A 57215-nucleotide genomic window follows, 5' to 3' on the forward strand; every position below is an offset into this window, starting at 1 on the left:
TGAGTCAGCTGCCGGTAATGCGTAGTCATCTGCGCTTGAATCCTTCGGTGTGAGAGCCTGGATTCTACCGGTGGCTGGCTCTCTGCCTCTCGTTTCAAGCGTTGCGCTTATTCTATGAATTCAGGCACCATGGGTTTACTCGCTGGCTGAATATCGAATGAGGGCAATCAACGCACAGGCCGTTAGTTCCATGAAATAAGAAGTTAATATATCTGCAGGTTTCTGGAACTTAACCTGCGCAGCCGTGCTCGAAAGGCCAGAAGATATCTTCAATAAGGAGAAACACCCCATGCGTAAGACTTTAGCTATTGCCTTGATGTTGACCGCTTCCCTCGGTCTCGCTGCCTGCGATAAAAAATCCGAGGACAAAGCTCAAGATGCCAACCAACATGCTGAGCAAGCCCAGCAAAAAATGAACGAAGCTCAGGATAAAGTGAACGAGGCCGCGAAAGAAAACGTCGAAGCCGCCAAAGATCAGGCTGAATCGAACAAGGCCGCCGCAGAAGAAGCCGCTCCGGCCGCCCCTGCCGAAGCCCCTAAAACCAACTAATCGGGTTTTAGCGCTGCAAAAAGAAACCCGCCAAGTGCGGGTTTTCTTTTGCCTGGGATTTAACTAGAGCAACACAGTGCGAAAGGTCGGGCTGAGCATCAACAACAATGAACACACTAAACCGACAAACCACACCAGGCTGCGCTGCCATGCCAAGTCAGCCCAGTAGCACAGCAAATAAACAACCCGCGCAATGACAAAGATGATCGCCAGGCTATCGATCAGCCAACCGGCGGTCTGGGTGGTGTGCGCCATCAACACGCCGACGGAAAACAGGATGAACGCCTCGAAACTGTTTTGATGGGCCGCCACGGCGCGGGCGCCGAACCCGGTCAACTGCGCCTGTTGCTGGCGTGGCAGGTGGTTGTTGTAGCCGCCCTGCTCTTTCATCGCCTTGGCCACCGGCATGCGGGCCACGAAGATCAACAACGCACTGATAAACACGCACCAGAACGGGATACTCATTAATTCACCTCTTTATTGGCATCAGGCAAGGGCGCCTCTGTAGGGGTATAGACCATGACTTCAAGAACGTCGGAATGAAACTCGCGGCGATAGAGCACCAGCACCACCCCCGTACTCATCAACATGAACAACCAAGGGCTGACGAACCAGGCCAGCATGGTCATGCCGAAGTAATAGGAACGCAGGCCAAAGTTGAACTGGTTGGCAGCCATGGAGATCACACGGGCAGCCCGCGACGCGAACGCCTTGCGCTCCTGCTCGGAGACATGGCGTTCGCCGATCATGGGTGCGGAACCTACCAGAATCGCCGCGAAGTTGTACTGACGCATGCACCAGCTAAAGGTGAAAAAGGCGTAGACGAAGACCATCGCCAGGCACAGCAGCTTGATCTCGGACATGCCCTGGGACGCCTGCTGCACCATCGGAATGTCCGCCAATAACGATACGGCGCGCTCGGAAGCCCCCAGTACAGTCAGAATGCCCGCCAGGATAATTAGCGTGCTGGAGGCGAAGAATGAGGCGTTGCGCTCCAGATTGCCGATCACGCTGGCATCGGCGATGCGGTTGTCACGCAACAGCATGCGGCGCATCCAGTCTTCGCGGTACAGATGCAGGACACTGGCCAGGCACGCGGTGTCGCGGCCCTTCCAGGTGGCGTAACGGGTATACCCGCCCCAACAGATGACAAACCAGAGGGCGGCGAGAAGGTGGGTCAGATTGGCCTGGATAAACGACATGCAATTCCCTGTGAGACGTTGGCGAATATAAATCTGGCCGGCCCCAGGCAGCTTCCGGTGCCGACAGACAGACCTTCGACGTTAGCCCACGAAAAAAGACACGACCACGCGCCCATAAAAAATGCCCCGCATCGATTGATGCGGGGCATTTCAGTACGGCTCGGCGCGCTTGTGGCGGGCCGGCAGATCTACGCGATGGCTTCGCTGCGCTTGCCCAGCAGTCGGTCGCAGACTACGGCCAGCATCAGGGTGAAGACACACGGCACCAGCCAGGCCAGGCCTTGCTCGGCCAGCGGCAGGTTGCTCAACTTGGCCGGCAACCAACCCGCCAGGCCCGCCCCCTTGAGGGCATCGATCAGGCCGAACAGGAACGACACCAGCATCACCGGGCCGACAATGCGGCCCTGCTCCTGCCAGAAGTCTTTGCAGAAGCTCAAGGCCACCAGCACGATGCACGGCGGGTAAATGGCGGTCAGCACCGGGATCGAGAACGCGATCAACTTGGTCAGGCCCAGGTTGGAAACCAGCAGCGAGAACGCAGCGAGGATCACCACCAGTGTTTTGTACGACAGCGGTAGCACGCGGCTGAAGTATTCGGCGCAGGCGCAGGTCAGGCCCACGGCGGTCACCAGACAGGCCAGGGAAATCAGCACAGCAAGGAAACCGCTGCCCAGGGAACCGAAAGTGTGCTGCACATAGGCATGCAGTACCGCCGCGCCATTAGTGGCACCGGCCGCCACTTCATGGCTGCCCGAACCCAGGCGGAACAGGCTGATGTACACCAACGCCAGGCCCACGCCAGCAATCAGGCCAGCAATGATGGCGTAGCGGGTAATCAGCGCCGGCGAATCGACGCCACGGGAACGAATGGCGTTGACGATGACGATGCCGAATACCAGTGCGCCCAGGGTATCCATGGTCAGGTAGCCACTGATGAACCCTTGAGAGAACGGTGCGGCGACGTATTCAGGGGTGGCGGTGCCAACATTCCCGGCCGGCAGGGCAAACGCGGCGATCCCCAGGGCTGCGAGGGCAATGATCTTCAAAGGTGCCAGGAAACGCCCGACAGTATCGAGCAGACGGCCCGGGTACAGGGAGATGAAGAACACCAGCAAGAAGTACACGGAGCTATAGAGGAACAGCGCCAATGGGCTCTCACCGGTCAGCGGCGCCAGGCCCACTTCAAAGGACACCGTGGCCGTGCGCGGAGTAGCGAACAGCGGGCCGACCGCCAGGTAGCATGCCGCCGCCAGGATGCCGCCGGCCAGTTTACCGATGGGGCTACTCAGCGCGTCCATCGCGCCGCCGACCTTGGCCAAGGCCACGACGGTAATCACCGGTAGGCCCACGGCGGTAATCAGAAAGCCCAACGCCGCCATCCAGACATGAGGCCCGGACTGCAAACCAACGATAGGCGGGAAGATGATGTTGCCGGCGCCCACGAAGAGGGCAAAGGTCATAAAACCAAGTGCCAGGATGTCCTGGCCTTTCAACACTTTCATTTAGGGAAATACCACACTACTGAATCGGAATTTAGAGAGGGACTTCCCTATGGATGAGGGAAATGCTGTCGGTCCGTTTGGGACTGACCCGTTTAGCGCGGCACTTCCTTGTGGGGAGCAGACGCATAAAGAGGCGGCTAGCGTACAGAAATTGCGTGATAAACGCACTGTTAGGGGGCGCACTGTCCGATAAACGACATCTCAATGTCGTGTTCTTGTAAAAGCAGCAGCACGTGACTCGCTACAACCGGCAACCATGCCCGTGTGCTTTTCTCTTGCAGCTCAAAACTTGCCGCTTACGCCTGCGCTTGAAGCACAAAGGCCACCCCGAGGGGTGGCCTTTGTAGTAGAGCGCTACAAGCTGCAACTCAGAGAACGAACGCTCTTCTCTTACAGCTTAAAACTGGCAGCTTGCGGCGGCTCTTACTTGATCGCCCAGCCAGTCAGCTCGGACAGTGCCTTGCCGATGTCTGCCAGCGAACGCACGGTTTTCACGCCGGCGTCTTCCAGGGCAGCAAACTTCTCGTCTGCAGTGCCTTTGCCGCCGGAGATGATTGCGCCCGCATGGCCCATGCGCTTGCCCGCAGGGGCAGTCACACCAGCGATGTAGGAAACAACCGGCTTGGTCACGTTTGCCTTGATGTAGGCAGCCGCTTCTTCTTCAGCCGAACCGCCGATCTCACCGATCATCACGATCGCTTCGGTCTTCGGGTCTTCCTGGAACAGTTTCAGGATGTCGATGAAGTTCGAGCCTGGGATCGGGTCACCGCCGATGCCGACGCAAGTCGACTGACCGAAACCGGCGTCAGTAGTCTGCTTCACAGCTTCGTAGGTCAGGGTGCCGGAACGGGAAACGATACCGACCTTGCCTGGCAAGTGAATGTGACCTGGCATGATGCCAATCTTGCATTCGCCCGGGGTGATGACACCTGGGCAGTTAGGGCCGATCAGGACCACGCCCAGTTCGTCGCACTTGACCTTGGCATCCAGCATGTCCAGGGTAGGAATGCCTTCGGTGATGCACACGATCAGCTTGATGCCGCCGAACGCCGCTTCAAGGATGGAGTCCTTGCAGAAAGGAGCTGGAACGTAGATCACGCTGGCGGTTGCGCCAGTGGCTGCTACAGCGTCTTTCACGGTGTTGAACACTGGCAGGCCCAGGTGTTCGGTGCCGCCTTTGCCTGGAGTCACGCCGCCAACCATCTTGGTGCCGTATTCGAGGGCTTGCTGGGTGTGGAAGCTACCCTGGGAACCGGTGATGCCCTGGCAGATAACCTTGGTGTCTTTGTTAATCAGGACGCTCATTATTTGCCCTCCGCAGCTTTGACGACTTGTTGAGCAGCGTCGGTCAGGCTGGTAGCAGCGATGATGTTCAAACCGCTTTCTGCCAGTACTTTAGCGCCCAGTTCAGCGTTGTTGCCTTCAAGGCGAACAACAACCGGGATTTTCACGCCGACTTCTTTCACTGCACCGATGATGCCTTCGGCAATCATGTCGCAACGAACGATGCCGCCGAAGATGTTGACCAGTACTGCAGCGACGTTAGCGTCGGACAGGATGATCTTGAACGCTTCGGTAACGCGTTCCTTGGTAGCGCCGCCGCCCACGTCGAGGAAGTTGGCTGGCTTGCCGCCATGCAGGTTGACGATGTCCATGGTGCCCATGGCCAGGCCAGCACCGTTGACCATGCAACCGATGTTGCCTTCCAGCGCTACGTAGTTCAGCTCGAACTTGGCAGCGTGCGCTTCGCGCGGATCGTCCTGCGACGGATCGTGGAAAGTCTTCAGCTTAGGCTGGCGGTACATTGCGTTGGCGTCGATGTTGATCTTGGCATCGAGGCAGTGCAGGTCGCCATCAGCCTTGATAACCAGCGGGTTCACTTCCAGCAGGGCCAGATCGTGATCCTGGAACAGCTTGGCCAGACCAACGAAGATCTTGGCGAACTGAGCAACTTGCTTGCCTTCCAGGCCCAGCTGGAAAGCCAGCTCGCGACCCTGGAACGGCTGAGCGCCGACCAGTGGATCGATGGTGGCCTTGAGGATTTTCTCAGGGGTGTCGTGAGCGATTTTCTCGATGTCCACGCCACCTTCGGTGGAAGCCATGAACACGATGCGACGGCTCGAACGGTCAACGACAGCGCCCAGGTACAGCTCTTTGGCGATATCAGTGCACGATTCAACCAGGATCTTGGTGACTGGCTGGCCGTTGGCGTCAGTCTGGTAAGTCACCAGACGCTTGCCCAACCACTGTTGAGCGAATGCTTTGGCGTCTTCTTTGCTGCGAACCAGCTTTACGCCGCCCGCTTTACCGCGACCACCAGCGTGGACCTGGGCTTTGACAACCCACTCGGTGCCGCCGATTTTGTCGCAAGCTTCTGCTGCCGCTTCCGGAGTGTCTACTGCAAAACCCTGGGATACTGGCAGGCCGTATTCAGCGAACAGCTGCTTACCCTGATACTCGTGAAGATTCATGCTTATTACCGTCTTCGTTAGGTACTGCGCATTCGGCGCTGCACTTTCATAAGTGCCGCACCACCTGTGACTGCTGCTTGCGCAGTTTCATCGCCTGCCCCACCCGAAGGCCGGGCAGTCGGTGAAACTACACAAGGCTGCGTCCAGCGGACATTCCGCGGTGAGTCTTGCGCGCAAGGCTCACGACGGGCAACCGCCGTGGTTTCTTATTATCTTGCTTAGCGTTTCTTGCGGTTGGCGATGTGGATGGCTTGGCCATTCACCGCCAACGCGGCTTCGTGCAACGCTTCGGACAGGGTCGGATGGGAGAAGACCATCATGCCGATATCCTCGGCACTGGTGCCGAATTCCATACCGATAGCGCCCTGCTGAACCAGTTCTGCAGCGCCCGGGCCGATCACGTGAACACCCAGTACGCGGTCGGTCTTGGCGTCGGCGATGACTTTGACAAAACCACCGGTGTCGTTGGCTGCCATGGCACGGCCACTGGCGGCGAACGGAAAGGTGCCGACGTTAACTTCAACGCCTTCAGCTTTCAAGGCTTGCTCGGTTTTACCGACCCATGCGATTTCCGGATGGGTGTAGATAACCGAAGGGATCAGGTCGTAGTTCATCTGGGCTTTGTGGCCCTTGATGCGCTCGGCCACCATGATGCCTTCTTCGGAAGCCTTGTGCGCCAGCATCATGCCGCGCACCACATCGCCGATCGCGTAGACGCCAGGAACGCTGGTCGCGCACTGGTCGTCAACGAAGATGAAGCCACGTTCGTCGATGGTCACACCGCTGTCAGCCGCCAGCAGATCGGTGGTCACCGGACGGCGACCAACGGCTACGATCAGCTTGTCGAAGGTGATGGTCTGTTCGCCGTTGGCGTCGGTGTAGGTCACCACGACTTCTTCGCCGTTGACCTTGGAGCCGGTGACGCGAGCGCCCAGCTTGATGTCCAGACCTTGTTTGGTCAGGGTTTTCAGGGCTTCTTTGGACACAGCGGTGTCGGCAGCCATCAAGAAGGTATCCAGGGCTTCCAGGACAGTCACTTGCGCGCCCAGACGGGACCAGACGGAACCCAGTTCCAGGCCAATCACGCCAGCGCCGATCACGCCCAGGCGTTTTGGCACGGCCTGGAATTCCAGGGCACCGGTGGAATCAACGATGACGTTGTTGTCCACTGGAGCTGGTGGAATGTCGATCGGACGCGAGCCAGAGGCCAGGATCACGTGCTCGGCTTCGATCACTTCAACCGAACCGTCAGGCTTGGTCAGCTCGACTTTCTTGCCGGCCAGCAACTTGCCGTGGCCTTGCAGGGAAGTCACGCCATTGGCTTTGAACAGGGTCGCAACGCCGGAGGTCAGGCCTTTGACGATATTTGCCTTGCGGCCAACCATGGCAGCAACGTCCATGGTCACGCCTGCGTGATTGATACCGTGGATGGCAAAACCATCCTGGGCTTCGTGGAATTTCCAGGAGCTGTCCAGCAGCGCCTTGGAAGGAATGCAACCTACGTTCAGGCAAGTGCCGCCCAACGCCAGCTTGCCTTCCTTGTCGGTGTATTTCTCGATGCAGGCAGTCGTGAGGCCCAGTTGCGCAGCCTTGATGGCCGCGACGTAGCCGCCAGGGCCCGCACCAATCACTACAACGTCAAATTTCTGAGACATGAAAATAGATCCTCTATTTAGCGACAAGCTTTAGCGTCAAGCTGCAAGCCAAGCTGATTTTTCTTACAGCCTGCAGCTCGCAACTTGACGCTGCTTCTATCAGATATCCAGGAGCAAGCGAGCCGGGTCTTCCAGCAGGTTCTTGATGGTTACCAGGAAAGTCACGGCTTCTTTACCATCGATCAAACGGTGATCGTAGGACAGGGCCAGGTACATCATCGGACGGATCACGACCTGACCATTGATCGCCATAGGGCGTTGCAGGATGTTGTGCATACCCAGGATCGCTGCTTGCGGCGGGTTGACGATCGGGGTCGACATCATCGAGCCGAATGTACCACCGTTGGTGATGGTGAAAGTACCACCGGTCATTTCGTCCATCGACAGCTTACCGTCGCGAGCCTTCTTACCGAAAGTGGCGATGCCACCTTCGATTTCAGCCAGGCTCATCAGTTCGGCGTTACGCAGAACCGGTACAACCAGACCGCGATCGCTGGAAACCGCAACACCGACGTCGGCATAGCCGTGGTAGACGATATCGCCGCCATCGATCGAAGCGTTGACTGCCGGGAAGCGTTTCAGCGCTTCGGTGGCAGCTTTCACGAAGAACGACATGAAGCCCAGGCGTACGCCGTTGTGGGACTTCTCGAACAGGTCCTTGTACTTCGAACGCAGGGCCATGACTTCGGTCATGTCGACTTCGTTGAAGGTAGTCAGCATCGCCATGTTCGACTGGGCTTCAACCAGGCGCTTGGCCACGGTGGCGCGAACGCGGGTCATCGGAACACGCTTCTCGACGCGATCACCGGCAGCGAACACCGGGGCAGCGGCGGCAGGCGCAGCAGCCTTGGCAGGTGCGGCGGCCGGGGCGGCTTTCTTGGCCGCAACGGCTGCAACGACGTCTTCCTTGGTCACACGACCACCTTTGCCGGTGCCGGCAACGGAAGCAATGTTGATACCGCTTTCTTCAGCCAGCTTGCGCGCAGCAGGTGCGGCAACAGGATCGTCTTCACCACCGGCAGCAGGCGCAGCGGCCTGTGCAGGAGCGGCAGCAGCGGCTGCGGGAGCCGCGGCAACACCGCCCGCCTCGATCGAACCCAGTACCTGGTTAGAGAGGACGGTAGCGCCCTCTTCGGCAACGATGGCACCCAGGACGCCGTCGGCTTCGGCCAACACTTCCAGTACAACCTTGTCGGTCTCGATGTCGACGATCAGGTCGTCACGCTTTACAGCGTCGCCTGGTTTTTTGTGCCAGGTGGCAACGGTGCCATCGGCAACCGATTCCGGGAATGACGGGGCTTTGATTTCGATAGCCATTATCTGTGGGTCCTTAAAATTCGGTTTCAGTCAGCGCGAAGGCGTTAAACAGTAAAGGCATCTTGCAGGAGTTTTTCCTGCTGCTCAGCGTGCATCGATGCATAACCACAAGCAGGTGCAGCAGAAGCGTCACGGCCCGCGTACTCGAGTACGAGCGACTTGTTGTGACCACTGATGATGCGGCGCATGTGGTGCTGGCTGCAGTACCAGGCACCCTGGTTCATCGGCTCTTCCTGACACCAAACGATGTGTTTGAGGTTGGAATAAGGAGCCAGGACTTCGATCAGGTCGTCCTCAGGGAATGGGTACAACTGCTCAAGACGCACGATGGCGATGTCGTCACGACCTTCGGCGCGGCGTTTTTCGAGGAGGTCGTAGTAGACCTTGCCGCTGCAGAGCACAACGCGCTCGACCTTTTTCGGGTCCTGGGCGTCGATTTCCGGGATAACGGTCTGGAACGAACCTTCCGCGAGATCTTCCAGGGTCGAGATGGCCAGTTTATGGCGCAGCAGCGACTTAGGAGTCAGGACTACCAGCGGCTTGCGCAGCGGGCGAATCACCTGGCGACGCAGCAAGTGGTAGATCTGGGCCGGAGTGGTCGGCATGCACACCTGGATGTTGTGCTCGGCGCACAACTGCAGGTAACGCTCCAGACGGGCCGAGGAGTGTTCCGGCCCCTGACCTTCATAACCGTGCGGCAACAACATGGTCAGACCGCAGAGACGGCCCCACTTGTGCTCGCCGCTGGTGATGAATTGGTCGATCACCACTTGGGCGCCGTTGGCGAAGTCACCGAACTGGGCTTCCCAGATCACCAACGCATTAGGCGTGGTGGTCGAGTAACCGTATTCAAATGCCAGTACGGCTTCTTCGGACAGGAACGAATCGTACAGGTCGAAACGTGGCTGGCCTTTGTACAGGTTCTGCAGCGGGATGTAGGTGCCCGCGTCTTTCTGGTTGTGCAACACGGCGTGACGGTGCGAGAACGTACCGCGGCCAATGTCCTGGCCAGTCATGCGGATCGGGTGACCTTCAAACGCCAGGGTCGCGTATGCCATGGTTTCGGCATAACCCCAGTTGATCGGCAGGCCGCCGGCTTGCATTTTCTGACGGTCTTCGTAGATCTTCGCGACCTGGCGCTGGACTACGAAGCCTTCCGGGATTTCCAGCAGCTTGGCGGACAGCTCTTGCAGGGTCTTGAGGTCGAAACGGGTGTCGTGACGCGCAGTCCAGGCGTGGCCCAGGTACGGGCGCCAGTCCACGAACAACTCTTTGTTCGGCTCTTTGACCAGGCTTTTTACCACATGCAGGCCGTTATCCAGCGCGTTGCGGTATTCGTCGATCTTCGCTTGCACGCGCTCGATGTCCAGGACGCCGCTCTGGGTCAGGTGATCGGCGTACAGCTCACGGGTGGTGCGCTGTTTGCTGATCTGCTGGTACATCAGAGGCTGGGTGCCGCTAGGTTCGTCCGCTTCGTTGTGGCCGCGACGACGGTAGCAAACCAGGTCGATCACCACGTCGCGCTTGTACTGCATGCGGTAGTCGATGGCGAGCTGGGTCACGAACAGCACAGCTTCCGGATCATCACCGTTAACGTGCAGGATCGGCGCCTGAATCATCTTCGCAACGTCGGTGGCGTACTCGGTGGAGCGCGAGTCCAGCGGGTTGCTGATGGTGAAGCCGACCTGGTTGTTGATGACCAGGTGGATCGTGCCGCCCGTCTTGAAGCCGCGTGTCTGCGACATCTGGAAGGTTTCCATGACCACGCCCTGACCTGCGAATGCAGCGTCACCGTGGATGGAAATCGGCAGGACCTTTTCCCCAGTCGGATCGTTGCGACGATCCTGGCGGGCACGCACGGAACCTTCAACCACCGGCGAAACGATTTCCAAGTGGGAAGGGTTGAACGCCATTGCCAGGTGGACTTCGCCGCCGGCAGTCATGACGTTGGACGAGAAGCCCTGGTGATACTTGACGTCACCGGAACCCAACTCAACCTTTTTCTTGCCTTCGAATTCGTCGAACAGCTCACGCGGGTTCTTGCCGAAGGTGTTGACCAGTACGTTCAGACGGCCACGGTGGGCCATGCCGATGACGATTTCCTTGGTGCCGTAGGAACCGGAACGCTGGATCAACTCGTCGAGCAACGGAATCAGGCTCTCGCCGCCTTCCAGACCGAAACGCTTGGTGCCCGGGTACTTGGTGCCCAGGTACTTTTCCAGGCCTTCAGCGGCCGTAACGCGCTCGAGCAGGTGGCTCTTGATGTCCGCGGAGAAGGTCGGACGGCCGCGCACGCTTTCCAGACGCTGCTGGAACCACTGGCGCTGCTCGGAATCGACGATGTGCGTAAATTCAGCGCCGATGGTGCGGCAATATGTCTGCTGCAACGCTTCGTGAATTTCGCGTAGGCTCGCTTCCTCTTTGCCGATGAACAGGTCTCCGGCACGGAAGGTCGTATCAAGATCGGCATTGGTCAAGCCGTAGTGATTGATCGACAGGTCTGCAGGTGCAGGACGCTGCCACAGCCCCAGCGGATCAAGCTGGGCTGCCTGGTGGCCACGCATACGGTAGGCCTGGATCAGTCGCAGCACTTCAACTTGCTTCTTCTCGTGCTCACTGCTCACGCTGCCGGCGGAAACCGGTTGGGCGCGGCGCTGGTTCTTTGCCAGCAAGACGAAATGATCGCGAATTGTCGAGTGCGAAACATCGGTGGCAGTGTTGCCATCAGCAGGCAACTTCTGAAAATAGGTGCGCCACTCTTCTGGCACAGCGTTAGGGTCGTGCAGGTAGAGCTCGTAGAGCTCTTCCACATAGGCAGCGTTACTACCGGATAGGTAGGCGCTGTTCCACATGCGCTGCATCACGCTTTCTTGCATGCTTGGTCACCCTCGGTTAGGGGAACACCACCGGCGAAGACACCGAGCAAACTTGCAGAAGTCCGAGTGCAGCGACCAAAACAAGCCACTTAGGATCACGCTGATAGTCCGGGTACCAGCCCGGATGCCCCTGCTTGTCTCATTTCTTCAAAATAAGAACCGCGGCCTTTTAGGCTGCTGTTCAGGTTAAAACTACGGCGCCGGTTGAAGCCTGCGCCGTAGCATCTACGGGTACAACGGTGTTACGGGTACTGCAGCTGTATCACACGCCGCTCTGCAGCAGCATGTTACGGATGTGACCGATGGCCTTAGTCGGGTTCAGGCCTTTGGGACATACGTTGACGCAGTTCATGATCCCGCGGCAGCGGAATACGCTGAACGGGTCGTCCAGTGAAGCCAGACGTTCGGACGTCTGGGTGTCACGGCTGTCTGCCAGGAAGCGGTAGGCTTGCAGCAAAGCGGCCGGGCCCAGGAACTTGTCCGGGTTCCACCAGAAGGATGGGCACGAGGTCGAGCAGCAGGCGCACAGGATGCACTCGTACAGACCATCGAGCTTTTCACGCTCTTCCGGAGACTGCAGACGTTCGATGGCCGGAGCCGGCGTGTCGTTCTGCAGGTAAGGCTTAACCTTCTCGTATTGCTTGTAGAAGATGCTCATATCGACGACCAGGTCACGAATAATCGGCAAACCTGGCAGAGGACGAACGATCAGCTTGTTACCCTTGACCACGGCGGACAGCGGCGTGATGCACGCCAGGCCGTTCTTGCCGTTGATGTTCATGCCGTCAGAACCGCAGACACCTTCACGGCAAGAGCGACGATAGGAGAAACCCTCGTCCTGCTCTTTGATGAGGGCCAGCACGTCCAGCACCATCAGGTCTTTACCACCGGTATCGACCGAAAATTCCTGCATGAACGGCGAAGCGTCCTGATCGGGGTTGTAGCGATAAACACTGACTTTCAACATGGCGGCCACCCTTAATAAGTCCGAATCTTAGGTTCAAAAGTCGGAACAGTCTTCGGCGAGAAGTTCACAGCACGCTTGGTCACGCGCTTGTCACCCGGGAAGTACAGGGTGTGGCACAGCCAGTTTTCGTCGTCACGGTCTTCAAAGTCTTCACGGGCGTGAGCGCCGCGGGACTCTTTACGCACTTCTGCGGCGATGGCGGTAGCTTCGGCCACTTCCAGCAGGTTCTGCAGCTCCAGAGCTTCGATACGCGCGGTGTTGAAGGCCTGGGACTTGTCGTTGATCTTCACGTTGGCAATACGCACACGCAGATCTGCCAGTTGGGCAATACCCTTCTGCATGTATTCGCCGGTACGGAACACACCGAAGTAGTTCTGCATGCAGTTTTGCAGCTCGCGACGCAGGGTTGCTACGTCTTCGCCATCGGTGCGCTCGTTCAGAGCGGACAGGCGCGCCAGGGCCGCCGTGATGTCGGCGTCGGTGGCGTCGTCGTACTCGATGCCTTCGGTCAGGGCTTTTTCCAGGTGCAGGCCAGCAGCACGGCCGAACACCACCAGGTCGAGCAGCGAGTTGCCGCCCAGACGATTGGCACCGTGAACCGATACGCACGCCACTTCGCCTACCGCGAACAGGCCTGGGATGATCTGGTCCACGCCTTCGTCGTTCTGGGTGATCGCCTGGCCATGAATGTTGGTGGCAACGCCGCCCATCATATAGTGGCAAGTCGGAACAACCGGAACCGGCGCAACCACCGGGTCAACGTGGGCGAATGTCTTCGACAGTTCGCAGATACCTGGCAGACGGCTGTGCAGCACTTCCTCGCCCAAGTGGTCGAGTTTGAGCATCACGTGGTCGCCATTCGGACCGCAACCGTTGCCGGCGATGATTTCTTTAACCATCGAGCGAGCAACCACGTCACGACCGGCAAGGTCCTTCGCGTTCGGAGCATAACGCTCCATGAAACGCTCGCCGTGCTTGTTAATCAGGTAGCCACCTTCACCGCGGCAACCTTCGGTCACCAGTACACCGGCGCCGGCGATGCCGGTCGGGTGGAACTGCCACATTTCGATGTCCTGCACCGGCACGCCAGCACGCAAGGCCATGCCCACGCCGTCGCCGGTGTTAATCAGGGCGTTGGTGGTGGACGCATAGATGCGGCCCGCGCCGCCCGTGGCCAGTACGGTAGCCTTGGCACGGATGTAGGTGGTTTCGCCAGTTTCGATGCAGATTGCGATCACACCGACGAACGCGCCGTCCTGGTTCTTCACCAGGTCGACGGCGTAGTACTCGTTCAGGAACGTGGTACCCGCTTTCAGGTTGCCCTGATAAAGGGTATGCAACAGCGCGTGACCGGTACGGTCGGAAGCGGCGCACGTACGAGCAGCCTGGCCGCCCTTGCCGTAGTCCTTGGACTGACCGCCGAACGGACGCTGGTAGATACGCCCCTGCTCGGTACGAGAGAACGGCAGACCCATGTGGTCCAGCTCGAAAACCGCGGCAGGGCCTTCCTGGCACATGTATTCGATAGCGTCCTGGTCACCGATGTAGTCGGAACCTTTGACGGTGTCGTACATGTGCCAGCGCCAGTCGTCATTCGGATCGGCGGAAGCGATGGCGCAGGTGATGCCGCCCTGGGCCGACACAGTGTGCGAACGGGTCGGGAACACCTTGGTGATAACGGCAGTCTTGTGACCACCTTGTGCCAGCTGCAGCGCTGCGCGCATGCCGGCGCCGCCGCCGCCAATGATGATGGCGTCGAAGGAAATGGTTGGAATGTTAGCCATGAATCAGATACCCCAAAGAATCTGCACACCCCAGACGAAGTACGCGAACATCGCAACGCCGCAGACTGCCTGGAAGAGGAAACGTACTGCGGTCGCGGACTTGCCCAGCGCCATCGGCGTCAGGTAGTCGGTCGCGATGGTCCACATGCCGACCCAGGCGTGAGCGCCCAGGGCCACCAGGGCCAGCAGACTGAAGATACGCATCCCGTTGTTTGCGAACAGGCCGTGCCATTGGGCGTAGCCAATGCCAGGGTTCGCAATGAGGTATCCGATCAGGAAAATGAAATAAGCCGCGAGAACGACCGCAGACACACGCTGCGCCATCCAGTCATAGAGGCCCGAACGCGAAAGGTTCGTAACGCTGGTTACCATATCCAAACTCCTGCCAGAACGATCAGCACCACGGAAATGGCGATGATGATTTTCGAGCCCAGGCGGCCGCCTTCCAGCGTCTCACCGATGCCCATGTCCATAATCAAGTGGCGCACACCGGCAACCAGGTGATAAAGCAGAGCGGACAGAAGGCCCCATGCTACGAACTTGGCCAGCGGATTGGTCAAGCAAGCCTTCACCTCGGCATAGCCTTCCTCGGAACCCAGGGATTTGCCCAATGCGTAAAGCATGATGCCAAGGCCCAGGAAGAGGATGATGCCGGATACACGGTGAAGAAATGACGTAACGCCGGTGATGGGGAGTTTGATGGTCCTTAGGTCTAGGTTTACAGGTCGTTGGCTATTCACGGCTTTTTTTTCACACTGAAGAGCCCCTAACAATCAGGGCAAAGTTGTTGGGGAGTGCACTGGTCAGGTAACCACCACCCAGGGATGCGACCCCCATCAAAACAGGCCCAAAAGCCCCTGGCGGTCGGAGGCCGAGTATAGACAGTTAGGCTACTAATGACAACGCGCTGTCCTCACCCTAATAGCGCATTGCGCAAGCCGTATAAAAGGCGTAAATGGCGGGTAATTTCGAGGAAAAAGTACGGTTAAAGCCTTCTGGGGCAAGACTTTAGGCAAATTGACATTCGAATTTATATCAATATAGTGGTGCGGGCCCTGCGTGGGGGGTCTGTCTGATGATTTGAAGCATAAATAGGAGGCCACATGGCTGACAAAAAAGCGCAGTTGATCATCGAGGGCGCAGCCCCCGTCGAGCTGCCCATTTTAACCGGCACCGTTGGTCCTGATGTAATCGACGTTCGGGGCTTGACGGCCACGGGCCGCTTCACCTTTGACCCAGGGTTCATGTCGACTGCCTCGTGCGAGTCGAAGATCACCTACATCGACGGCGACAACGGCATCCTGTTGCACCGTGGCTACCCGATCGAACAACTCGCCGAGAAGTCGGACTACCTGGAAACCTGCTACCTGCTGCTCAACGGCGAATTGCCGACCGCAGAACAGAAAGCCCAGTTCGTCAGCACCGTGAAGAACCACACCATGGTCCACGAGCAGTTGAAGACCTTCTTCAACGGCTTTCGCCGCGACGCCCACCCGATGGCCGTCATGTGCGGCGTAGTCGGCGCCCTGTCGGCCTTCTACCACGACTCCCTGGACATCAATAACCCGCAGCATCGCGAAATCTCCGCGATCCGCCTGGTTGCCAAGATGCCCACCCTGGCCGCGATGGTCTACAAGTACTCCATGGGCCAGCCCATGATGTACCCGCGCAACGACCTGACCTACGCCGAAAACTTCCTGCACATGATGTTCAACACCCCGTGCGAGATCAAACCGATCAGCCCGGTACTCGCCAAGGCCATGGACCGGATCTTCATCCTCCACGCCGACCACGAGCAGAACGCGTCGACCTCCACCGTGCGCCTGGCAGGCTCCTCGGGCGCCAACCCGTTCGCCTGCATCGCCGCCGGTATCGCCGCGCTCTGGGGCCCTGCCCACGGCGGTGCGAACGAAGCAGTATTGACCATGCTCGATGAAATCGGCGATGTCTCGAACATCGACAAGTTCATCGCCAAGGCCAAGGACAAGAACGATCCGTTCAAGTTGATGGGCTTCGGGCACCGCGTCTACAAGAACCGTGACCCGCGTGCCACCGTAATGAAGCAGACCTGCGACGAAGTCCTGCGCGAACTGGGGATCAACAACGATCCGCAACTCCAACTGGCCATGCGCCTGGAAGAGATCGCCCTGACCGACCCGTACTTCATCGAACGCTCGCTCTACCCTAACGTTGACTTCTACTCGGGGATCATCCTCAAGGCGATCGGCATTCCAACCAGCATGTTCACCGTGATCTTCGCCCTGGCGCGTACCGTCGGCTGGATCTCGCACTGGAAGGAAATGCTCTCCAGCCCGTACAAGATCGGCCGCCCGCGCCAGTTGTACACCGGCTATGAGTCGCGTGACATCACCAAGCTCGAAGATCGGCACTAACACCCAAGCAAATTGAAACGGCCTCTTGATGAGGCCGTTTTTTTTGCCTGGGGGTTAGGAGCAGCAAGCGGCAAGTCTCAAGCTCTAAGCCCCAAATAAAGGCGTCGGCCGTTGCGCAAGGGACACCTCGCTACACAACGCAGCCTTGAGCTGCAAGCTGAAAGCCTCAACCAAATACGCCAGCCTCTACGCAAGTGCACCTCACCCCACAACACCGCTTGCCGCTACAAGCTTTCAGCCACCCAAAAAAATACCCCTGCCTCTGAGCAGGGGTACTTCTTTACAACACCGCTTCTAGCTTGCCGCTTGAAGCTTCAAGCTCGCAGCTGCCTCAATGGCTGACCGCCCCGCTCGCCCCCAGGCCCGTCTGCGAACGCACGAACTGCGGGAAGAACAGCGCCCGCTCGTTATCCGCAGCCTTGGACTTGTCGGTGATGGAGAAGAACCAGATCCCGACGAAGGCAATAATCATCGAGAACAGCGCTGGGTACTCGTAAGGGAAGATCGCTTTTTCGTGGTGCAGGATCTGCACCCAGATGGTCGGGCCAAGCACCATCAGGCCTACCGCACTCACCAGGCCCAGCCAGCCGCCGATCATGGCGCCGCGGGTGGTCAGTTTCTTCCAGTACATCGAGAGCAGCAGTACCGGGAAGTTGCAGCTTGCCGCGATGGAGAACGCCAGGCCTACCATGAACGCGATGTTCTGGCTTTCAAAGAGGATGCCCAGGCCAATCGCCAGCACTGCGAGAGCAATGGTGGTGATTTTCGAGACACGGATTTCATCTTTGTCGTTGGCTTTACCCTTTTTGATGACGCTGGCGTACAGGTCATGGGACACCGCCGAGGCACCTGCCAGGGTCAAGCCGGCCACGACCGCCAGGATGGTGGCGAACGCAACGGCCGAGATGAAGCCCAGGAAGATACTGCCGCCCACAGCATTGGCCAGGTGCACCGCCGCCATGTTGTTGCCGCCGAGCAAGGCGCCCGCTGCATCCTTGAAGTCCGGGTTGGTGCTAACCAGCAGGATCGCGCCGAAACCGATGATAAAGGTCAGGATGTAGAAGTAGCCAATGAAGCCAGTGGCATACAGCACGCTCTTACGCGCTTCTTTCGCATCGCTCACGGTGAAGAAGCGCATCAGGATGTGCGGCAGGCCAGCAGTACCGAACATCAACGCCAGGCCCAGGGAGAAGGCCGAGATCGGGTCCTTCACCAAGCCGCCGGGGCTCATGATGGCCTCACCTTTAGGGTGAACCTTGATCGCCTCGGCAAACAGTGCGTTGAAGTCGAAGTTGACGTGCTTCATTACCATGATGGCCATGAAGCTGGCACCGGACAGCAGCAGCACTGCCTTGATGATCTGTACCCATGTGGTGGCCAGCATGCCGCCGAACAGCACATACAGGCACATCAGGATGCCGACCATAATGACCGCGACATGGTAGTCCAAGCCGAACAGCAGCTGGATCAGCTTGCCGGCACCGACCATTTGCGCGATCAGGTAGAACGCCACCACCACCAGCGAGCCACAGGCCGACAGGGTGCGGATCTGGGTTTGCCCCAAGCGATAGGACGCCACGTCGGCAAAGGTGTACTTGCCCAAGTTGCGCAGGCGCTCGGCGATCAGGAACAGAATGATCGGCCAGCCCACCAAAAAGCCGATCGAGTAGATCAGGCCATCGTAGCCGGAGGTGTACACCAGGGCGGAAATACCCAGGAAGGACGCCGCCGACATGTAGTCACCGGCAATCGCCAGGCCGTTCTGAAAACCGGTGATCTTGCCGCCGGCCGCATAGTAGTCGGCTGCCGAGTTGTTGCGCTTGGAAGCCCAGTAGGTGATGCACAGGGTAGCGCCGACGAACGCGACGAACATCAGGATGGCTGAAACGTTGAGCGGTTGTTTATGCACTTCGCCGGTCAGGGCATCGGCTGCCCAAAGCGCAGGAGCGAAGGCCGCAAGCCCGAGTGCCGCAAATAGACGCCGGATCATTGTGCAGCCTCCTTGAGAATGGCGTTGTTCAGGTCATCGAACTCGCCATTGGCGCGGCGAACGTAGATGCCTGTCAGGACAAAGGCCGAGAGAATCAGCCCGACACCGATGGGGATGCCCCAGGTAATCGATGATTCAGGACTGATCTTGGCTCCCAATACCTGGGGTCCGTACGCAATCAACAGGATGAAGCCCGAGTAAAGCCCAAGCATGATCGCCGAGAGAATCCAGGCGAACCGCTCTCTTTTGCTCACCAGCTCCTTGAAACGCGGGCTGTTTTGAATCGAGAGGTAAATGCTGTCGTTCATTGTTTTTATCCTCGCAGCACAGATTATTGTTAGAACGTACCCACTCTATGCGGCTGTAGAACTGGTTCCAGACGACCTTAGTCTTAGAACCATCCGCCGAAGCAAGCAGGCTCCCCAGGCCAGAAGCTGTCGCCCACTGGCAATGGGCGCAAGAACGCCAACAGAGCATAGAAGAAACAGCCCTTGCCCACGGCAGAAGAGCCTTGGCAAGCAAGGGGCTGGGAGGAAGGTTTGGATCAGCCCTGAAGGGGCTATGGCAGGAAGGTTTCTGCTGGCTGGCAACACGGTGCCAGGAATGCACCTGCAACCGCAGCCCGGTGGCATCCAGGCACACCGGGGCGGTCAGGCGGAGACGGGCGGGTTACTTCAACCACTCGGCGACGCGTTCAGGGTGCTTGGCGACCCACGCCTTGGCCGCCACGTCCGGCTTGGTGCCTTCCTGGATGGCCAGCATGACTTCGCCGATTTCATCCTTGGACGCCCACTGGAACTTCTTCAGAAACGCCGCCACTTCCGGGGCTTTTTTCTCCAGGCCTTTACTGCCAATGCTGTTGACGGTTTCGGCGGCGCCGTAAACGCCTTTAGGGTCTTCGAGAAAGCGCAGCTTCCACTTGGCGAACATCCAGTGGGGCACCCAACCGGTCACGGCGATGGACTCTTTCTTGTCCTCGGCGCGGGTCAGTTCGGCGATCATCGCCGCGCCGGAGCTGGCTTGCAGCTTGTACCCCAGGCCGTAATCCTTGATTGCCTGATCGGTCTTGAGCATCACGCCTGAGCCAGCGTCGATGCCGACGATCTTGTTCTTGAAGCTGGTGTCGTCCTTAAGGTCGGCAATCGACTTGGCCTTGACGTACTCGGGCACGATCAGGCCGATTTTCGCGTCTTTGAAGTTGGGGCCGTAGTCGACCACCTTGTCCTTGTTTTTGGTCCAGTATTCGCCGTGGGTCACCGGCAGCCAGGCCGAGAGCATGGCGTCGAGCTTACCGGTGGCCACGCCCTGCCACATGATCCCGGTCGCGACCGCTTGCAGCTTGACGTCATAGCCGAGTTTTTCCTTGATGACCTGCGCCGCCACATGGGTAGTGGCCACGCTGTCGGACCAGCCATCGACGTAGCCGATGCTCAGGGTATTGCCGTCCGCGCTGGCCAGGGTGGAGCTCATCGCAAGCGCCAGTGCGGCACCTGCGCTTAAGAGTCGTCGCATCTTCATCGTTGCTTCCCCGAAAGTTGCGCCCGACGGATGCCGGGCGGCGTGCTGCCCCTTGGATCATCAACCCAGTGCCGGGGCAGACCTGCTCTGGCAGCGACCCTGAGGCAGCGAGAAACGACATCACTACGCCAGTAACGACACCCGGAAACCACCTCCGACATGGCCAGGCGCCACGATTACAGATAATTACCACCCGCCACCCTTGCAACCTGTATCGTCCAGCTACTATTAGCCCCGATTGTGCCTGTTTAGCTGCCCTCATGGCACTTTGGCACAACTGCGGCGGTCATAGCCTGCGAACACCATTCGGTACTTTCCTCTAAGGGATCTCGTCATGCTCCGATGCTTGCGCTGCGCCGCCCTGTTTGGCGGCCTATTCTTGAGTGCGTCCGCACTGGCGGTGGACATTGATGCCGCTAGCTATGGCTACCCGCTGACCAACCCTTTTGAAGCCACCATTGCCACCACCCCGCCGGACCTGCGCCCGCAATTGCCGTTGGACGAAGACATCGACCAAGCCGACTACAGCCTGACCCTGCGCCCGGAACGTGAATTCATCCTGCCGGACAACTTCTGGGCAGTGAAGAAACTCACCTACCGCATGGCCAAGCAGGACCACGCTGCGCCGCTGATCTTCCTGATCGCCGGCACCGGCGCGCCGTACCACAGCAGCCTCAACGAGTACCTGAAAAAGCTCTACTACCAGGCCGGTTACCACGTGGTGCAGCTGTCCTCACCCACCAGTTTCGACTTCATCAGCGCCGCCTCGCGCTTCGCCACCCCCGGGGTGAGCAAGGAAGACGCCGAAGACCTCTACCGCGTGATGCAAGCGGTGCGCGCCCAGCACCCGAAACTGCCGGTTACCGACTACTACCTCACCGGCTACAGCCTCGGCGCGCTGAATGCGGCGTTCGTCGCCCACTTGGACGAAACCCGGCGCAGCTTCAACTTCAAGAAGGTTTTGCTGCTCAACCCGCCAGTCAATCTCTACACCTCCATCAGCAACCTGGACAAACTGGTGCAGACCGAGGTCAAGGGCATCAATAACAACACCACTTTCTATGAACTGGTGCTCAACAAGCTGACCCGCTATTTCCAGCAAAAAGGCTACATCGACCTCAACGATGCCCTGCTCTACGACTTCCAGCAGTCCAAGCAGCACCTGACCAACGAACAGATGGCCATGCTGATCGGCACCTCGTTCCGCTTTTCGGCGGCCGACATCGCCTTCACCTCCGACCTCATCAACCGCCGCGGCCTGATTACCCCGCCCAAATACCCCATCAGCGAAGGCACCAGCCTCACGCCGTTCCTCAAGCGCGCCCTGCAATGCGACTTCGACTGCTACCTGACCGAACAAGTGATCCCCATGTGGCGCGCCCGCACCGACGGCGGCAGCCTGCTGCAACTGATCGACCAGGTCAGCCTCTACGCCCTCAAGGATTACCTGCAAACCAGCCCGAAAATCGCCGTGATGCACAACGCCGATGACGTGATCCTGGGCCCGGGCGACCTGGGTTTTCTGCGCACCACATTCGGTGACCGCTTGACGGTCTACCCCCACGGCGGCCATTGCGGCAACCTGAACTATCGCGTCAACAGCGACGCCATGCTGGAGTTTTTCCGTGGCTAAACACTTCCTGCTTATTGCCGCTTTACTGAGCGCAGGCGTCGCCCAAGCCGACAACAGCAAGGCCAATGCGCCGACCGTGGTCGCCCCGGACGGTTTCACCGAGCCCTTGACCAAACTCAAGTTCAACCCGGGCCTGGACCAGCGCGAATTCGAGCGCTCCACCCTCAATGCCCTGAACGTGTATGACCCGCTGGAGTCGTGGAACCGGCGCGTCTACCACTTCAACTACCGTTTCGACCAGTGGGTGTTCCTGCCGGTGATCGACGGCTACCGCTACATCACCCCCAGCTTTTTGCGCAGCGGCGTGAGCAATTTCTTCAACAACCTGGGGGACGTGCCGAACCTGCTCAACAGCCTGTTGCAGTTCAAGGGCCAGCGCTCCATGGAAACCACCGCGCGGCTGCTGCTCAACACCACCCTCGGCGTCGCCGGCCTGTGGGACCCGGCCACCAAAATGGGCCTGCCGCGCCAAAGCGAAGACTTCGGCCAGACCCTAGGCTTCTACGGCGTACCGGGCGGCGCCTACGTGATCCTGCCGATCCTCGGCCCTTCCAACCTGCGCGACACCGGCGGGCTGGTGTTCGACTACAGCGCCGAATCCACGGTCAACTTCCTCAACGTCGCCGAAGTCAGCAGCAACCACCCAGAAGTCTGGGTTTTGCGCGGCGTAGACAAGCGCTACCAGACCAGCTTCCGCTACGGCCAACTGAACACACCGTTCGAGTACGAAAAAGTGCGCTACGTCTACACCGAAGCGCGCAAGCTGCAAATTGCGGAATAGATAGGAGCTGCAAGCCTCAAGCTTGCAGCTTGTAGCTAGCGACCGCTAAACGCCTTCCAAATCTTCGTCGCCGCCATCACGCCGGCCAGCACCACGGCGCCGGCCACGATCCCGGCCACGCCGTTGAGCAAGATCGGCACGATAAACCCCGCTCCGCCCGCCGCCGCGCCCACGCCTTCGATCCAGTGATGGATCGCCGGCACACCGTGGGTGAGGATGCCGCCGCCCACTAGGAACATCGCCGCCGTACCGATCACCGACAGGCCCTTCATCATGTAAGGCGCCGCCCGCAGGATCGCCGCGCCGACACTTTGAGCGACCTGCCCGCTTTTCTGCGTCAGCCACAGGCCCAGGTCGTCGAGTTTGACGATGCCCGCCACCAGGCCATACACCCCCACCGTCATCACCAGGGCGATGCCCGACAACACAATGACCTGCTGGGTCAGCGGCGCGTCGGCCACGGTGCCCAAGGTGATGGCGATGATTTCCGCCGAGAGAATGAAGTCGGTGCGGATCGCACCCTTGATCTTGCCGCGCTCGAACGCCACCAGGTCGGTGGCCGGGTCCGCCACTGCCTGCACGAGTTTGGCGTGCTCGGCCTGGTCCTCGGCGGGGCTGTGCAGGAACTTGTGGGCCAGTTTCTCAAAGCCCTCGAAACACAAGTACGCGCCGCCGACCATCAGCAGCGGCGTCACCAGCCAGGGCACGAACGCACTGATGGCCAGGGCCGAAGGCACCAGAATCAGCTTGTTCACGAACGACCCCTTGGCCACCGCCCACACCACCGGAATCTCCCGCTCGGCACGCACGCCGCTCACCTGCTGGGCGTTGAGCGCCAGGTCGTCGCCCAGCACCCCGGCGGTCTTCTTCGCCGCCATTTTGGTCATCAGCGCCACGTCATCGAGCACCGCGGCGATGTCATCGATCAATAACAACAAGCTGCTGCCAGCCATGGAAGGTCGTCCTGTCACAAGAAATGTGATGGAGCATAGCGCGGCAATAGGCCCTATGGGGCATTCTTGAGCCTCGCGCAAACGCGGTGCTACCATGCGCCACCGCCCGTACCGGCAAGGAATCACCTGGTTTATGAGCACCATCCGCGAGCGTAATAAAGAACTGATCCTGCGGGCCGCCAGCGAAGAGTTCGCCGACAAGGGCTTCGCCGCGACCAAGACCAGTGACATCGCCGCCAAGGCCGGGCTGCCCAAACCCAACGTCTACTACTACTTCAAATCCAAGGACAACCTCTACCGCGAGGTGCTCGAAAGCATCATCGAGCCGATCCTGCAAGCCTCCACCCCCTTCAACGCCGACGGCGTGCCGGGCGAAGTGCTGAGCGCCTACATCCGCTCGAAAATCCGCATCTCCCGTGACCTGCCCTTTGCCTCCAAGGTGTTCGCCAGCGAAATCATGCACGGCGCCCCCCACCTGAGCGCCGACCAGGTGCAGCAGCTCAACGCCCAGGCCAAGCACAACATCGACTGCATCCAGACCTGGATCGACCGCGGCCAGATCGCCCCCCTCGACCCCCACCACCTGATGTTCAGCATCTGGGCCGCGACCCAGACCTACGCCGACTTCGACTGGCAGATCTCGGTGGTCACCGGCAAAGCCAAACTCGACGAAACCGACTACGAAGCCGCCGCCCAGACCATTATCCGGTTGGTGCTCAAAGGGTGTGCGCCGGATTAAGGCACCGCGGCGCGGCTATCGCGAGCAGGCTCGCTCCCACAGGCGATTTGTTGGGGCCGATACCCAGCCCCCCTGTGGGAGCGAGCCTGCTCGCGATAAAGGCACCTCTCATTGCGCTCAAACCCAGATCGCATCCCACAGCGGATAGTCGCCCAGGCGCCCCACCAACCCCGCACGCAACGGATTGGCCACCACATAGCGGGCCAGCTTGACCAAATCCTCGTCCCGGCGCAGCGCACGATCATGAAACCCCGGCTGCCAGAGGCGCACTTGGCGGCCAACTGCTCGATTCACGGCTTTGCTCGCCAGCGATTTGGTCTTTTGCATCAACTCACCTAAATTTCCCTGCCGCAACTCGATCAGCCAGTGAAAGTGGTCAGGCATCACCACCCAAGCCAAAGAGTGAACGCAGCCGCGCTCCTGGGCGTGACGAAACTGCGCGACGACCAATCTGCCCAAGGCAACGTCGCTGAAAACAGGCTCTCTGTCTCGCGTGTTGGTGGTCAGCAGATAAATCCGCCCGGCCTCGCTAAAGCGTCCGAGCCTTAAGCGTTTTGATGCAGGGTGTGCAGGCATTCCATTGCCCCTGTGCAGAATGGGTTCTGCAAGGTTAGGGCTGCAGAAGGCTTGGGGCGGTGAATCTGCTTGGCAGGATGTTTCATGGAGGACCTCATCGCGAGCAGGCTGGCACACAGAAGGTCGTGCCCCCAACAGGAGCGAGCCTGCTCGCGATGGCGGTGTATCAGCCCAGCACAGTCAAGCCCCCACCCCCGCATCCGCCCGCAAACCCTGGGCTTCTATCGCGCTGATGGCGCATTGCTCGTCAATGTCCGAGGTGTCGCCACTGATGCCGATGGCGCCGATGACGGTGCCTTGTGGGTCGCGGATCAGTACACCGCCAGGGGCAGGGACGACGCTGCCCTGGCCCAGGCTGTTGAGGGCGGCGATGAAGGCTGGGCGTTGCTGGGCGTCCAGGGCCAGCAAGCGTGAGCCCTTGCCCAGGGCAATCGCCCCCCAGGCCTTGCCGATGGCGATTTGCGGGCGCAACAGGCTGGCGCCGTCTTCGCGTTGCAGGCTCAACAGGTGCCCGCCCGCGTCCAGGACCGCGACGGTCAGGGGCGCAGCGGCGATCTGCCGCCCGGCATGGATGGCCTGGCCGGTCAGGCTGACTGCGACTTTCAAGGTTAAAGCGCTCATGGGTGCCGTCCTTATCTTGTTAGGGAAAAGCCTGGGGGCTTGATGAAAAACAGACACTACAAATAGAACACAATAGAATCTATTTTTGTATACAATAATTCTCGCAAATTACCCGAAGCGACGAAAAATCACAGTGTTCAAAGCCCTCAACAATTGAAACAGGCGCTTGAGAAAAGGGATTGACCTTCTCAGCCGGCCATGAATACACTCGCCGCAAAAACCACTTGTATACAATTACAAAACGCAAAAGGCACAAAACCATGAGCAAAATGAGAGCAATCGAAGCCGCCGTTCTGGTGATGCGCCGTGAAGGTGTGGACACTGCCTTCGGTATCCCGGGCGCCGCCATCAACCCGCTGTACTCGGCCCTGCAAAAGGTCGGTGGCATCGATCACGTCCTTGCTCGCCACGTGGAAGGCGCCTCGCACATGGCCGAGGGTTACACCCGCACCAAGGCCGGCAATATCGGCGTGTGCATCGGCACGTCGGGCCCGGCCGGCACCGACATGGTCACCGGGCTCTACAGCGCCTGGGCCGACTCGATCCCGATCCTGTGCATCACCGGCCAGGCCCCGCGGGCGCGGATGCACAAGGAAGACTTCCAGGCCGTGGACATCACCAGCATCGTCAAACCCGTCACCAAGTGGGCGACCACCGTGCTGGAGCCGGGCCAGGTGCCCTACGCCTTCCAGAAAGCCTTTTATGAAATGCGCTCCGGGCGCCCCGGCCCCGTGCTGATCGACCTGCCGTTCGACGTGCAAATGGCCGAAATCGAATTCGACATCGACGCCTACCAGCCCCTGCCCCTGGCCAAGCCTTCGGCCACCCGCCTCCAGGTGGAAAAAGCCCTGGCCCTGCTGGACCAGGCCGAACGCCCACTGCTCGTAGCCGGCGGCGGCATCATCAACGCCGACGCCAGCGAGCTGCTGGTGGAATTCGCCGAGCTGACCGGCATCCCGGTCATTCCCACCCTGATGGGCTGGGGCACCATCCCCGACGATCACCCGCAAATGGTGGGCATGGTCGGCCTGCAAACCTCGCACCGCTACGGCAACGCGACGATGCTCAAATCCGACGCGGTGCTGGGCATCGGCAACCGCTGGGCCAACCGCCACACCGGCTCGGTGGAGGTCTACACCCAAGGGCGCACATTCATCCACGTTGACATCGAGCCCACGCAGATCGGCCGCGTATTCACCCCGGACCTGGGCATCGTCTCCGACGCCGCCTCGGCCCTGACCGTGTTCATCGAAGTGGCCCGTGAATGGCAAGCCGCCGGCAAGCTGAAAAACCGCAGCGCCTGGTTGCAGGACTGCCAGCAGCGCAAGGCCAGCCTGCACCGCAAGACCCACTTCGATAATGTGCCGGTCAAGCCCCAGCGCGTGTACGAAGAGATGAACCAGGTGTTCGGCAAAGACACTTGCTACGTCAGCACCATTGGTTTGTCGCAGATTGCCGGTGCGCAATTCCTACACGTCTATAAGCCACGGCACTGGATCAACTGCGGCCAGGCCGGCCCGTTGGGCTGGACCATCCCCGCCGCCCTGGGCGTGGTCAAGGCTGACCCAAGCCGCAAAGTGGTGGCCTTGTCCGGCGACTACGACTTCCAGTTCATGATCGAAGAACTGGCCGTGGGCGCGCAGTTCAAGCTGCCGTACATACACGTAGTGGTGAACAATTCCTACCTTGGGCTGATCCGCCAGGCCCAGCGCGGGTTTGAAATGGACTACTGCGTGCAGTTGTCTTTCGACAACCTCAACGCCCCGGAACTCAACGGCTATGGCGTTGACCACGTGGCCGTCGCCGAAGGCCTGGGCTGCAAGGCGCTGCGGGTGTTCGAGCCGGCACAGATCCAACCGGCCCTGCGCCGCGCCCAGGAAATGATCGAAGAATTCAAGGTGCCGGTGATCGTTGAGATTATTCTGGAGCGCGTGACCAACATTTCCATGGGCACCGAGATCAACGCCGTCAACGAATTCGAAGACCTGGCGCTGGTGGGCAACGATGCGCCCACGGCGATTTCGCTGCTCGATTAACCCTTGCTCGCCCCCCGGTGGGAGCGAGCCTGCTCGCGATAAGGCCGGCACATTCAGCGTTGTTGTTGACTGACCGACGGCTATCGCCAGCAGGCTGGCTCCCACACGGAACATGCACAACTTTCAGGAGACCACCATGCCGCGTTTTGCCGCCAACCTGTCCATGCTGTTTACCGAGCAGGACTTCCTCGCCCGCTTCGAAGCCGCCGCCAAGGCCGGTTTCAGTGGTGTCGAGTACCTGTTCCCCTACGACTTCAGCTCGGCCCAGATCAAGGCTCAGCTCGATGCCCACGGCCTGACCCAAGTGCTGTTCAACCTGCCGGCCGGCGACTGGGCCAAGGGTGAACGAGGCATCGCCTGCCACCCGGACCGGGTCGAGGAGTTCCGCGCCGGTGTCGATTTGGCCATCGCCTACGCCCAGGTGCTGGGCAACCGCCAGGTCAACTGCCTGGCCGGCATCCGCCCCCAGGGCCTGGACTGCGCCACGGTGCAGCAGACCTTCGTCGACAACCTCAAGTACGCCGCCGACAAGCTGCACGCGGCGGGCATCAAACTGGTGATGGAAGCGATCAACACCCGCGACATTCCGGGTTTCTACCTCAACACCACGGCCCAGGCCCTGGCGATCCGCGAGCAGGTGGGCAGTGCCAACCTGTACTTGCAATACGACATCTACCACATGCAAATCATGGAAGGTGACCTGGCCCGCACCATGGCCACGCACCTGGACGACATCAATCACATCCAACTGGCCGACAACCCCGGGCGCAACGAGCCGGGCACCGGCGAAATCAACTACCGCTTCCTGTTTGAACACCTGGACCGCATCGGTTACCAGGGCTGGGTCGGCTGCGAGTACAAGCCGCTGACCACCACTGAAGCGGGGCTGGGTTGGCTCAAGAGCCACAACGCGATCTGACTGCGCCCCTGCCCCCTGCGGGAAGCGCGCAAGACCTATAAAAACAAGAGGATTTCTCCATGGCTAAAATCGGATTCATCGGCACCGGCATCATGGGTCGCCCAATGGCGCAGAACCTGCAAAAGGCCGGCCACACGCTGCTCCTGTCCGAGCACCACGACAAAGCCCCGGCCGACCTGGTCGCCGCCGGCGCCATCGCCCTGGCCAACCCGAAAGAAGTGGCCCAGGAAGCTGAATTCATCATCGTCATGGTGCCCGATACGCCCCAGGTCGAAGACGTGCTGTTCAGTGCCAGCGGCGTCGCCGAAGGCGTGGGCCCCGGCAAGGTTGTCATCGACATGAGTTCCATCTCGCCCACCGCGACCAAGGCCTTCGCCGCGCGGATCAACGAAAAAGGCGCGCAGTACCTGGACGCCCCGGTGTCCGGCGGCGAAGTCGGGGCCAAGGCCGCGACCCTGAGCATCATGGTCGGCGGCGACAACCAGGCCTTCGCCCGCGCCCTGCCGCTGTTGCAGAGCATGGGCAAGAACATCACCCTGGTCGGCGGCAACGGCGACGGGCAAACCGCGAAAGTGGCGAACCAGATCATTGTCGCCCTCAACATCCAAGCCGTGGCCGAGGCGCTGTTGTTCGCCGCCAAAAATGGCGCCGACCCGGCCAAGGTGCGTGAAGCGCTGATGGGGGGTTTCGCCTCCTCGAAGATCCTCGAAGTGCACGGCGAGCGCATGATTAAGGGCACCTTCGACCCGGGTTTCCGCATCAGCCTGCACCAGAAAGACCTCAACCTGGCCCTGGCCGGCGCCCGCGAACTGGGGATCAACCTGCCCAACACCGCCAACGCCCAGCAAGTGTTCAGCACCTGCAACGCCCTCGGCGGCGCCAACTGGGACCACTCGGCGCTTATCAAGGGCCTGGAGCACATGGCGAACTTCTCGATTCGGGAGAAGTAAGCAGCACACACCCCATGGGAGCGAGCCTGCTCGCGATGAGGCCGCTACAGTCAACCTTCGGCGGGCCTGACGAATCGCTATCGCGAGCAGGCTCGCGCCCACAGGGGCTGTCCATGCGTTCCAAGCCGAACCACAAAAAACCGGGAGCCCGCCATGTCGGTCGATCCACAACAATTGCTCCGTGAGCTGTTCGCCACAGCCATCGACGCCGCCCATCCCCGCCAGGTGCTGCAAGCTCATCTGCCCGCCGACCGTAGCGGGCGGGTGATTGTCATCGGCGCCGGCAAGGCCGCTGCCGCCATGGCCCAGGAGGTCGAGCGCTGCTGGCAGGGCGAAATCTCGGGCCTGGTGGTCACCCGCTACGGCCACGGTGCGCCGTGCAGCAAAATCGAAGTGGTCGAGGCCGCCCACCCGGTGCCCGACACCGCGGGCCTGGCGGTGGCTCGCCGGGTGCTGGAGTTGGTGAGCCACCTGAATGAAGACGACCGGGTGATTTTCCTCCTCTCCGGCGGCGGCTCGGCGTTGCTGGCCTTGCCCGCCGCCGGCATTACCCTGGCCGATAAACAGTCGATCAACAAAGCCCTGCTCAAGTCCGGCGCCACCATTGGCGAGATGAACTGCGTGCGCAAGCACCTCTCGGCCATCAAGGGCGGGCGCTTGGGCAAAGCCTGCTGGCCGGCGACGGTGTACACCTACGCGATTTCCGACGTGCCGGGCGACCTGGCCACCGTGATCGCCTCCGGCCCCACCGTGGCCGACCCGAGCACCTCGGCGCAGGCCCTGGCGATCCTCGCCCGCTATGGCATCGAGGTGCCCGCCAGCGTGCGCGCCTGGCTGCAAAACCCCGCGTCGGAGACGGTCAAACCCGGCGACCCGAGCCTGGCCCGCAGCCATTTCCAATTGATCGCCCGCCCGCAGCAATCCCTGGAAGCGGCGGCGGTCAAGGCGCGCCAGGCCGGGTTCAGCCCACTGATCCTCGGTGACCTGGAAGGCGAGTCGCGGGAGGTGGCCAAAGTCCACGCCGGCATCGCCCGCCAGATCGTGCTCCACGGCCAGCCGTTGGCGGCGCCCTGCGTGATCCTCTCGGGCGGCGAAACCACCGTCACCGTGCGCGGCAATGGCCGGGGCGGGCGCAACGCCGAGTTCCTCCTGAGCCTGACCGACAGCCTCAAGGGCCTGCCTGGGGTGTACGCCCTGGCCGGCGACACCGACGGCATCGACGGCTCCGAGGACAACGCCGGCGCCCTGATGACCCCCGCCAGCTACGCCCGCGCCGAAGCCCTGGGCCTGAGCGCCAGCGCGGAACTGGACAACAACAATGGCTACGGCTACTTCCAGGCGCTGGACGCCTTGATCGTCACCGAGCCGACGCGCACCAACGTCAATGACTTTCGCGCCATCCTGATCCTTGAGAGCCCCGCCCATGACGCCTGACAAGAAGGTCAAAATCCTCGCCACCCTGGGCCCTGCCACAGACGGCATCGACGATATCCGCGAACTGGTGGAGGCCGGGGTGAACATTTTTCGCCTCAACTTCAGCCACGGCGACCACGCCGACCACGCCCAGCGCTACCAGTGGATCCGCGAGGTGGAGCGCCAGCTCAACTACCCTTTGGGCATCCTGATGGACCTGCAAGGGCCGAAACTGCGGGTTGGCCGGTTCGCCGACGGCAAGGTGCAACTGCTGCGCGGCCAGGCCCTGCGCCTGGACCTGGACCCCACGCCGGGCGACCAGCGCCGGGTCAACCTGCCCCACCCCGAGATCATCGCGGCCCTGGAGCCGGGCATGGACCTGCTGCTCGACGACGGCAAACTGCGCCTGCGGGTGACCGCCAAACACGCCGACGCCATCGACACCACGGTGCTCAATGGCGGCGAACTGTCGGACCGCAAAGGCGTCAACGTACCCGAAGCGGTGCTGGACTTAAGCCCCCTGACCGCCAAGGACCGCCGCGACCTGAGTTTCGGCTTGGAGCTGGGGGTGGACTGGGTGGCGCTGTCGTTCGTGCAACGCCCGCAGGATATCCACGAAGCCCGCGCGTTGATCGGCGACAAGGCGTTCCTGATGGCCAAGATCGAGAAGCCGTCGGCCGTGGCCCAACTGTGGGAAATCGCCGAATTGAGCGACGCCATCATGGTCGCCCGCGGTGACCTGGGGGTGGAAGTGCCGGCCGAGAGCGTGCCGCAGATCCAGAAGGACATCATCCGCACCTGCCGCCAATTGGGTAAACCGGTGGTGGTGGCCACGCAGATGCTCGAATCCATGCGTTTCTCCCCGGCGCCCACCCGCGCCGAGGTCACCGATGTCGCCAACGCGGTGGCCGAAGGGGCGGACGCGGTGATGCTGTCGGCGGAAACCGCCTCGGGCGAGTACCCCCTCGAAGCGGTGCAGATGATGAGCAAGATCATCCGCCAGGTCGAAGGCGGCCCGGACTACCAGACCCAACTGGACGTAAGCCGGCCCAAGGCTGAAGCGACCACCTCGGACGCCATCAGCTGCGCGATCCGGCGCATCAGCAACATCCTGCCGGTGGCAGTGCTGGTCAACTACAGCGAATCCGGGGCATCCAGCCTGCGGGCGGCGCGGGAGCGGCCCGGGTTGCCGATCCTCAACCTCACGCCCCACCTCTCCACGGCCCGACGCCTGAGCGTGGCCTGGGGCGTGCATTCGGTGGTCAACGACCGTTTGCGCCAGGTCGATGAGGTGTGCTCCACGGCCCTGGAAATCGCCCAGGCCCAAGGCATGGCCCGGCGCGGCGACACCCTGCTGATAACCGCCGGCGTGCCGTTCGGGCGCCCCGGGTCGACCAACTCATTGCGTATCGAGACGTTGATCTAGCGTCGGTAGCGGCCCTATCGCGAGCAGGCTCGCTCCCACAAAAGGTGCGTATGGACCTGGGGCGAGCGAGCCTGCGCGCGATTAAGGCCACCTCGGTCCCCCTCTCTGTGCCCAACCCCCATGACCCCGAACTCCACCCACTGCCCCGACTGGGCCACCGCCCTGCTCCACGGTTTCAGCCAGATTTTCCTGCAACGCCATGCGCTGTGCGGCGTGCTCTGCCTGCTGGCAGTTCTGTGCAGCGCCCCGGCCCTGCTCGGCGGCGCGTTACTGGGCGGCGTCGCCGGGTTGCTCACCGCCCAGCGCCGCGGCTACCCCAAGGCCGAGCGCGAAGCCGGGCTCTACAGCTACAACGGCGTGCTGCTCGGCCTGCTGCTGCCCCAGGTATTGCCCTGGTCGGTGCTACTGGTGCCGCTGATAATTGCCGGCGGCGGCCTCAGTGCGATGCTGGTGCGCCAGTGGCTCAAACGCGCGCCCAACCCCACTTGCCTGCCCGCCTACACGGCACCGTTCATCGCCCTGGGCTGGCTGCTGCTAAGCACGGCCGAGCTGCCCGCCGCCGCGCCCCTGGCGGCCCTGCCCGTGAACGGGATGAGCCTGTTGCTGGCACTGTTCAAGGGCCTGGGCCAGGTCATGCTGCTGGAGGCGCCCTTGGCCGGCGTGCTGATCGGCGCGGGGCTGTTGCTCGCCAATCGCCACGCGGCAGCCTGGGCCTTGCTCGGCGCGGCACTGGGCCTGGGCGCCGGGTTGCTGCTCGACGCCCCCAACCAGGCCTTGCAGGGCCTGTACAGCTACAACCCGGCCCTGGCCGCCCTGGCGCTGAGCCAGCAACGGCGCCAGCCCTGGTTGCCCCTGCTGGGCATTGCCCTGGCGATCGTCCTCGCTCCGGGCTTTGCCGCCATCGGCCTGGCCGCCCTGACGGCGCCTTTCGTCCTCGCCTGCTGGCTGGTGCGCGCCGCCACCCGAGTGCTGCAACAGGCCGCCCGCGATTGCGCGCCTTGCGCAACCCCGGGCAATCCACCTAGGCTGCGTTGACCTTCGTTTCAGGCGTAACCCATGGACAGCAACAAGCACTGGCGTGAACGGCTCTACATCATGATTTTCCAGACCGACACCCAGGCCGGGCGGCGCTTCGACCAGAGCTTGCTGCTTATCATCCTGGCCAGCTTGGTGGTGGTGATCCTGGACAGCATCGACAGCATCCACCAGCACTACGCCGGGCTGTTGCAGGCCATCGAGTGGGGCTTCACCCTGGTTTTTGCCATCGAGTACGGCCTGCGCCTGTACTGCTCGCCCAAGCCGCTGCGCTATGCGTTCAGTTTCTATGGCCTGGTGGACCTGCTGGCCATCGTCCCCGGCATCCTCGCGCTGTACTACAGCGACGCCCAATACCTGCTGATAATCCGCATCATCCGCATGCTGCGTATCTTTCGCGTGCTCAAGCTCAGCCCTTACCTCAAGCAGGCCAACTACCTGCTCTCGGCCCTGCGCGGCAGCAAGCAGAAAATCATCGTATTCCTGCTCAGTGTGTGCACCCTGGTGACCGTGTTCGGCACCCTGATGTACGTGATCGAAGGCCCCGAGCACGGTTTCACCAGCATCCCCACCGGCATCTACTGGGCCATCGTCACCCTCACCACCGTGGGCTTTGGCGATATCGTGCCCAAGACCACCCTGGGCCAGATTATTTCGTCCCTGGTGATGATTACCGGTTACTCGATCATCGCCGTGCCCACCGGCATCTTCACCGCCGAACTGGCCAACGCCATGCGCGGTGAACAACTGCAACACGACTGCCCGGTGTGCAAAAAGAACAGCCACGAACACGGCGCCGCATTTTGCTCGCGCTGCGGCAATGCACTGTTTAAGAAAATCGAATAAGCAAAGTTCTTTTTAATCTTTAAAGAGATATACCGCCCCGGCTATAGTCGATGGCAAAAGGCCCTTACCCCACCTCGAACACCCTGAATACAACAAGGAATGCGCAGTGAAAAAACTCTTTGGCGCCTCACTTCTGGCCGCTGGCCTGGCCCTGGGCAGCGTCGCCCAGGCCGCCCCTACCCTGCTCAACGTGTCCTATGACGTCATGCGCGACTTCTACAAGGACTACAACGCCGCCTTCCAGAAACACTGGAAAGCCGAGCACAACGAGAACATCACCCTGCAAATGTCCTTCGGCGGCTCCAGCAAACAAGCGCGCTCGGTGATCGACGGCCTGCCCGCCGACGTCATCACCATGAACATGGCCACCGACATCAACGCCCTGGCCGACAACGGCAAACTGGTCCCGGACAACTGGGTCACGCGCCTGCCAGACAACAGCGCGCCGTTCACCTCGGCCACCGTGTTCATCGTGCGCAAAGGCAACCCCAAAGCCCTCAAAGACTGGCCCGACCTGCTCAAGGACGGCGTGCAGGTGATCGTGCCCAACCCGAAAACCTCGGGTAACGGCCGCTACACCTACCTGTCCGCGTGGGGCTACGTGCTGAAAAACGGCGGCGACGAAAACAAGGCCAAGGACTTCGTCGGCAAACTGTTCAAGCAAGCGCCCGTGCTGGACACCGGCGGTCGCGCGGCCACCACCACCTTCATGACCAACCAGATCGGCGACGTCCTGGTGACCTTCGAGAACGAAGCCGAGATGATCGCCCGCGAATTCGGCCGCGACCAATTCGAGGTCGTCTACCCGAGCGTCTCCGCCGAAGCCGAGCCACCGGTGTCGGTCGTCGATAAAGTCGTCGACAAAAAAGGCACCCGCGCCGCCGCCGAGGAATACCTCAAGTACCTGTGGTCCCCCGAAGGCCAGGAAATCGCCGCCAACAACTACCTGCGCCCACGGGACCCGAAAGTGCTGGCCAAGTACACCGACCGCTTCCCGAAAGTGGACTTCCTCTCCGTGGAAAAAACCTTCGGCGACTGGCGCACCGTGCAAAAGACCCACTTCAATGACGGTGGCGTGTTCGACCAGATCTATAGCGGCCAGTAACGCCACAGGCACGTAGCAAACGGGCTCGCCCGCGCTGGAGTGCGAAGCGCTCCCAAAATCGTCATCCACTCAAACATACGGACGACGGCTTTGGGGGCGGCTACGCCTCCCAGCGCGGGCGAGCCCGCTTGCTACAGGGGTTTTGAACTTACTGCGGATGCAACCGCCCCAACCCCGAGGGCACGCCGTGGACGTCGGTTTCTTCCCATGGGCCGTTGGGGCTGATGGCGCGGCTCCAGCCGTTGTTCCAGCGGTAGTAGGTGCGCTGGCGGTAGTAGGTGCCGGGTTGGTTGTCGAGGGCATAGACGCCGAGTTTGGCGTCCCAGTGGCTGTTACCGCCCGGTGGCGGGGCGAAGCTGGCGGAGGTGCGCGGCACGGGTTTGGCAGGCGGGATGGGGGTCACGGGTTTGCCGGGGACTTTGGCCGGGGGCACCGGTTGGGTCGTGGGGCCGGCGGGTGGGATCGGCGGCAAGGGGCCCGGCGTGGGCCGCTGGACCGCACATGCGCTTAACCCTAAAACCAGACTGAGCAGGGTGAGGCGAGCGATGGCGGTCATGGGCGGCTTCTCTGTTATTGGTCCGGGCTGTCGATGGTCAGTTGTTGCGGCGCGGTGGTGCTGCTGGCCAGGGGCTTGCTGCGACCGATCCATTCGCCGGCAGTCGGTTGGCCGGCGCGGGAGACGCGCGCAACCAGTTGGACTTCAGGGAAGTTCGACAGTTTCAATTGCGGCATCATGGCGTCCGCGTCGCCCAGTTCAACGGTAACCGGCAGGTCGGCCACGGTCACCCGTTTGGCCGCCAGGGGCGCCGGAGGGCCGGAAGCGGCACGGGCGAAGATGAACACGCTGTCGCCCGGTTGCACCTTGGCCTTGAGTGCCGGCGCCAGGTCGACGCGGACCTTGAGCAACGCCCCGCCTACCGCTGCCGCAGGCGCCTTGGCAACCGTGCCGCCGTTGGCCTGCAACTTCTCGGTGGCACGCTCGATACCGCCCTGCAATGCCGCGCGCGAAGCGTCTTCGGCCGGCAGTTGGGCTTGCAGGCGCGTCCAGTAGTCGATGGCGTCCTGATAGCGTTCTGCTTCAAACGCGGCGATACCCAACAGGCCCAGGCTGGTGACTTCCTTAGGGTCGGCCTTCAGGGCTTCGTCGGTCAGGGCTTGCACCTTGTCCGACCATTTCTTGTTGTCGGCAAAATACTGCGCCTGCGCCCACTGCCCGAGCAGTTCCGGTTGGCGCCCGGCCACGGCCACGGTGCGCTCGAAGATCTTCGCCGCGTCGGCGGGACGGTCCTGGGCCATGTAGGTACGGCCGAGGAAGTACAGGCCTTCGGCCGAATCCGGTTGCGCCGCCACGGCACGCTCCAGGCGCTGGGTCATGTCTTCCATGGACTGCGGCGCCTGGGCGAACTCGCGGGTCAATTCGACCTTGTCGGCGGCACCGAAATGCAGATAGAGGCCCAGGCCCAGCACGGGCACGAGGATGGCGGCGATCAGCGGTGCGGTCTTGCCCAGGCGCGACACCCGCGCCGTGTCGGCGCCCTCGGTGTCGGCCAGCAACTCACGGGCCGCTTCGGCGCGGCCGCTGGCCATTTGCGCGACGTCGAGCACGCCTTCCTCTTGTTGGCTGTGCAGTTCAGCCACGCGCTCTTGGTAAAGCGCCACGTTCAGCGCGGTACGATCCTCTTCACGTTGGGCACGACGGCCGCGTAGAACCGGGATCAGCAGAAAACTCAGGGCTACCAGTAGGAGCAGACCCGCAGCCAGCCAGAAATCAATCATTCGTGGTTTTATCCAAGAGGTGGTCGAGGCGCTTGCGCTCATCAGGGGAAAGGGTTTCGGGGGCACCGGGGCCCGCGCCGCGGCGGCGGCGCACGATCACGCCGATAATCACCAGCCCGCCCAGCAGCAACGCGGCGGGGCCGAACCAGAGCAGCGCGGTCTTGCCGGTCAACGGCGGGCGATAGCGCACGAAATCACCGTAGCGATCGACCATGAAGTCGATGATCTGCTGGTTGTCCTTGCCCTCGCCGAGCATGCGGAAAATTTCTTTGCGCAGGTCGGCGGCAATCGGCGCGTTGGAGTCGGCGATGTCCTGGTTCTGACACTTGGGGCAACGCAACTCCTTGGTCAGCTGGTGGAAGCGCTCACGCTCGCCGTCGTTGGCGAACTCGTAGGTGTCGATGGCGGCATGGGCGACGCTGGCGATGCCCAGGGCCAGCACGGCGGCGGTTAACCACGACTTCATGGCTTGGCCTCATCGACCAGGGCCTGGTACTTGGCGGCCAGTTGCTCACGCCAGATCACTTCGTCGATCACCCCCACGAACTTGTCGCGGATGATGCCCTTGGCGTCGATGAAGAAGGTTTCCGGTGCGCCGTAGACGCCCAGGTTCAGGCCCAAGTTGCCGTCTTCGTCGCGGATGTCCAGTTGGTAGGGGTTGTGGAATTCCTTGAGCCACTTCAAGGCGTCGGCGTTGACGTCCTTGTAGTTGACGCCGTAGATCACCACGCCCTGTTCGGCCAGTTTGTTCAGCACCGGGTGCTCGACCCGGCAGGAAATGCACCAGGTCGCCCAGACGTTGACCAGCGCCGGCTTGCCCTTGAGGTCGGCCTCGGTCAATTGGCGGTCACCCTGCACGTTGGGCAGGTTGAACGCCGGGAACGGCTTGCCGATCATGGCCGAGGGCAGCTCGGCCGGGTTCAAGTACAGGCCGCGGTAGAGGAACACTGCCACCACCAGGAACACTGCCAGGGGCAGCACCATCATCCAACGTCTCATGCCGCCGCTCCCGTCATGCCCAGGGCTTCGCGCACCTGGCTTTTGACCTTGACCCGATAACGCCGGTCCAGCGCCGCCAATACACCGCCCAGGCCGGTGAGCAGGCCACCGAACCAGATCCAGCGCACGAATGGTTTGACGTGGACCCGCACGGCCCAAGCGCCCTCGCCCAGGGGTTCACCGAGGGCGACGTAGATGTCGCGAGTGAAGCCTGCGTCGATGCCGGCCTCGGTCATGACCGAGTTCTGCACGGTGTACAGGCGTTTTTCCGGGTGCAGCACGGCAATTTCCTTACCGTTGCGCACCACGCGTACGGTGCCTTTGTCGGAGGTGAAATTCGGCCCTTCGTAGTGCTTGGCGCCGTCGAAAATGAAGTGATAACCGGCCAGGTCCATGGACTCGCCCGGCTCCAGGCGCAGGTCGCGCTCGGCGCTGTTCTGGCTCGACAACACCACGCCCAGGGCGCACACGGCGATGCCGATGTGGGCGATCTGCATGCCCCAGTAGCTGCGGGTCAGGCTCGGCAGGCCTTTGATAAGGCCTTTGTGGCGGGTCTTGTCGACAATATCGCGCACCCCGGCCAGCAGCACCCAGGCGGCGAGCATGAAGGTGGCCAGCACGGCCCAGTTGAAGTCGCCATAAGCCACGCCCGCCACCACCGCCAGCGCGGCGCTGCCCAGCAGCACCGGGGCGAGCATGCGCAGCAACCACTTGAGCGGAGTGTCTTTCCAACGCACCAGCACACCCACGGCCATGACCACCATCAGCAGGGCCATCAGCGGGATGAACAGCGCGTTGAAGTACGGCGGACCGACGGACATCTTGGCCCCGGTCAAAGCATCGAGCACCAGCGGGTACAGGGTGCCCAGCAGGATCATCGAAGCCGCCACCACGAGCACCAGGTTATTGCCCAGCAACAGCGTCTCGCGGGACCACAGGTTGAAGCCCACGTGGCTCTTGACCACCGGCGCGCGCAGGGCGAACAGGGTCAGCGAACCGCCGACCACAAACAGCAGGAACATCAGGATGAACACGCCCCGTTCCGGGTCGGAGGCAAAGGCATGCACCGAGGTCAGCACGCCGGAGCGCACCAGGAAGGTACCCAGCAGGCTCAGGGAGAACGCGGCGATGGCCAGCAACACGGTCCAGCTCTTGAACACACCACGTTTTTCGGTGACGGCCAGGGAATGGATCAGCGCCGTGCCCACCAGCCATGGCATGAAGGAGGCGTTTTCCACCGGGTCCCAGAACCACCAGCCGCCCCAGCCGAGTTCGTAGTAGGCCCACCACGAACCCAGGGTGATGCCGACGCCGAGGAAAGCCCAGGCCACGATCGTCCACGGCCGCGACCAACGGGCCCACGCCGCGTCCAGGCGCCCACCGAGCAACGCGGCGATGGCGAAGGCGAAGGCCACGGAAAAGCCCACGTAGCCCATGTACAGCATCGGCGGGTGAACGATCAGGCCGATGTCCTGCAACAGTGGGTTGAGATCGCGGCCGTTGGCGGGGATCTGCGGCAGGATGCGCGCAAAGGGGTTGGAGGTGAGGATCAGGAAGCTGAGGAACCCGGTGCTAATCATCCCCATCACTGCCAGCACGCGAGCCAGCATCACCTGCGGCAACTGCCGGGAGAACACCGAGACGGCGAAAGTCCAGCCGCCGAGGATCAACGCCCAGAGCAGCAGCGAGCCTTCGTGGGCGCCCCACACGGCGCTGAACTTGTAGTACCAGGGCAATGCGGTGTTGGAGTTACTGGCGACATACGCGACGGAAAAGTCGTCGGCCATGAAGGCATAGGTCAGGCAGCCAAACGAGAACGCCAGGAACGCGAACTGGCCCCACGCCGCCGGTTGGGCCAGGCCCATCCACATGCGGTCGCCGCGCCAGGCGCCGAGCAGCGGCACGATGGCCTGGACGATGGAAAAACACAGGGCCAGGATCATCGCCAAATGGCCCAGCTCAGGGATGTAGAGTGACGGGGTCATGGGTTAACCCTCCTTCTTCGCGGGAGCCGGTGCCGACTGGCCGCTGTCGTTGAGGGCCTTGGTGACTTCCGGGGGCATGTACTTCTCGTCGTGCTTGGCCAGCACTTCGTCGGCCACCACCACGCCTTGGGCGTTGAGCTTGCCCAGGGCGACGATGCCCTGGCCTTCGCGGAACAGGTCGGGGAGGATGCCGCGGTAGGTGATGGTCACGGATTTATTGAAGTCGGTGACGACAAAGCGCACGTCCAGCGAGTCGCCGGAGCGTTGCAGCGAACCTTCCTGCACCATGCCGCCGGCGCGGATGCGGGTGTCCTGCGGCGCTTCGCCATTGGCGATCTGGGTCGGGGTGTAGAACAGGTTGATGTTCTGTTGCAGGGCGCTCAAGGCCAGGCCGACGGCAGCGCCAACGCCCACCAGGATTGCGAGGATTATCAACAGACGCTTTTTACGCAGCGGATTCACTTACCGTTCTCCCGGCGCAGACGACGCGCCTCTTGTTGCAGATAACGCTTGCGGGCCAGGATCGGCGCCGCGACGTTGAGAGCCAGCACGGCAAAACAGATGCCGTAGGCCGACCAGACATACAGGCCGTGATGGCCCATGGCGAGAAAATCAGCGAAGGATGCAAAGTTCATCGCGCGCCCCCCAGGGTATCGAGCACATGGGCCTTGACCCAACTGGCGCGGGCTTCGCGCTTGAGCACTTCCAGGCGCATGCGCAGCAACAGCACGGCCCCGAAGAAGCAATAGAAACCCAGCACGGTCAACAGCAGCGGCGCCCACATTTCCACGGGCATGGCCGGTTTTTCGGTGAGGCTGAAGGTGGCGCCCTGGTGCAGGGTGTTCCACCACTCCACCGAGTACTTGATGATCGGGATGTTGATGACCCCGACAATTGCCAGCACCGCGCAGGCCTTGGCCGCGCTGTCACGATTGCTGATGGCGTTGCCCAGGGCAATCAGACCGAAGTACAGAAACAGCAGAATCAGCATGGACGTTAGTCGCGCATCCCAGACCCACCACGAGCCCCAGGTCGGCTTACCCCAGATGGCACCGGTGACCAGCGCCACGGCGGTCATCCACGCGCCGATGGGCGCGGCGCTTTGCAGGGCCACGTCCGCCAGCTTCATCTTCCACACCAGGCCGACAATGCCGCACACGGCGAGCATCACGTAGCAGGACTGGGCCAGCAAGGCAGCGGGCACATGGATGTAGATGATGCGAAAGCTGTTGCCCTGCTGGTAGTCCTGGGGCGCGAACGCCAGGCCCCAGACCGCACCAGCGCCAATCAGCAGCACCGCGGCCACGCTCAGCCAAGGCAGCATTTTGCCGCTGATGCCATAAAACCACTTGGGCGAGCCGAGCTTATGAAACCAAGTCCAGTTCATTACTGTTTCCATCACGGGTGCTCTTCGTCAGAGCGAGGAGCCAGGGTCTTTACTGGTCAAAAACTGACCAGACCTCATTATTCGCCGACACTGATCTTCAGGCCAGCGGCTATTGCAAAGGGTGTCAGGGTTACCGCCAGGGCGGTCAGGCTGCCAAGCCACAGCAGGTAACCCGTGGCCGGCATGCCTTGCAACGCCGCCTGCAAGGCGCCGCTGCCCAGGATCAACACCGGGATGTACAACGGCAGGATCAACAGCGCCAGCAGCAAGCCGCCGCGCTTCAAACCCACCGTCAGCGCCGCCCCTACCGCGCCGAGCAGGCTGAGCACCGGGGTGCCCAGCAGCAACGACAACAACAGGACCGGCAGGCACGCGGTCGGTAAACCGAGCATCAAGGCCAGCAAGGGCGCGAGCAAAACCAGTGCCAACCCGGAAAACGCCCAGTGTGCCAGTACCTTGGCTAAAACCAGAAGAGGTAGGGGGTGCGACGAAAGGACCCACTGTTCAAGGGAACCATCCTCGAAATCACTGCGAAAAAGCCCGTCCAGCGAGAGCAGGACGGACAAAAGGGCCGCTACCCAGACCAGCCCCGGAGACAAGGTTTGCAACAATTGAGTCTCGGGGCCGACCGCCAATGGGAACAGCGCCACCACAATGGCGAAAAACACCAGGGGGTTGGCCAGGTCCGCCGGGCGACGGAACAGCAACTGCGCTTCACGGGCCAACAACAGGCCAAAGACACTCATGGCCGACCTCCCAGGTAAACGCCCAGGTCGAGTTCGCGGTAACCCCGGGGCATGCGGCTGAGCGTGTGGTGGGTGGTGAGGATGACCATGCCACCCTGCTCGCAATGGCCGGCCAGGTGTTCTTCGAGCTGGGCCACGCCTTGCTTGTCGAGGGCGGTGAAGGGTTCATCGAGAATCCACAGCGGCGGGCCGTCCAGGTACAGCCGCGCCAGAGCCACGCGGCGCTTCTGCCCGGCGGACAGGGTGTGGCACGGCACATCCTCGAACCCACGCAGGCCCACCGCCGCCAACGCCTGCCAGATCACCTCGCGGCCCACCGGTTGGTGCAGGGCACAGAGCCAACTGAGGTTTTCTTCGGCGCTGAGCAAGTCCTTGATGCCGGCGGCGTGGCCGATCCACAACAGGTTCTGCGCCAGTTCCGTGCGCTGGGCATTGAGGGGCTGGCCGTTGAGCAGGATCTGCCCGGCGGTAGGCTGCATCAACCCGGCCAGCAGGCGCAGCAGGCTGGTCTTGCCGCTGCCGTTGGGGCCGCTGATCTGCAACATATCGCCGCTGGCCAGACGCAGTTCGAGCTGTTCGAACAACATCCGCAAGTCGCGCTCACAGGCGAGCGCTACGGCTTCAAGGAAAGGGCTGGTCAAGAGATCACGGGCCTTTACGGTTCAAGTCGGCAGGGGAGCGGCCGTTAAAGTGCTACAGGATAAATGCAACGGCGGGCTGTTCTAGAGAGCTGCGTCAAAGTTTTGCGATGTTTTCGCCATGCCCTCCAAGACGGCCGGCATTATACATGCAGCGCCCTACACTAAAGAGGGCTATTTCCACAGGTTGCGACCCGATGACAGGCGACATGAACATCCTCCCACTGCCCGCACCCGCCCCGGCCACCCCCCGGCCGGCGCTGATAAGTGGCGAATTGCTCAAGCTGTTGCAGCCGCTCGAAGGGCTGATTGCCCCCGGGCAGACCGCCAAGGCCGAGGTGCTGTCCCTCAAGCCGACCGACCAGAACTTCCAGTTGCTGCTCAAGGTCACCCTCGACGGCGGCCGCCAAACCACCGTGCAAGCCACCAGCACCCAGCCGTTACCCCAAGGCACCCGCCTGGCGGTAAGCCAGCCGTCGGCGGGCAACCTGGCCATCACTGTGCAACAGGCGCAAGCGGCCAACGTTGCCACCCTCACCCGCCTCGACACCGCCCAACTGCCGGTGGGCACCCTGCTGCAAGGCAAGGTGCTGACCACCCAAGCACTGCCCCAGGCAGCGGGGCAACCGGCGGTGTTCCGCTCCATGGTCAGCCTGCTCAACAGTGCCCTGAGCGGCAGCACCCTGAGCATCGACAGCCCGCAGCCGCTACGCATCGGCAGCTTGCTCAGCGCACTGGTCCAGGGCAGCCAGACGCTGAGCTTCGTGCCCACCGCCGGGCGCCAGGAACAAATGGCCGTGGCCCAGCAGTTGCAAACCCAATTCAGCCGCCAGGCGTCCCTTGAAGGTGTGCTCACGGCACTGAAGAACCTGCCCGCCACCGGCACCGCTTCGGCCGAACTGCGCAGCGCCGCGCAAACCCTGCTGGCCGGCCTGCCCGACATCCAGCAACTGAGCAGCCCCAAAGGCCTGGCCCTGGCCCTGGCCAACAGCGGCGTGTTCCTGGAAGCCAAGCTGCTGGGCGGGCAAACCCCGGGCCTGGCCCCCGACCTCAAGGCCAACCTGCTGCGCCTGATCGGCCAGGCCCTGCCGCAACTGCCGGCCAGCACCAATTTCAACGCGATCATTGCTGGCAACACCCTGGCCCAGGCCTTGCCGAGCATGATCCGCGGGGCCCTAGGCACCCTCGGCCAGGTCAGCGCCAAGCCCCAGCCCAGCGGCTTCCCGCTGCCGTCGCGGCTGCTCGGTGGCGGTGAAGGCGAGGAAGACCTGGAACAACTGCTGCGCCTGGCCGCCGCCGCCGTCTCGCGCCTGCAAAGCCATCAACTGGCCAGCCTGGAACAGAGCCGCACCCTTCCCGACGGCACCGTGCTCAGCACCTGGCAACTGGAAATCCCCATGCGCACCTTGCAAGACATCGTGCCGCTACAGGTCAAGTTCCAGCGCGAAGACACCCCGGAAAAAGCCCCCGACGAGCACCGCCGCGAAGCCGAGCCCAAGCAACTGTTGTGGCGGGTGGACCTGGCTTTCGACATGGAGCCGCTAGGCCCGCTGCAAGTGCAGGCGCAGTTGAGCCAGGGCCGTTTGTCCAGCCAGTTGTGGGCCGAGCGGCCCTACACAGCGCAGCTGATTGAAAGCCACTTGGGCGGTTTGCGGGAGAAACTGCTGGCATCGGGGCTTAACGTCGGCGATCTGGATTGCCACCTCAGTGTGCCGCCCCAAGGCGCGCAAACCCGTCTCGAACAACGCTGGGTCGATGAAACCGCATGAGCCATCCCACTGAACCGCGCCAGGCCATCGCCCTCAAGTACGACGGCCAGCAAGCCCCGACCCTGACCGCCAAGGGCGACGACGCGTTGGCCGAAGCCATCATCAAGCTCGCCCAAGACTGCAACGTGCCGATCTATGAAAACGCCGAATTGGTGAAATTGCTCGCCCGCATGGAGTTGGGCGACAGCATCCCGGAGGAGCTGTACCGCACCATCGCCGAGATCATCGCCTTCGCCTGGACCCTCAAAGGCAAGTTCCCGGCCGGCTACGACCCCGACGCCCCGCCCGTGGAGCGGGACGTGACAGCCCGAGGCGAGGACTACTGACGCTTGCTACAGCAGGCATCAGCTTTTGTGCAATTTGCTCATCAGCTCGGCCTCGGCCTGGGTCAAACCGCAGGACTGGGTAAGCTCATCGACGCTGGCGCCCATGCCCACCAGGCGCGCGGCCTGGGCAAAAGACAGGCTGGACGGGTCGCGCTGCTCCAGTTGGGTCAGCTTGTCGGGCAGCGGTGCCACTACCGCCCGCAACTCGTGCAGTGCCTCGCCCATGCGCACACTACCGTTCTGATAGTCGTCGACACGCTTGGCCAACTCCTTGATGCGCTGGTCGCGCAGCGCATCGCCCTGGGCCTGTTGCGCGGCGATGCCACGCTGGCTGCGGATGTACGCCACAAACATCGCCAGCGTGCCTGCCCAAAAGAGGAACAGGACAATCACAGCCACCTCAAGAATCAATCAGATGTTCTCCAGTTCCGACCATTCTTCTTCGCTCATCATTTTGTCCAGCTCAACCAGGATCAGCAGTTCGTTGTTCTTGTTGCACACGCCCTGAATGAACTTGGCCGACTCTTCGTTACCGACATTGGGTGCGGTCTCGATTTCCGACTGCCGCAGGTAAACCACTTCAGCCACGCTATCGACCATGATCCCGACCACTTGCTTGTCGGCTTCGATAATCACGATGCGCGTGTTATCGCTGATCTCGGCGTTCATCAGGCCAAAGCGCTGGCGGGTGTCGATTACCGTGACCACGTTACCGCGCAGGTTGATGATGCCCAGCACATAGCTGGGCGCGCCCGGCACCGGGGCGATCTCGGTGTAACGCAGCACTTCTTGCACGCGCATCACGTTGATGCCGTACGTTTCGTTGTCCAGCTTGAAGGTCACCCATTGCAGGATCGGATCTTCGGAACTCTGTAGAGACGACGACTTATTCATACCCCTGACCCCTTAAAAAACCGTTGGTAACGGTGTGTGTTCTGTGCGGCCGCACCGGGGCGCGGCCTATTGTTTGTCGGTTATTTCGATTTGACGACCTGCATGTGCCTAGCCCCGCCGCTGGCGATCAACTCTGCCAGTTCGGCAACGTCGAGCAACGCGCACATGTGTTCGATCACGGTGCCCGCCAGCCACGGCCGTTGGCCACGGTGGGTGCGCCACTTGATTTCATTAGGGTTCAAGCGCAACGAACGGCTGACCTGATGCACCGCCAGCCCCCATTCATAGCCCTGAACCGAGATCACGTATTGCAGGCCCTGGCGAAAGTCGTCGCGATAGCGATCAGGCATCACCCAGCGCGCGGTGTCCAGCACCTTCAGATTGCCGGCCTGGCTGGGCAGGATGCCGAGGAACCATTCCGGCTGGCCGAACAGCGGTGTCAGCTCTTGCCCGGCCAGGGAGTAGATCGAACCCAGGCACACCAACGGCACCGCCAGGGTCAGCCCGGCCACGTCAAACAGCAGGCACTCGAACGGCTCGGCGGCCCACGCCGGGCGCCCGTCGCCTTCCGTCGGCGGCGGGGTCTGGCTGGGCGGCAGGTGCACTTCGGCCACCGGCACCACCAGGTTCTGCAACAGCGGCGCCACCGGCGATACCGAGGCCAACACCGGCGCGGGCGCTTCCCGTACGGCCACGGCCACCGGCGCCGCAAGGGCTGGCGCGCGGGCTTTTTCGGCGTCGCGGGCCTGTTCTTCGAGCACGGCGGCCTGGAACTCATCCAGAGCGGCCTCGACCTCGACGACGGTTTCCAGCACCACGGCCGCCGGCGTCAGTTCTTCCTCGGTGGCGTCTTGCAGCAACGCGTCCAGGTAGGATTGCAGCGCCAGTTGCGGGCGGGTCTTGAGCTCGACAGGACGATTCATGTGTATGCCCATGGGCCAAGCCTGTCACTGATAGATGTAAAGGTTATCGGCCGGATAGCGCTGGGGCTTGAATGGACGGCTGCGTGCTTCATCTCACGCCACCTGCGCCACAAGTTGCTGGGCCAGCAAATGCTTGAGCAGCGCCCGGTAGGCCAGCACGCCACGGCTTTTGCCGTCGAATTGCGAAGGCGTGACCCCGGCCCGGCTAGCGTCGCGCAGGCGCGTGTCCACCGGGATGTAGCCTTGCCAGATATCGTCGGGGTACAGGTCGCGCAACACCCGCAATGTACCCAGGGATGCCTGGGTGCGGCGGTCGAACAAGGTTGGCACGATGCTGAACGGCAACGCTTGTTTGCGCGAGCGGTTAATCATCGCCAGGGTGTTGACCATGCGCTCCAGGCCCTTGACCGCCAGGTGTTCGGTTTGCACCGGGATCACCAGTTGCTGGCTCGCCGCCAGGGCGTTGACCATCAGCACCCCGAGCAACGGCGGGCTGTCGATGATCGCGTAATCGAAATCCTGCCACAGCTGCGCCAGGCTCTTGGCGATCACCAGGCCCAGGCCGCTCTGCCCCGGCGATTGGCGCTCAAGGGTGGCCAGCGCCGTGCTGGAGGGCAACAGCGAGATGCGCTCGTCGCTGGTGGACAGCAGCAACTGCCCCGGCAAGCCGTCGGGCACACTGCCTTTGTGCAGGAACAGGTCGTAGCAACTGTGCTCCAACTGGTCGGGGTCGTAACCGAAGTAACTGGTCATCGACCCGTGGGGGTCGAGATCGACCACGACCACGCGCTTGCCGGCTTCGGCCAGCAACCCGGCCAAGGCGATGGAACTGGTGGTTTTACCAACACCACCCTTTTGATTGGCGACTGCCCAGACTCTCATTCAGATGGTTCCTCCCGGTCGAATAGGCTCAACCGAGACATAGCGCATTTATAGGGCGGGTGACGGAGAATTGACGGCGCTCTCGCGTCCCGGCGACTTAACAGGCGGCGGTGCAGTTTGTGTGCCAGCACGCTTGAGCGCGGCGTCCGGTTGCGCCTTGGCGGTTCCGGTGCCGGTCAGGCTGCGGCGTACATCCAGGTTGCGCGACACCACCAGCACCGCGCGGCGGTTGCGGGCGCGGCCTTCGGCAGTGGCGTTGTTGGCCACGGGCTGGAACTCGCCATAGCCCACCGACGCCATGCGCCCGGGGTTTACACCCTGCATGGCGAGCATGCGCACGATGCTCGACGAGCGGGCCGAGGACAGTTCCCAGTTGGAGGGATAGAGCGCGGTGTGGATCGGCTGGTCATCGGTGAAGCCTTCGACGTGGATCGGGTTATCGAAGGGTTTGAGGATGGCCGCCACCTTGTCGATGATGGTGAACGCCACATCGCTGGGCATGGCGTCGCCGCTGCCGAACAACAGGCTGGAACTCAATTCGATTTCTACCCACAACTCGTTGCCGCGCACCGTCATCTGGTTGCTACTAATCAGGTCGCCAAACGCGGCGCTGATGTCATCGGCAATGGACTTGAGCGGGTCGTTGCTGCCCTGGCCGATGCCGGCGTCGAGCTGGTCGCTGTCTTTGACCAAGGGCTGGGCCGGGGTCACGGTCTTGGCCCGTTCGTCGCCGATCTGGATCGGCCGCAGGGCACGGTCCGAGTCGGTGAACACCCCCACCAGCGCTTCGGAAATGACCTTGTACTTGCCTTCGTTGATCGACGAAATGGAGTACATCACCACGAAAAACGCGAACAACAAGGTGATGAAGTCCGCGTAGGACACCAGCCAGCGTTCGTGGTTGACGTGTTCTTCAGGTTGGCGGCGACGACGGCTCACGGTGCATTCCCCCCATCAGTCCATGAAGCCTTGCAGCTTCAGCTCAATGGAGCGCGGGTTCTCGCCCTCGGCAATCGAGAGGATGCCTTCGAGCAGCATTTCCCGGTAACGGGACTGGCGCAGGGCTATCGACTTGAGCTTGCTGGCGATCGGCAGTAGCACCAGGTTGGCACTGGCCACGCCGTAGATGGTGGCGACGAAGGCCACGGCAATACCGCTGCCCAGTTGGGTCGGGTCGGCCAGGTTGCCCATCACGTGGATCAGGCCCATCACCGCGCCGATGATGCCGATGGTCGGCGCGTAGCCGCCCATGCTTTCAAAGAACCGCGCCGCTTCGATGTCGCGGCTTTCCTGGGTGTAGAAATCCACTTCCAAAATGCTGCGGATGGCCTCCGGCTCGGCGCCGTCGACCAGCAGTTGCAGGCCTTTGCGCGAGTAGTCATCGGGTTCGGCGTCGGCCACCCCTTCAAGCCCCAGCAAACCTTCCTTGCGCGCGGTCAGGCTCCAGTTGACGACACGGTCGATGCCGCCGGCCAGGTCAACCCGCGGCGGAAAGAGGATCCAGCCGACAATCTGCATGGCGCGCTTGAACGCGCTCATGGGCGATTGCAGCAACGCCGCGCCAATGGTCCCGCCCAGCACGATCAGCGCCGCCGGGCCGTTGGCCAACGCACTCAGGTGGCCACCTTCGAGGTAGTTGCCACCGATGATGGCGATAAACGCCATGATGATCCCGATTAGGCTCAGTACATCCATCAGATACACGCCTCGACCAGATGCCTGCCGATGTCGTCCAGGCCATACACCGCGTCAGCCAGGTCCGCTTTGACGATGGCCATCGGCATGCCGTAGATCACACAACTGGCCTCGTCCTGGGCCCAGACCGAACTGCCGCCCTGCTTGAGCAGGCGCGCGCCTTCGCGGCCGTCCGCGCCCATGCCGGTGAGCACCACCGCCAGAACTTTGTCGCCGTAGGACTTGGCCGCCGAACCAAAGGTGATATCCACGCACGGCTTGTAGTTCAAGCGCTCGTCACCCGGCAGGATTTTCACCGTGCCACGGCCATCGACCATCATCTGCTTGCCGCCCGGGGCCAGCAGCGCCAGGCCCGGACGCAGGATGTCGCCATCCTCGGCTTCCTTGACGCTGATGCGGCACAGCTTGTCCAGGCGCTCGGCGAAAGCCTTGGTGAAGGCCGCCGGCATGTGCTGGATCAGCACGATGGGCGCCGGGAAGTTGCCCGGCAGTTGGGTCAACACCCGCTGCAAGGCAACCGGCCCGCCGGTGGAGGTACCAATGGCCACCAACTTGTAGGCTTTGCGCTTGGGCGCCGGCGAACTCGGCGCGGCGGCCGGCGCAACACGGGCCGGCACGGGTGCCGGGGCGCTGCGCACGGGCGCGCTGGTGCCGTAGCTGCTGGGCGCGGGGGCCGCAGCGGCAACTGGCTGGGGCGCGGGTGCGCTGTAAGCGCTAAAACGGCGGTTACTGCGCGAGATGGTATGGACCTTCTCGCACAGCATCTGCTTGACCTTCTCGGGGTTGCGCGAGATGTCTTCGAAATTTTTGGGCAGGAAGTCCACCGCGCCGGCATCCAGCGCATCCAGGGTCACCCGGGCGCCTTCGTGGGTCAGCGAGGAAAACATCAAGACCGGTGTAGGGCAGCGCTGCATGATGTGCCGCACTGCGGTGATGCCATCCATCATCGGCATCTCGTAGTCCATGGTGATGACGTCTGGCTTGAGGGCCAGCGCCTGATCGATCGCCTCTTTGCCGTTGGTCGCCGTGCCGACGACCTGGATATTGGAATCCGCTGAAAGAATTTCCGAGACGCGGCGGCGGAAGAAACCCGAATCATCCACCACCAGGACCTTGACTACCATAAACACTCCGTTAGGCGGGGCGAGGCAATCGCCCGGCCCCACCAGAATCAAATACGCCGTGCGGCGTAACGCTTGAGCATGCTCGGAACATCGAGAATCAGGGCGATGCGGCCGTCACCAGTAATGGTGGCGCCGGACATGCCCGGGGTGCCCTGGAGCATCTTGCCCAAAGGCTTGATGACCACTTCTTCCTGGCCCACCAATTGATCGACCACAAAGCCGATGCGCTGGGTGCCCACCGACAGGATCACCACGTGGCCCTCGCGCTGCTCTTCATGGGCGGCGGACGCCACCAACCAGCGCTTGAGGTAGAACAGCGGCAACGCCTTGTCGCGCACGATCACCACTTCCTGGCCATCGACCACGTTGGTGCGCGACAGATCCAGGTGGAAGATCTCGTTGACGTTGACCAGCGGGAAGGCGAATGCCTGGTTGCCCAGCATGACCATCAGGGTCGGCATGATCGCCAGGGTCAACGGCACCTTGATGACGATCTTCGAGCCCTGGCCCTTGGTCGAGTAGATGTTGATGGAGCCGTTGAGCTGGGAAATCTTGGTTTTCACCACGTCCATGCCCACGCCACGGCCCGACACGTCGGAAATCTCGGTCTTGGTCGAGAAGCCCGGAGCGAAGATCAGGTTGTAGCACTCGGTATCGCTCAGACGATCGGCTGCGTCCTTGTCCATCACCCCCCGCTTGACCGCGATGCCCCGCAGGATGTTCGCGTCCATGCCTTTGCCGTCATCGGAAATCGACAGCAGGATATGGTCGCCTTCCTGTTCGGCGGCCAGGATCACCCGGCCCAGGCGTGCCTTGCCCGACTCTTCGCGCTCCTGGGGCGACTCGATACCGTGGTCGACCGCGTTGCGCACCAAGTGGACCAGCGGGTCGGCCAGGGCTTCGACGAGGTTTTTGTCCAGGTCGGTTTCTTCGCCCACCAGCTCCAGGCTGATCTCTTTCTTGAGCTGGCGCGCCAGGTCACGAACCAGGCGCGGGAAGCGCCCGAAGACCTTCTTGATCGGCTGCATGCGGGTTTTCATCACCGCGGTCTGCAGGTCGGCGGTCACCACGTCCAGGTTGGAAACGGCCTTGGACATGGCTTCGTCGCCGCTGTTCAGGCCCAGGCGCACCAGGCGGTTACGCACCAGCACCAGTTCGCCCACCATGTTCATGATTTCGTCCAGGCGCGCGGTATCGACGCGCACCGTGGTTTCCGCTTCGCTGGCCTGTTTTTCCGCCGGCGCGGCAGCGGCGGCACGGGCCGGCGCGGGGGCTGCAGCCCTGGCCGCCGGGGCTGGGGCTGGGGCTGGCGCCGCTGCTGCAGGTGCGGGCGCCGGGGCGGCCTTGGCCACGGGGGCCGCGACAGCCGCCGCAACCGCTGGGGTCTCGGCGCTGAACTTGCCTTTGCCGTGCAGCTCGTCGAGCAGGGATTCGAATTCGTGATCGGAAATCAGATCGCCGCCCACCGCAGCGGCCGTCGCCGCAGGCGCAGGTTTGGCGTCGGCGATAGCACTTTCCAGGGCATCGACGGCAAAGTTGCCCTTGCCATGCAACTGGTCGAGCAGTGCTTCGAACTCGTCGTCGGTGATGTCGGTGCTGGCCGCCGCCGGTGCAGCGGCGGCAGGTTCGGCGGCGGGCGCCACGGCGTCCACGGCGAACTGGCCCTTGCCATGCAGTTGGTCAAGCAGGGACTCGAACTCGGCATCGGTAATGTCATCGCTGCCACCCGCCGCCACGGCGGCGGGCGCCGGCGCTTCGGCCTGGGCCTTGACCGCATTGAGCGAGTCCAGCAGTTGCTCGAATTCGTTGTCGGTAATGTCGCCGCCGGCGCTTTCAGGCTCGGGCTCGACCGCAGCCGGGGCCGGTTCAGCCGCAGGCGCAGGCTGGTCGGTGGCTGGCAGCGCCAGGCGTGCCAGGGCTGCCAGCAGTTCCGGCGTAGCAGCGGTGATCGCAGAGCGCTCACGCACTTGGCTGAACATGCCGTTGACCGCGTCCAGGGCTTCGAGAACCACGTCCATCAGTTCCGAGTCGACGCGCCGTTCACCCTTGCGCAGGATGTCGAACACGTTCTCGGCGATGTGACAGCACTCCACCAGCTCATTGAGCTGGAGGAAGCCGGCGCCCCCTTTTACAGTGTGAAAACCGCGAAAAATTGCATTGAGCAAGTCCGCATCATCCGGTCGGCTTTCCAGCTCGACCAGTTGTTCGGACAGCAACTCAAGAATCTCGCCGGCCTCAACCAGGAAATCCTGAAGGATCTCTTCATCGGCGCCGAAGCTCATTTTTGTGGGTGCTCCTAGAATCCAAGACTGGAAAGCAAATCGTCTACATCGTCCTGACCGGACATAACGTCTTCACGTTTATCGGCATGAATCTGCGGACCTTCACCCTGCGCCAGGTGTTTTTGTGGATCTTTTTGCGCCAGGATCTCGTCGCGGTCATGCTCGATGCCCGCAAACCGGTCGACCTGGCTGGCCATCAGCACCAGCTTGAGCAAGTTGCTTTCGACTTCCGTGACCAGTTGTGTCACCCGTTTGATGACCTGGCCGGTGAGGTCCTGGTAATCCTGGGCCAGCAGAATGTCGTTGAGGTTGCCCGACACCACGCGTGTTTCTTTCTCGCTGCGGGCCAAAAAAACCTCGACCCGGCGCGCCAGATCGCGAAACTCTTCGGCACCCACTTCGCGGCGCATGAAACGTGCCCAGTCCGCGCTCAGGGCCTGGGCGTCGTGGCCCAAGCCGTTGACCAGCGGCGTGCTGTTTTCCACCAGGTCCATGGTGCGATTGGCCGCAGCCTCGGTCAGCCTGACAACATAACCCAGGCGTTCAGTGGCATCCGTGATCTGGGACACTTCTTCGGCTTGCGGCATGTGCGGGTCGATCTGGAAGTTGACGATGGCGCTGTGCAATTCGCGCGTCAGCTTGCCGACTTCCTGGTACAGGCCGCGGTCACGGGTCTGGTTGAGCTCATGGATCAGTTGCACCGCGTCGCCGAACTTGCCTTTTTCAAGGCTTTCGACCAATTCGTGGGCATGTTTTTTCAGAGTCGATTCAAAATCGCCCTGCGATGATTCGTTATGCTCCATAGCGCCCCCGTGGCGGACTGGCTTCGCGCATCAACCGATGCGTTCGAAGATTTTTTCAATCTTTTCTTTCAACGCCTGGGCCGTGAAGGGTTTGACTACATAGCCGTTCACCCCGGCCTGGGCTGCTTCGATGATCTGTTCGCGCTTGGCTTCAGCGGTGACCATCAACACCGGCAGGTGCTTGAGTTTTTCGTCGGCGCGCACATGGCGCAGCAAGTCGATACCGGTCATGCCAGGCATGTTCCAGTCCGTCACCAGAAAGTCGATGCTGCCGCTGTTGAGCACAGGGATGGCGGTAGTGCCGTCGTCTGCCTCGACCGTGTTGGTGAACCCAAGGTCACGCAACAGGTTTTTTATGATCCGCCGCATCGTTGAGAAGTCATCAACGATGAGGATTTTCATGTTCTTGTCCAATTCGACCTCCAAGCAGTCTTAAACGCATCCAGCACCTGGACACGCCATTTCATCAATCAGGCTGGGCACTCACCGGCGACATGGAGCAAAACGTGCCGAGACCGGTACGGCGCTACGCCGTACCGGCCCCGTTCGCAGAGCCCCCACACTGCCTGTCAGCGCGCTCGCCACTCCCCCAAACGCCCCCGCAAGCGGGCCGCGCACTGGCTGTGTAACTGGCTGACCCGCGATTCGCTGACCCCCAGGACCTCACCGATTTCCTTGAGGTTCAGCTCTTCGTCGTAGTACAGCGCCAAGACCAGTCGCTCACGCTCCGGCAAATTGGCAATCGCGTCCGCCAGCGCAGCCTGGAAGCGCTCGTCTTCCAGGTCGCGCGACGGCTCCAGATGAGCACTCGCGCCATCCTCGTGCAGCCCTTCATGCTCGCCGTCCTGCAAGAGGTCGTCGAAGCTGAACAGGCGACTGCCCAAGGTGTCGTTCAAAATCCCGTAATAATCATCGAGGCTCAATTGGAGTTCGGCCGCAACCTCGTGATCTTTAGCGTCACGACCGGTTTTAGCTTCAATTGAGCGAATGGCATCACTGACCATCCGGGTGTTGCGGTGTACCGAACGGGGGGCCCAGTCGCCTTTACGCACCTCATCGAGCATCGCGCCGCGGATACGAATCCCCGCGTAGGTCTCGAAGCTGGCGCCCTTGCTGGCGTCGTACTTGGTCGAGACTTCAAGCAAACCGATCATCCCAGCCTGGATCAGGTCTTCGACCTGGACGCTGGCGGGTAGGCGTGCCAGCAGGTGGTAGGCAATGCGCTTGACCAGGGGCGCATAGCGCTCGATCAATTCGTATTGGCTGTCACGCGCCGACTTCTTGTAAAGGTTGTAGCCGCTGGCTGTCATAGCACAGGTCCCGCCGTTTGATGCACAAGCCGCTCGACAAAAAACTCCAGATGCCCGCGCGGGTTAGCGGGCAGTGGCCAGGTATCGACCTTCTGGGCGATGGCTTTGAACGCCAGTGCGCACTTGGAACGAGGGAACGCTTCGTAGACTGCACGCTGCTTTTGCACAGCCTTGCGTACGCACTCGTCGTAGGGAACCGCACCGACGTATTGTAAGGCGACGTCCAGGAAGCGATCAGTGACCTTGGTCAACTTAGCGAACAGGTTGCGCCCTTCCTGCGGGCTCTGGGCCATGTTGGCCAGTACGCGGAAGCGGTTCATGCCGTAGTCGCGGTTGAGCAGTTTGATAAGGGCGTAGGCGTCGGTGATGGAGGTGGGTTCGTCGCACACCACCAGCAGCACTTCCTGGGCCGCGCGCACGAAACTGACCACCGACTCGCCGATCCCGGCGGCCGTGTCGATCACCAGCACGTCGAGGTTGTCGCCGATGTCGCTGAACGCCTGGATCAGGCCGGCATGCTGGGCCGGGCTCAGGTGCACCATGCTCTGGGTGCCCGAGGCTGCCGGCACGATGCGGATCCCGCCGGGGCCCTGGAGCAGCACGTCGCGCAGCTCACAGCGCCCCTCGATCACATCGGCCAGGGTGTGTTTGGGGGTCAGCCCCAGTAACACGTCGACGTTCGCCAGACCCAGGTCGGCGTCCAGCAGCATGACGCGTCGGCCAAGCTCCGCCAGAGCCAGGGACAAGTTCACTGACACGTTAGTCTTCCCGACGCCACCTTTGCCGCCGGTCACCGCGATCACCTGTACGGGATGCATGCTGCCCATGTTCTTTCTATACCTTGTCTTACTTAGACGGAGGCCACATAACTGGCTGCGCGTTCACCGTTGGAACAATGCGTGGCAGGCCATCGATGTAGGTTCACTGCAATCTATTCATTAAACCTCAGCCGACCTGCTTGGCCGGGCTGTGGTAAAGGTCAGCGAACATGTCAGCCATGGCTTCTTCGCTGGGTTCTTCCTGCATTTGCACACTTACGGCACGGCTGACCAATTGGTGGCGGCGCGGCAAGTGCAAGTCATCGGGAATACGCGGCCCATCGGTCAGATAGGCCACCGGTAATTCATGGCTGATAGCCAGGCTCAACACCTCGCCCAGGCTCGCCGTCTCGTCCAGCTTAGTCAGAATGCAGCCAGCCAGCCCGCAACGCTTGTAACTGTGGTACGCGGCGGTCAGCACTTGCTTCTGGCTGGTGGTGGCCAGCACCAGGTAGTTCTTGGAGCGGATGCCGCGCCCGGCCAGGCTTTCCAACTGCATGCGCAGGGCCGGGTCGCTGGCCTGCAGGCCGGCGGTGTCGATCAGCACCACGCGCTTGCGCAGCAGCGGGTCGAGGGCTTGCGCCAGGGACTGGCCCGGATCGACATGGGTCACCGAGACGTTGAGGATGCGGCCCAAGGTCTTGAGCTGCTCCTGGGCGCCGATGCGGTAGCTGTCCATGCTCACCAGGGCGATGTTCTGCGCGCCGTACTTGAGCACGTAACGGGCCGCCAATTTGGCCAGGGTGGTGGTCTTGCCCATGCCGGCGGGGCCGACCATGGCAATCACACCCCCCTCTTCCAGGGGTTCGATTTCCGGCGTGGCGATCATGCGCGCCAGGTGCGCCAACAGCATGCGCCAGGCCTGGCGAGGTTCGTCGAATTCGGTAATCAGGGCCAGCAAGTCACGCGACAGCGGCCCGGACAAGCCGATGCGCTGCAGGCGCCGCCACAGGTTGGCCTGCTGCGGGCGGCTGCCTTGCAACTGGTTCCAGGCCAGGGAGCCGAGCTGCACTTCCAGCAGTTCGCGCAGGCCATTGAGTTCAAAGCGCATGGAGTCGAACGCGCGCTGGTCCACCGACTGCGAGGCCGGGGCCACCGGCGCCGGGCGTGGCGGCTCGACGAAGGTCGGTTCGATCAGCGGTTCGGCGGCAGTCAGCGGCAGGCCGGCGAACAACTGGCGATTGGTGCTCGGGTCGCCGTCGCCACGCAGGCTCAATTCGGCCTGGGCGGTCACGATGCGCGACTGGGTCTTGCGCAGTTCGTCTTCGAGCTCGATGTTCGGCACGCGCGGGGCCAGGGCCGACAGTTTGTAATCCAGGGCAGCCGTCAGCTCGACACCGCCAGCGATCCGCCGGTTGCCGATGATGGCCGCATCCGCGCCCAGCTCATCACGCACCAGTTTCATGGCCTGACGCATATCGGCGGCGAAAAAACGCTTCACTTGCATAACCCACTACCTCAGCCGTTGGGCCCTACTGTCGCAACGATGGTCACTTGCTTGTTGTCAGGAATTTCCTGATACGCCAACACGTGCAAACCCGGGACCGCCAGGCGTCCGAACCGCGAGAGCATCGCGCGAACGGGGCCGGCTACCAGCAGA

Annotated in this window: 57 protein-coding genes (1 of these 57 running past the window's edge); 15 read left to right on the forward strand and 42 right to left on the reverse strand. The window is 61.9% G+C overall.

The genetic code is table 11. From position 1 onward, the window contains the following. Positions 1-289: 289 nt before the first annotated feature. Positions 290-550 (forward strand): hypothetical protein, encoded by a 261-nt coding sequence (locus AC19YT_RS15865; RefSeq protein WP_095110624.1) that lies wholly within the window; start codon positions 290-292, stop codon positions 548-550. A gap of 63 nt (positions 551-613) precedes the next feature. Here the strand turns inward: AC19YT_RS15865 and AC19YT_RS15870 are convergent, their stop codons facing one another. The 12 genes from AC19YT_RS15870 to sdhC form a co-directional block, all read right to left on the reverse strand. After that, the gene (locus AC19YT_RS15870) at positions 614-1015 is read right to left on the reverse strand and encodes an MAPEG family protein (RefSeq protein ID WP_095110625.1); all 402 of its coding nucleotides are present in this window, start codon (positions 1013-1015) and stop codon (positions 614-616) included. Then, positions 1015-1752, reverse strand: coding sequence for a DUF599 domain-containing protein (locus tag AC19YT_RS15875; protein ID WP_095110626.1), 738 nt, complete (start codon positions 1750-1752; stop codon positions 1015-1017). The genes AC19YT_RS15870 and AC19YT_RS15875 overlap by 1 nt, the downstream gene beginning before the upstream one ends. Positions 1753-1940: 188 nt before the next feature. Further along, positions 1941-3254 (reverse strand): branched-chain amino acid transport system II carrier protein, encoded by a 1314-nt coding sequence (brnQ, locus tag AC19YT_RS15880; protein ID WP_500610597.1) that lies wholly within the window; start codon positions 3252-3254, stop codon positions 1941-1943. A 423-nt stretch (positions 3255-3677) separates the two neighbouring features. After that, complete coding sequence (gene sucD, locus AC19YT_RS15885) at positions 3678-4559, reverse strand: succinate--CoA ligase subunit alpha (RefSeq protein ID WP_020299222.1); 882 nt, start codon at positions 4557-4559, stop codon at positions 3678-3680. Next, complete coding sequence (gene sucC / locus AC19YT_RS15890; RefSeq protein WP_095110628.1) at positions 4559-5725, reverse strand: ADP-forming succinate--CoA ligase subunit beta; 1167 nt, start codon at positions 5723-5725, stop codon at positions 4559-4561. The genes sucD and sucC overlap by 1 nt, the downstream gene beginning before the upstream one ends. Positions 5726-5943: 218 nt before the next feature. Beyond that, positions 5944-7380, reverse strand: coding sequence for a dihydrolipoyl dehydrogenase (gene lpdA / locus AC19YT_RS15895; protein ID WP_095110629.1), 1437 nt, complete (start codon positions 7378-7380; stop codon positions 5944-5946). Positions 7381-7479: 99 nt separating this feature from the next. Beyond that, complete coding sequence (gene odhB / locus AC19YT_RS15900; protein WP_095110630.1) at positions 7480-8697, reverse strand: 2-oxoglutarate dehydrogenase complex dihydrolipoyllysine-residue succinyltransferase; 1218 nt, start codon at positions 8695-8697, stop codon at positions 7480-7482. Between the two features lie 44 nt (positions 8698-8741). Next, positions 8742-11573: a 2-oxoglutarate dehydrogenase E1 component gene (locus AC19YT_RS15905; RefSeq protein WP_095110631.1), complete on the reverse strand. Its 2832-nt coding sequence runs from the start codon at positions 11571-11573 to the stop codon at positions 8742-8744. A gap of 262 nt (positions 11574-11835) precedes the next feature. Beyond that, on the reverse strand, positions 11836-12540 hold the full coding sequence (locus AC19YT_RS15910) for a succinate dehydrogenase iron-sulfur subunit (RefSeq protein WP_095110708.1): 705 nt from the start codon (positions 12538-12540) through the stop codon (positions 11836-11838). 11 nt (positions 12541-12551) lie between these two features. After that, entirely contained in the window at positions 12552-14324 is a 1773-nt protein-coding gene (sdhA, locus tag AC19YT_RS15915; protein WP_095110632.1) for a succinate dehydrogenase flavoprotein subunit, read from the reverse strand. Between the two features lie 3 nt (positions 14325-14327). Next, the gene (sdhD, locus tag AC19YT_RS15920; RefSeq protein ID WP_095110633.1) at positions 14328-14696 is read right to left on the reverse strand and encodes a succinate dehydrogenase, hydrophobic membrane anchor protein; all 369 of its coding nucleotides are present in this window, start codon (positions 14694-14696) and stop codon (positions 14328-14330) included. Next, positions 14690-15064 (reverse strand): succinate dehydrogenase, cytochrome b556 subunit, encoded by a 375-nt coding sequence (gene sdhC / locus AC19YT_RS15925; RefSeq protein ID WP_500610598.1) that lies wholly within the window; start codon positions 15062-15064, stop codon positions 14690-14692. The genes sdhD and sdhC overlap by 7 nt, the downstream gene beginning before the upstream one ends. A 363-nt stretch (positions 15065-15427) precedes the next feature. Between sdhC and gltA the strand changes: the two genes are divergently transcribed. After that, the gene (gltA, locus tag AC19YT_RS15930; RefSeq protein WP_095110635.1) at positions 15428-16717 is read left to right on the forward strand and encodes a citrate synthase; all 1290 of its coding nucleotides are present in this window, start codon (positions 15428-15430) and stop codon (positions 16715-16717) included. 331 nt (positions 16718-17048) lie between these two features. On the opposite strand, the gene AC19YT_RS15935 is transcribed toward gltA, so the two are convergent. The 3 genes from AC19YT_RS15935 to AC19YT_RS15945 form a co-directional block, all read right to left on the reverse strand. Continuing rightward, positions 17049-18707 (reverse strand): cation acetate symporter, encoded by a 1659-nt coding sequence (locus tag AC19YT_RS15935; RefSeq protein WP_095110636.1) that lies wholly within the window; start codon positions 18705-18707, stop codon positions 17049-17051. Beyond that, the gene (locus tag AC19YT_RS15940; RefSeq protein WP_095110637.1) at positions 18704-19015 is read right to left on the reverse strand and encodes a DUF485 domain-containing protein; all 312 of its coding nucleotides are present in this window, start codon (positions 19013-19015) and stop codon (positions 18704-18706) included. Before AC19YT_RS15940 ends, AC19YT_RS15935 begins: the two co-directional genes overlap by 4 nt. A gap of 361 nt (positions 19016-19376) precedes the next feature. Then, positions 19377-20225, reverse strand: a complete 849-nt coding sequence (locus tag AC19YT_RS15945) for a glycine betaine ABC transporter substrate-binding protein (RefSeq protein ID WP_095110638.1) — start codon at positions 20223-20225, stop codon at positions 19377-19379. A 334-nt stretch (positions 20226-20559) separates the two neighbouring features. On the opposite strand from AC19YT_RS15945, the gene AC19YT_RS15950 reads away from it, so the two are divergent. After that, the gene (locus AC19YT_RS15950; protein ID WP_095110639.1) at positions 20560-21858 is read left to right on the forward strand and encodes an alpha/beta fold hydrolase family protein; all 1299 of its coding nucleotides are present in this window, start codon (positions 20560-20562) and stop codon (positions 21856-21858) included. Next, positions 21851-22639 (forward strand): MlaA family lipoprotein, encoded by a 789-nt coding sequence (locus AC19YT_RS15955; RefSeq protein ID WP_095110640.1) that lies wholly within the window; start codon positions 21851-21853, stop codon positions 22637-22639. The genes AC19YT_RS15950 and AC19YT_RS15955 overlap by 8 nt, the downstream gene beginning before the upstream one ends. 35 nt (positions 22640-22674) lie before the next feature. Here AC19YT_RS15955 and AC19YT_RS15960 read toward each other — a convergent pair whose 3' ends face one another. Beyond that, positions 22675-23592, reverse strand: a complete 918-nt coding sequence (locus tag AC19YT_RS15960; protein ID WP_500610599.1) for a DUF808 domain-containing protein — start codon at positions 23590-23592, stop codon at positions 22675-22677. A gap of 133 nt (positions 23593-23725) precedes the next feature. Between AC19YT_RS15960 and AC19YT_RS15965 the strand changes: the two genes are divergently transcribed. Continuing rightward, positions 23726-24331 carry a TetR/AcrR family transcriptional regulator gene (locus AC19YT_RS15965; protein WP_095110642.1) on the forward strand — a complete coding sequence of 202 codons (606 nt, stop codon included), beginning with the start codon at positions 23726-23728 and terminating at the stop codon, positions 24329-24331. A gap of 117 nt (positions 24332-24448) precedes the next feature. Here AC19YT_RS15965 and AC19YT_RS15970 read toward each other — a convergent pair whose 3' ends face one another. Further along, positions 24449-24907 carry an REP-associated tyrosine transposase gene (locus tag AC19YT_RS15970; RefSeq protein WP_500598400.1) on the reverse strand — a complete coding sequence of 153 codons (459 nt, stop codon included), beginning with the start codon at positions 24905-24907 and terminating at the stop codon, positions 24449-24451. A 180-nt stretch (positions 24908-25087) separates the two neighbouring features. Further along, positions 25088-25528, reverse strand: a complete 441-nt coding sequence (locus AC19YT_RS15975; protein WP_095110644.1) for a GlcG/HbpS family heme-binding protein — start codon at positions 25526-25528, stop codon at positions 25088-25090. Positions 25529-25788: 260 nt separating this feature from the next. Here AC19YT_RS15975 and gcl point away from each other — a divergent pair, with 260 nt between their 5' ends. The 8 genes from gcl to AC19YT_RS16015 all read left to right on the forward strand — a co-directional run bounded on the left by gcl (position 25789) and on the right by AC19YT_RS16015 (position 35258). Then, complete coding sequence (gcl, locus tag AC19YT_RS15980) at positions 25789-27564, forward strand: glyoxylate carboligase (protein ID WP_500610600.1); 1776 nt, start codon at positions 25789-25791, stop codon at positions 27562-27564. Between the two features lie 136 nt (positions 27565-27700). Beyond that, entirely contained in the window at positions 27701-28483 is a 783-nt protein-coding gene (gene hyi / locus AC19YT_RS15985; protein ID WP_095110646.1) for a hydroxypyruvate isomerase, read from the forward strand. A gap of 59 nt (positions 28484-28542) precedes the next feature. After that, the gene (locus AC19YT_RS15990) at positions 28543-29433 is read left to right on the forward strand and encodes a 2-hydroxy-3-oxopropionate reductase (protein ID WP_500610601.1); all 891 of its coding nucleotides are present in this window, start codon (positions 28543-28545) and stop codon (positions 29431-29433) included. Positions 29434-29586: 153 nt separating this feature from the next. After that, on the forward strand, positions 29587-30867 hold the full coding sequence (locus tag AC19YT_RS15995) for a glycerate kinase type-2 family protein (RefSeq protein ID WP_095110648.1): 1281 nt from the start codon (positions 29587-29589) through the stop codon (positions 30865-30867). Next, positions 30857-32272, forward strand: coding sequence for a pyruvate kinase (pyk, locus tag AC19YT_RS16000; RefSeq protein WP_500610602.1), 1416 nt, complete (start codon positions 30857-30859; stop codon positions 32270-32272). Before AC19YT_RS15995 ends, pyk begins: the two co-directional genes overlap by 11 nt. Before the next feature lie 120 nt (positions 32273-32392). Continuing rightward, positions 32393-33307 (forward strand): urea transporter, encoded by a 915-nt coding sequence (locus tag AC19YT_RS16005; protein WP_500598389.1) that lies wholly within the window; start codon positions 32393-32395, stop codon positions 33305-33307. A gap of 21 nt (positions 33308-33328) precedes the next feature. Then, a complete protein-coding gene (locus AC19YT_RS16010) occupies positions 33329-34153 on the forward strand; it encodes an ion transporter (RefSeq protein ID WP_500610603.1) in 825 nt (274 codons plus the stop codon). 106 nt (positions 34154-34259) lie between these two features. Further along, a complete protein-coding gene (locus AC19YT_RS16015) occupies positions 34260-35258 on the forward strand; it encodes a sulfate ABC transporter substrate-binding protein (RefSeq protein ID WP_500598387.1) in 999 nt (332 codons plus the stop codon). Between the two features lie 148 nt (positions 35259-35406). On the opposite strand, the gene AC19YT_RS16020 is transcribed toward AC19YT_RS16015, so the two are convergent. The 10 genes from AC19YT_RS16020 to ccmA form a co-directional block, all read right to left on the reverse strand. Beyond that, positions 35407-35814 (reverse strand): hypothetical protein, encoded by a 408-nt coding sequence (locus AC19YT_RS16020; RefSeq protein WP_095110653.1) that lies wholly within the window; start codon positions 35812-35814, stop codon positions 35407-35409. A gap of 14 nt (positions 35815-35828) precedes the next feature. After that, a complete protein-coding gene (ccmI, locus tag AC19YT_RS16025) occupies positions 35829-37034 on the reverse strand; it encodes a c-type cytochrome biogenesis protein CcmI (RefSeq protein WP_500610604.1) in 1206 nt (401 codons plus the stop codon). After that, positions 37027-37500, reverse strand: a complete 474-nt coding sequence (locus tag AC19YT_RS16030; protein ID WP_095110655.1) for a cytochrome c-type biogenesis protein — start codon at positions 37498-37500, stop codon at positions 37027-37029. Before AC19YT_RS16030 ends, ccmI begins: the two co-directional genes overlap by 8 nt. Continuing rightward, a complete protein-coding gene (locus tag AC19YT_RS16035; protein WP_095110656.1) occupies positions 37497-38033 on the reverse strand; it encodes a DsbE family thiol:disulfide interchange protein in 537 nt (178 codons plus the stop codon). The genes AC19YT_RS16030 and AC19YT_RS16035 overlap by 4 nt, the downstream gene beginning before the upstream one ends. After that, entirely contained in the window at positions 38030-40018 is a 1989-nt protein-coding gene (locus AC19YT_RS16040) for a heme lyase CcmF/NrfE family subunit (protein WP_095110657.1), read from the reverse strand. The genes AC19YT_RS16035 and AC19YT_RS16040 overlap by 4 nt, the downstream gene beginning before the upstream one ends. A 3-nt stretch (positions 40019-40021) precedes the next feature. Continuing rightward, a complete protein-coding gene (gene ccmE, locus AC19YT_RS16045; protein WP_095110658.1) occupies positions 40022-40480 on the reverse strand; it encodes a cytochrome c maturation protein CcmE in 459 nt (152 codons plus the stop codon). Next, entirely contained in the window at positions 40477-40653 is a 177-nt protein-coding gene (gene ccmD / locus AC19YT_RS16050; RefSeq protein ID WP_095110659.1) for a heme exporter protein CcmD, read from the reverse strand. Before ccmD ends, ccmE begins: the two co-directional genes overlap by 4 nt. Further along, positions 40650-41405 carry a heme ABC transporter permease gene (locus tag AC19YT_RS16055; RefSeq protein WP_095110660.1) on the reverse strand — a complete coding sequence of 252 codons (756 nt, stop codon included), beginning with the start codon at positions 41403-41405 and terminating at the stop codon, positions 40650-40652. The genes ccmD and AC19YT_RS16055 overlap by 4 nt, the downstream gene beginning before the upstream one ends. A 77-nt stretch (positions 41406-41482) precedes the next feature. Next, a complete protein-coding gene (gene ccmB / locus AC19YT_RS16060) occupies positions 41483-42151 on the reverse strand; it encodes a heme exporter protein CcmB (protein ID WP_095110661.1) in 669 nt (222 codons plus the stop codon). Next, positions 42148-42792 (reverse strand): cytochrome c biogenesis heme-transporting ATPase CcmA, encoded by a 645-nt coding sequence (gene ccmA / locus AC19YT_RS16065; RefSeq protein WP_500610605.1) that lies wholly within the window; start codon positions 42790-42792, stop codon positions 42148-42150. Before ccmA ends, ccmB begins: the two co-directional genes overlap by 4 nt. A gap of 194 nt (positions 42793-42986) precedes the next feature. On the opposite strand from ccmA, the gene fliK reads away from it, so the two are divergent. Both fliK and AC19YT_RS16075 read left to right on the forward strand, forming a co-directional pair. Continuing rightward, positions 42987-44558, forward strand: coding sequence for a flagellar hook-length control protein FliK (gene fliK / locus AC19YT_RS16070; protein WP_500610606.1), 1572 nt, complete (start codon positions 42987-42989; stop codon positions 44556-44558). Then, a complete protein-coding gene (locus AC19YT_RS16075) occupies positions 44555-44884 on the forward strand; it encodes an EscU/YscU/HrcU family type III secretion system export apparatus switch protein (protein ID WP_500610607.1) in 330 nt (109 codons plus the stop codon). Before fliK ends, AC19YT_RS16075 begins: the two co-directional genes overlap by 4 nt. 18 nt (positions 44885-44902) lie before the next feature. Here the strand turns inward: AC19YT_RS16075 and AC19YT_RS16080 are convergent, their stop codons facing one another. The 14 genes from AC19YT_RS16080 to flhA all read right to left on the reverse strand — a co-directional run. Continuing rightward, positions 44903-45295 carry a DUF2802 domain-containing protein gene (locus tag AC19YT_RS16080; protein ID WP_095110665.1) on the reverse strand — a complete coding sequence of 131 codons (393 nt, stop codon included), beginning with the start codon at positions 45293-45295 and terminating at the stop codon, positions 44903-44905. After that, entirely contained in the window at positions 45296-45778 is a 483-nt protein-coding gene (locus AC19YT_RS16085) for a chemotaxis protein CheW (protein ID WP_095110666.1), read from the reverse strand. It lies immediately after the preceding gene. Positions 45779-45858: 80 nt separating this feature from the next. Then, entirely contained in the window at positions 45859-46701 is an 843-nt protein-coding gene (locus tag AC19YT_RS16090; protein WP_500610608.1) for a CheW domain-containing protein, read from the reverse strand. A 93-nt stretch (positions 46702-46794) separates the two neighbouring features. Then, a complete protein-coding gene (locus AC19YT_RS16095; protein ID WP_095110668.1) occupies positions 46795-47583 on the reverse strand; it encodes a ParA family protein in 789 nt (262 codons plus the stop codon). Positions 47584-47631: 48 nt separating this feature from the next. Next, positions 47632-48522: a flagellar motor protein MotD gene (gene motD / locus AC19YT_RS16100; protein WP_095110669.1), complete on the reverse strand. Its 891-nt coding sequence runs from the start codon at positions 48520-48522 to the stop codon at positions 47632-47634. Between the two features lie 15 nt (positions 48523-48537). Further along, entirely contained in the window at positions 48538-49278 is a 741-nt protein-coding gene (locus AC19YT_RS16105) for a flagellar motor protein (RefSeq protein ID WP_095110670.1), read from the reverse strand. Further along, positions 49278-50402, reverse strand: a complete 1125-nt coding sequence (locus tag AC19YT_RS16110) for a protein-glutamate methylesterase/protein-glutamine glutaminase (RefSeq protein ID WP_500598367.1) — start codon at positions 50400-50402, stop codon at positions 49278-49280. The genes AC19YT_RS16105 and AC19YT_RS16110 overlap by 1 nt, the downstream gene beginning before the upstream one ends. A 47-nt stretch (positions 50403-50449) precedes the next feature. After that, entirely contained in the window at positions 50450-52684 is a 2235-nt protein-coding gene (locus AC19YT_RS16115; protein ID WP_500610609.1) for a chemotaxis protein CheA, read from the reverse strand. 14 nt (positions 52685-52698) lie between these two features. Next, the gene (locus tag AC19YT_RS16120) at positions 52699-53487 is read right to left on the reverse strand and encodes a protein phosphatase CheZ (protein WP_095110673.1); all 789 of its coding nucleotides are present in this window, start codon (positions 53485-53487) and stop codon (positions 52699-52701) included. 30 nt (positions 53488-53517) lie between these two features. Beyond that, a complete protein-coding gene (locus AC19YT_RS16125; protein WP_003183998.1) occupies positions 53518-53889 on the reverse strand; it encodes a chemotaxis response regulator CheY in 372 nt (123 codons plus the stop codon). 167 nt (positions 53890-54056) lie between these two features. Further along, positions 54057-54797, reverse strand: coding sequence for an RNA polymerase sigma factor FliA (fliA, locus tag AC19YT_RS16130; RefSeq protein WP_085716996.1), 741 nt, complete (start codon positions 54795-54797; stop codon positions 54057-54059). Beyond that, complete coding sequence (gene fleN / locus AC19YT_RS16135) at positions 54794-55624, reverse strand: flagellar synthesis regulator FleN (RefSeq protein WP_095110674.1); 831 nt, start codon at positions 55622-55624, stop codon at positions 54794-54796. The genes fliA and fleN overlap by 4 nt, the downstream gene beginning before the upstream one ends. Positions 55625-55742: 118 nt before the next feature. Next, a complete protein-coding gene (gene flhF, locus AC19YT_RS16140; protein ID WP_095110675.1) occupies positions 55743-57062 on the reverse strand; it encodes a flagellar biosynthesis GTPase FlhF in 1320 nt (439 codons plus the stop codon). Positions 57063-57073: 11 nt separating this feature from the next. Then, on the reverse strand, positions 57074-57215 hold the final stretch of the coding sequence (gene flhA / locus AC19YT_RS16145; RefSeq protein ID WP_500610610.1) for a flagellar biosynthesis protein FlhA. 1988 nt of this gene lie beyond the right edge of the window; only the last 142 of its 2130 coding nucleotides appear in the window; its start codon lies beyond the right edge, outside the window; it ends in the stop codon at positions 57074-57076.

The organism is Pseudomonas sp. MF08875 (assembly GCF_059862525.1).

Coding starts and splice junctions, on each gene's coding strand:
- AC19YT_RS15865 (WP_095110624.1), top strand. CDS start 290: ATGCGTAAGACTTTAGCTATTGCCTTGATGTTGACCGCTTCCCTCGGT.
- AC19YT_RS15870 (WP_095110625.1), bottom strand. CDS start 1,015: ATGAGTATCCCGTTCTGGTGCGTGTTTATCAGTGCGTTGTTGATCTTC.
- AC19YT_RS15875 (WP_095110626.1), bottom strand. CDS start 1,752: ATGTCGTTTATCCAGGCCAATCTGACCCACCTTCTCGCCGCCCTCTGG.
- brnQ (WP_500610597.1), bottom strand. CDS start 3,254: ATGAAAGTGTTGAAAGGCCAGGACATCCTGGCACTTGGTTTTATGACC.
- sucD (WP_020299222.1), bottom strand. CDS start 4,559: ATGAGCGTCCTGATTAACAAAGACACCAAGGTTATCTGCCAGGGCATC.
- sucC (WP_095110628.1), bottom strand. CDS start 5,725: ATGAATCTTCACGAGTATCAGGGTAAGCAGCTGTTCGCTGAATACGGC.
- lpdA (WP_095110629.1), bottom strand. CDS start 7,380: ATGTCTCAGAAATTTGACGTTGTAGTGATTGGTGCGGGCCCTGGCGGC.
- odhB (WP_095110630.1), bottom strand. CDS start 8,697: ATGGCTATCGAAATCAAAGCCCCGTCATTCCCGGAATCGGTTGCCGAT.
- AC19YT_RS15905 (WP_095110631.1), bottom strand. CDS start 11,573: ATGCAAGAAAGCGTGATGCAGCGCATGTGGAACAGCGCCTACCTATCC.
- AC19YT_RS15910 (WP_095110708.1), bottom strand. CDS start 12,540: ATGTTGAAAGTCAGTGTTTATCGCTACAACCCCGATCAGGACGCTTCG.
- sdhA (WP_095110632.1), bottom strand. CDS start 14,324: ATGGCTAACATTCCAACCATTTCCTTCGACGCCATCATCATTGGCGGC.
- sdhD (WP_095110633.1), bottom strand. CDS start 14,696: ATGGTAACCAGCGTTACGAACCTTTCGCGTTCGGGCCTCTATGACTGG.
- gltA (WP_095110635.1), top strand. CDS start 15,428: ATGGCTGACAAAAAAGCGCAGTTGATCATCGAGGGCGCAGCCCCCGTC.
- AC19YT_RS15935 (WP_095110636.1), bottom strand. CDS start 18,707: ATGATCCGGCGTCTATTTGCGGCACTCGGGCTTGCGGCCTTCGCTCCT.
- AC19YT_RS15940 (WP_095110637.1), bottom strand. CDS start 19,015: ATGAACGACAGCATTTACCTCTCGATTCAAAACAGCCCGCGTTTCAAG.
- AC19YT_RS15945 (WP_095110638.1), bottom strand. CDS start 20,225: ATGAAGATGCGACGACTCTTAAGCGCAGGTGCCGCACTGGCGCTTGCG.
- AC19YT_RS15950 (WP_095110639.1), top strand. CDS start 20,560: ATGCTCCGATGCTTGCGCTGCGCCGCCCTGTTTGGCGGCCTATTCTTG.
- AC19YT_RS15960 (WP_500610599.1), bottom strand. CDS start 23,592: ATGGCTGGCAGCAGCTTGTTGTTATTGATCGATGACATCGCCGCGGTG.
- AC19YT_RS15965 (WP_095110642.1), top strand. CDS start 23,726: ATGAGCACCATCCGCGAGCGTAATAAAGAACTGATCCTGCGGGCCGCC.
- AC19YT_RS15970 (WP_500598400.1), bottom strand. CDS start 24,907: ATGCCTGCACACCCTGCATCAAAACGCTTAAGGCTCGGACGCTTTAGC.
- AC19YT_RS15975 (WP_095110644.1), bottom strand. CDS start 25,528: ATGAGCGCTTTAACCTTGAAAGTCGCAGTCAGCCTGACCGGCCAGGCC.
- gcl (WP_500610600.1), top strand. CDS start 25,789: ATGAGCAAAATGAGAGCAATCGAAGCCGCCGTTCTGGTGATGCGCCGT.
- hyi (WP_095110646.1), top strand. CDS start 27,701: ATGCCGCGTTTTGCCGCCAACCTGTCCATGCTGTTTACCGAGCAGGAC.
- AC19YT_RS15990 (WP_500610601.1), top strand. CDS start 28,543: ATGGCTAAAATCGGATTCATCGGCACCGGCATCATGGGTCGCCCAATG.
- AC19YT_RS15995 (WP_095110648.1), top strand. CDS start 29,587: ATGTCGGTCGATCCACAACAATTGCTCCGTGAGCTGTTCGCCACAGCC.
- pyk (WP_500610602.1), top strand. CDS start 30,857: ATGACGCCTGACAAGAAGGTCAAAATCCTCGCCACCCTGGGCCCTGCC.
- AC19YT_RS16005 (WP_500598389.1), top strand. CDS start 32,393: ATGACCCCGAACTCCACCCACTGCCCCGACTGGGCCACCGCCCTGCTC.
- AC19YT_RS16010 (WP_500610603.1), top strand. CDS start 33,329: ATGGACAGCAACAAGCACTGGCGTGAACGGCTCTACATCATGATTTTC.
- AC19YT_RS16020 (WP_095110653.1), bottom strand. CDS start 35,814: ATGACCGCCATCGCTCGCCTCACCCTGCTCAGTCTGGTTTTAGGGTTA.
- ccmI (WP_500610604.1), bottom strand. CDS start 37,034: ATGATTGATTTCTGGCTGGCTGCGGGTCTGCTCCTACTGGTAGCCCTG.
- AC19YT_RS16030 (WP_095110655.1), bottom strand. CDS start 37,500: ATGAAGTCGTGGTTAACCGCCGCCGTGCTGGCCCTGGGCATCGCCAGC.
- AC19YT_RS16035 (WP_095110656.1), bottom strand. CDS start 38,033: ATGAGACGTTGGATGATGGTGCTGCCCCTGGCAGTGTTCCTGGTGGTG.
- AC19YT_RS16040 (WP_095110657.1), bottom strand. CDS start 40,018: ATGACCCCGTCACTCTACATCCCTGAGCTGGGCCATTTGGCGATGATC.
- ccmD (WP_095110659.1), bottom strand. CDS start 40,653: ATGAACTTTGCATCCTTCGCTGATTTTCTCGCCATGGGCCATCACGGC.
- AC19YT_RS16055 (WP_095110660.1), bottom strand. CDS start 41,405: ATGAACTGGACTTGGTTTCATAAGCTCGGCTCGCCCAAGTGGTTTTAT.
- ccmB (WP_095110661.1), bottom strand. CDS start 42,151: ATGAGTGTCTTTGGCCTGTTGTTGGCCCGTGAAGCGCAGTTGCTGTTC.
- fliK (WP_500610606.1), top strand. CDS start 42,987: ATGACAGGCGACATGAACATCCTCCCACTGCCCGCACCCGCCCCGGCC.
- AC19YT_RS16075 (WP_500610607.1), top strand. CDS start 44,555: ATGAGCCATCCCACTGAACCGCGCCAGGCCATCGCCCTCAAGTACGAC.
- AC19YT_RS16085 (WP_095110666.1), bottom strand. CDS start 45,778: ATGAATAAGTCGTCGTCTCTACAGAGTTCCGAAGATCCGATCCTGCAA.
- AC19YT_RS16090 (WP_500610608.1), bottom strand. CDS start 46,701: ATGAATCGTCCTGTCGAGCTCAAGACCCGCCCGCAACTGGCGCTGCAA.
- AC19YT_RS16095 (WP_095110668.1), bottom strand. CDS start 47,583: ATGAGAGTCTGGGCAGTCGCCAATCAAAAGGGTGGTGTTGGTAAAACC.
- AC19YT_RS16105 (WP_095110670.1), bottom strand. CDS start 49,278: ATGGATGTACTGAGCCTAATCGGGATCATCATGGCGTTTATCGCCATC.
- AC19YT_RS16110 (WP_500598367.1), bottom strand. CDS start 50,402: ATGGTAGTCAAGGTCCTGGTGGTGGATGATTCGGGTTTCTTCCGCCGC.
- AC19YT_RS16115 (WP_500610609.1), bottom strand. CDS start 52,684: ATGAGCTTCGGCGCCGATGAAGAGATCCTTCAGGATTTCCTGGTTGAG.
- AC19YT_RS16120 (WP_095110673.1), bottom strand. CDS start 53,487: ATGGAGCATAACGAATCATCGCAGGGCGATTTTGAATCGACTCTGAAA.
- AC19YT_RS16125 (WP_003183998.1), bottom strand. CDS start 53,889: ATGAAAATCCTCATCGTTGATGACTTCTCAACGATGCGGCGGATCATA.
- fliA (WP_085716996.1), bottom strand. CDS start 54,797: ATGACAGCCAGCGGCTACAACCTTTACAAGAAGTCGGCGCGTGACAGC.
- fleN (WP_095110674.1), bottom strand. CDS start 55,624: ATGGGCAGCATGCATCCCGTACAGGTGATCGCGGTGACCGGCGGCAAA.
- flhF (WP_095110675.1), bottom strand. CDS start 57,062: ATGCAAGTGAAGCGTTTTTTCGCCGCCGATATGCGTCAGGCCATGAAA.